Raw genomic sequence first — 54,737 nt, 5'->3', positions numbered from 1 at the left:
CATCAGTTGATTTTACTTCAAAAACACCATCGCCCAACTCCAGTATAGATACGTCATGCGTACCTCCACCACAGTCAAATACGGCAATTTTCATGTCCTTGTGCGCTTTATCTAATCCATAAGCAAGGGCAGCAGCAGTCGGCTCGTTTATAATACGGCGCACCTTTAAGCCTGCTATTTCACCAGCTTCCTTAGTAGCCTGGCGTTGCGCATCATTAAAATAAGCCGGTACAGTAATAACAGCTTCAGTCACCTCCTGACCTAAGAAATCCTCAGCAGTCTTTTTCATTTTCTGAAGCGTCATAGCTGAAATTTCCTGGGGAGTATACTTGCGGTCGTCAATAACAACGCGCGGGGTGTTATTCTCACCTACTACTTTATAAGGTACGCGCTCGGTTTCTTTAGTAACCTCGTTAAACTGGTTACCCATAAAGCGCTTAATAGACGATATGGTTTTTGTAGGATTGGTGATTGCCTGGCGCTTCGCCGGATCACCCACTTTACGTTCACCGTTGTCAACAAAAGCAACTACTGATGGGGTAGTGCGTTTACCCTCACTGTTGGCAATAACTACAGGCTCATTACCTTCCATTACAGCCACACACGAGTTTGTTGTCCCTAAGTCGATTCCAATTATTTTAGACATTGTATATAGATTGTTTTTTCTGATTATTTATTGTTTACAATAGCTGTTTAACAAGGGTTGTGCCAATTAAAAAATGGCAGAAAACATTGCTTAATTGGTAAATCAGCCATAACAATCAGGCAGAGAAATGACGAAAAATGGTGACAGGTTGGCAGAATATAACTACCACTTCTGAAATTATTATTATAATTGCAAGATAAAATATAGCCTCTGTTACTTTCAAAATTGTTAAGGCAAGTCTTGTTGCCGGGAATTGTATAACCATTGATCTTCCCAGGGAAGATCGTTTAACTCCAGATTGAGTAAACTGAAGTTTTAATTGTTATAAAATTCCGATTTAAAATGTATACCATCAAAACCGAACGGTTAAAGATAATTCCGTTAACACATCAATTATTAAAATTATATTTAGCCGACCGTGCAGCAATGGAACGCCGGCTTGGTTTGAATTTATCAGCTATGCAAATATCGGCCACTTACAAAGCCGAGCTTCAGGATGCGCTGCTTAACTTTTGGCTGCCTCAAACACTGGCCGATCCAAATAAATACCAATGGTTTACAACTTGGGAAGTTATATTAAAGTTAACCAATACATCCATTGGGGCAATTGGCTTTGCTGGATATCCTAATGAGCGTGGCGAGAGTGAAATCGGCTATGTTATAGATGAGCAGCAGCAGCGAAAAGGCTATGCAGCCGAGGCGCTGCAAGCTATGACTAAATGGTTTTTCTCGCATGATGACGCAAAAGCTATTATAGCTAATGTACCAACAGACAATACACCGTCTCAAAAAGTGCTGGAAAAATGCAACTTCACGTGTTTCTATAAAAACGATGGATTGTTGAAGTACCGGCGGCGAAGTTGTTAGATGTTCTGCTTGATATCCCGCTTCGGGTTACGTAAAATAGATTCCACAAAAAAAGCCCCACTTTCAGTGGGGCTTTCAATATGTCATCTATACAGATTACTCGCCTTTTTCAGCATTTTCTTCCTTTTCAGGAGAAGCTAATTCAGGGGCGTCAGTTGATTCAGCAACAGGAGCTTCTGCAACTTCTGTTTCAACAGCAGCTTCAGCTTTTGGTGCTTCTTCTTCAACTACTACCGCGTCATCCGCAGGAGTAACATCAGCAGCAGCGGCTGGCGCAGCAGCGGTAACTTCAGCTTTGCCTTTGCCTGAACCACCACGACGACGTGTTGATTTTTTAGCGGCAGGTGCAGCATCAGCGCCGTAAACTGTATTGTAGTCCACCAATTCAATTATAGCAACCTCGGCGTTATCACCTAAACGGTTTTCTAATTTGATGATACGGGTATAACCACCCGGGCGGTTAGCAACTTTTTCAGCAATCTCGCGAAACAGGATACCAACTGCATCTTTATTTTGCAGGTAGCTAAACACTGTACGGCGTGAATGCGTGGTATCGCTTTTTGCTTTTGTTATCAACGGCTCAACATATACACGTAAAGCTTTTGCTTTAGCTAATGTTGTGGTAATACGTTTGTGAAGGATAAGTGAAGCGGCCATGTTGCTCATCATCGCTTTGCGATGGCTGTCTGTACGGCCTAAGTGATTTACTTTTTTTCCGTGTCTCATTGTTTTTTTGTTAGTGGCACGTGCATACCGTTGGGCGGCGTCGCCGTCAAGCCCTCGGAATTACGCTTTTTATTGTTATTTATTAATGGAATCAAGAGTTAAGAATCAAGATTCAAGATATCCTCTGCTTGGTTCTTAAGTCTTGATCCTAAACTCTAAAAGAAAATTATTCCTCGTCTAATTTAAACTTTGACAGGTTCATACCGAAAGACAAGCCTTTTGATTTAACCAGGTCCTGAATTTCAGTTAATGACTTTTTACCAAAGTTCCTGAATTTAAGCATATCAGCTACGTCATAAGATACAAGGTCAGCCAGGCTACGGATGTCAGCCGCTTTTAGGCAGTTGAGTGCACGTACCGACAGATCAAGATCAACTAATTCAGTTTTAAGTATCTTGCGCATATGCAGTATTTCCTCATCAACTTCTTTAGTTTCCTCTTTGGCCTGAGCTTCAAGCATCATGTTTTCGTCGCTGAACAACATAAAGTGCTGGATCAAAATCTTAGCAGCCTCTTTTAATGCATCTTCAGGGTGGATTGAACCGTCAGTAGCAATATCAAGTACCAGTTTTTCGTAGTCGGTTTTTTGTTCAACACGATAGTTCTCGATAGTATACTTTACGTTCTTTATAGGCGTAAAAATTGAATCGATAGCTATTACACCTACGTTGGCATCCGGGTTCTTATTTTCTTCGCTAGGAATGTAACCACGGCCTTTGGCAATAGTAAGTTCAACTTCAAGTGTAACTGATGAATCCATATTGGCTAAAACCAAATCAGGGTTCAAAACAGTAAAGTTGTTGGAGAATTTAGTGATATCGCCGGCAGTAAAAGTATCCTGGCCGTTGATAATCACAAATATTTTTTCGCTGTCGCCAGAATCACCGGTCTTTTTGAAACGAACTTGTTTTAAATTCAATATAATTTCGGTAACATCTTCAACAACACCTTTTATTGTAGAAAACTCATGCGTAACCCCTGATAAACGAACAGAAGTGATAGCATAACCTTCTAACGATGAAAGTAATATACGACGCAGAGCATTACCTATGGTTACACCGAAGCCTGGTTCTAACGGACGAAATTCAAACGTACCGTCAAAATCAGTTGATTTTTGCATGATAACCTTATCCGGTTTTTGAAATGCTAAAATTGCCATTTATATCCTTTATTTATTGTTAATTTATTTAGATCTGAGATATGAGATATGAGATGTGAGACCTCTTTGTCTCCGCTTCTGCATAGGTTATATCTTAAACCCTCTATTTATCTATTGTATAAAATGAGATATGAGATTTTGACTTCTGTCTTAATCTCATATCTAAAATCTCATATCTTATTTAGAGTACAACTCGACGATAAGGTTTTCCTTGATATTCTCAGGTATCTCATCGCGGTTTGGATAGTTAAGGAACTTGCCTGTTAAGTTAGCAGCATCCCACTCTAACCAGCTGTACTTGTTAATCCTGCGGCCAGCTACCGAATTGGTAATGGCTTCCAGTGATTTTGATTTTTCGCGTACGGCAATCACATCGCCTGCTTTTAATGCGTAAGAAGCAATATTTACTACTTCGCCATTAACAGTGATATGTTTGTGACCTACCAATTGGCGTGCGCCTGAACGGGTAGGCGCTATACCTAAACGGTAAACAGCGTTATCTAAACGCGCCTCTAAAAATTTAAGCAGGTTTTCACCGGTTATACCTTCTTTAGCTGAAGCGCGGTGAAACAGGTTTTCAAACTGACGTTCTAACACACCATAAGTGTATTTAACTTTTTGTTTCTCCTGTAACTGAGTTGAATACTCAGATTGCTTTCCTCTTCTTTTTGAGGCACCGTGCATGCCCGGAGGATAATTTTTTCTTTCTAACGCTTTATCCGGACCGAAGATTGGCTCACGGAAACGGCGTGCAATTTTGGATTTTGGTCCTGTGTATCTGGCCATTTTGTTGTTGTTTTAAAGTATCAAGCAGCCCGCAGCTGCTGAATCTTAGCTTTAAAAATCGGGTTAATTAAACTCTTCTCCTTTTTGAAGGACGGCAACCGTTGTGTGGAAGCGGTGTAATATCTTTTATAGTAGTTACCTCAATACCGGTAGTTTGTAAAGTACGGATAGCTGACTCACGGCCTGCACCTGGACCTTTAACAAATACCTCTACCTTGCGTAAGCCTAAATCATAAGCCACTTTACCGCAGTCGGCAGCAGCCTGACCGGCAGCATAAGGTGTATTCTTTTTTGAACCTTTAAAACCCATTTTACCAGCAGAAGACCATGATACAGCCTGTCCGCTTTTATTGGTAAGGGTAATGATAATGTTGTTAAAGGTAGCATTGATGTGTGCTTCGCCTACAGCGTCCACAACAACAACGCGCTTTTTGGTAACTTTTTTAGCTTTAGCCATTTTTTTGATATTTAAGTTAGTGAATTATTGGATTAATAAATAACCCGGACCCATTAACTATTTTTTACTTTATTGATATATTCCTAATGATTGGCGGCCTCAACTTGTCTCTGCTCAGGCAATCATTAATCACTTATTACTTAGTAGCTTTTTTCTTGTTAGCAACAGTTTTACGTTTTCCTTTACGGGTACGTGAGTTGTTTTTGGTGCGCTGACCGCGTAATGGTAAACCTTTACGATGACGTGTACCACGGTAGCAACCAATATCCATTAAGCGCTTGATGTTAAGCTGCACTTCTGAACGCAGGGCGCCCTCAACCTTTATCTGATCATTGATAATGTTACGGATAGCGGTTAGTTGCTCATCGGTCCAATCCTGTACCTTTACATTTACATCAATACCTGCCTGATTTAATATTTCAGTTGCAGTTGAACGGCCGATACCATAAATGTAAGTAAGTCCGATCTCTCCTCTTTTGTTCTTTGGTAAATCAATACCTGAAATCCTTGCCATATTTGTAGTTTAATTTTCTGGTAATAACCGAACGGCGGCTACCGTTGTACAATTACCACCATATTTTGTTATTAACCCTGACGTTGTTTAAATTTTGGGTTCTTTTTGTTTATAACGTAAAGTTTCCCGTTACGGCGGATGATTTTGCAATCAGCGCTGCGCTTTTTAATGGATGCTCTAACTTTCATCGCTCTGTATATTATTTATATCTATAAGTTATTCTTCCTTTGGTTAAATCATACGGGCTCATCTCAAGCTTAACCCTGTCGCCAGGTAAAATTTTGATATAATGCATGCGCATTTTACCCGATATATGCGCTATAATCTCATGACCATTCTCCAGCTCAACCCTAAACATTGCATTTGACAATGCCTCTCTAATTGTACCGTCCTGCTCAATCGAAGATTGTTTCGCCATATTTTATTGATTATTACCTTATTATCCAGCCTTAAAAGCGGGATGCAAAATTAATAAAATTATTTTAATTTTTAGTTTTTTCTTTTAAAACATCATCTATGTACGAAAAAGTTGAAAGCACATCAGCTTTCCCCTTTTTCACAGCCACCGTATGCTCAAAATGCGCAGATGGTTTTCCGTCGATAGTGGACACTGTCCAGCCGTCATCCCAAAATTTGATACCGGCACGGCCAGCATTTATCATTGGTTCAATCGCTATCACCATGCCTTCTTCAAGTTTTACACCTGACCCGCGTTTGCCGTAATTGGGTACCTCAGGCTTTTCATGCAGCTGCAAGCCTACGCCATGTCCAACCAGCTCTTTTACTATACCGAAGTTATGCTTCTCGGCATGCTCCTGTACCGCATACGCGATATCACCTATACGCAAACCGGCTACAGCTTTTTCTATGCCTTTATCTAAACACTCGCGGGTAACCCGCAGAAGGGTTTTGGCTGTTTCGCTTATTTCACCAATAGCAAAGGTAAAAGCCGAATCGCCGTAGTACTTATTCAGTATAACACCACAGTCAACCGAAATAATGTCGCCGTCTACCAATTCAGTAGTGCTTGGAAAACCATGAACTACTTGGTCATTAGGCGATATGCATAATGAAAACGGAAAGCCGTTATAATTTAAAAAAGCAGGTACCCCGCCGTTGTCCCTTATAAAGGTTTCGGCCAGGCGGTTTAGTTCAAGCGTTGTTACGCCCGGTCCTATTACTTTAGCTACTTCTGCAAGCGTTTTGGAAACCAATAAAGAACTCTGCCTTATCAGCTCAATTTCTTCCGCCGACTTGTAGTGTATCTTAGGCATGTGCTTATATTGCCGGAGGTACAGTTCCTGTTGCTGCCGGCACCGCCGAGCGGCCTTTAATACGCCCGGTTTTCATCAATCCATCGTAATGACGCATTAATAAATGGCTTTCTATCTGCTGCAAAGTATCTAATACAACACCTACCAGGATGATTAATGACGTACCACCGAAGAAACGAGAGAAAGGTCCGCTTACGCCTACTGTTGCCGCTAAAGCCGGTATAATGGCTATAATAGCCAGGAATATAGAACCAGGCAAGGTTATCTTGGAAATTACATCATCGATATAATCTGCTGTAGTTTTACCTGGTTTAACACCCGGGATAAAGCCGCCATTCTTTTTCATATCATCAGCCATTTGGTTAGGGTTAACCGTAATAGCTGTATAGAAATAAGTGAATAGTATAATAAGTACTGCAAACAACAGGTTGTGCGCCCAGGAGTTATAATCAACCAGGGCCATCAGCACGCTGTTGGTTGACAGGTTAGGGAAAAACTGCGGTATAGTAGCCGGTATAAACATCAGCGCCTGCGCGAAGATGATAGGCATAACACCTGCAGCATTAACCTTTAACGGTATATACTGGCGCACGCCACCGTACTGTTTGTTGCCAACTATGCGTTTGGCGTATTGCACCGCTATCTTTCGTGTACCCTGTACAATTAATATTGTAAACATCACCACCAGTATCAGCGCTACAATCTCAACTATAAAAGTTATCAGGCCGCCGCTGTTTACACGGTTGTTAAACTCATTACCAAATGCGCTTGGCAAAGTGGCAATAATACCCACCATGATAATAAGCGATATACCATTACCTATACCTTTATCAGTGATCTTCTCGCCCAACCACATTACAAATAAGGTTCCGGCTGTAAGCACAAAAGTGTTAACAATAGTAAACATCGGCTCATCAATAATTTTTGAGCCCGGTTCAGTTATTTGTGAACGCAAATAGCCAATAGCCTGTAAAACAGTAATACCTATGGTAAGGTACCTCGTCCACTGGTTAATTTTGTTACGGCCGCTTTCGCCCTCCTTTTGCAGCTTGGCAAAGTAAGGCACTGCTATACCCAATAACTGTACAACTATCGAAGCCGAAATGTAAGGCATCACCCCTAATGCAAAAATTGATGAGCGTGAGAATGAACCACCCGCAAACATATTTAGCAATCCAAGCAAACCTTCTTTATTGGTTTCGCTGCTTATTTGGGCGGCATTAACACCCGGTAATACTACAAACGAACCTATACGGTATATCAAAAGAAATAAGAGTGTGTTAGTTATACGCACTCTTAGATCTTCAATTTTCCAGATATTGGATAATGTGGTGAATAATTTCTTCATTGAAATTTACAGCTTTACGATGGTACCGCCTGCTGCTTCAATTGCTTTTTGCGCAGTAGCAGTAAATGCATGAGCACTAACTTCTAGTTTGGCTTTCAGTTCGCCACGGCCTAATATTTTCACCAGGTCGTTTTTTGAAACTAAACCATGTTCTTTTAACGTAGCAAGGTCAATTGTAGCAATTGAGTACTGTTCAGTTAATTTCTGCAGAACATCAAGGTTTACACCTACATACTCCACACGGTTAGGGTTTTTAAAGCCCACCTTAGGTACACGACGCTGTAATGGCATCTGGCCACCTTCAAAACCAACTTTTGTGCTTGTACCTGAGCGTGAACCGGCTCCTTTGTGGCCGCGTGTTGATGTGCCACCACGGCCTGAACCTGTACCACGGCCAATTCTTTTCCTGGTTTTGGTAGAACCTGCTGCCGGTTTTAGATTACTTAAATTCATGATATTATATGCTTTCTATTGCTACCAAATGATTAACTTTTCTTACCATACCGATGATAGCCGGAGTAGCTTCAACTTCTACGCTATGGTTGATCTTTTTTAAGCCCAATGCTTCAATGGTCTTTTTCTGGCGCTCAGTCCTATCGATCACGCTTTTAATCTGGGTTATTTTGATTTTTGCCATGATGATTATCCGTTAAATACTTTACCTAAATTTACGCCACGGTGCTGAGCTACTGTATGTGCATCGCGCAGTTGTGCTAACGCCGATACAGTTGCTTTAACCACGTTATGCGGGTTTGATGAACCTTTTGATTTCGCCAATACGTTATGTACCCCGGCGCTCTCCAACACGGCACGCATCGCACCGCCTGCAATTACACCTGTACCATTTGCAGCAGGTTTGATAAACACAAAACCGCCTGAAAACTTACCTATTTGCTCATGTGGAACAGTACCGTTTATAATAGGCACTTTCACCAAATTCTTTTTAGCATCATCAATGCCTTTGGCAATAGCTTCGGTAACCTCTTTAGCTTTACCTAAACCGTAACCTACAACACCATTCTCGTCGCCCACTACCACAATGGCACTAAAGCTGAAAGTACGGCCGCCTTTAGTTACTTTGGCTACACGTTGTATGCTTACCAAGCGATCTTTTAATTCGATCTCGCTTGTTTTTACTCTTTTTATGTTGATTGTTGACATCTCTCGTTTCGATTAAAAGTTTAAACCACCTTCACGTGCACCATCAGCCAGCGATTTAACACGGCCATGGTACAAGTAACCATTCCGGTCAAAAACCACATCTTTAATACCTGCAGCGATAGCTTTTTCAGCTACCAGCTTGCCAACGGCTACTGATTGGTCAGACTTGGTGCCGTTTGTTGCACTAAAATCTTTTGATAAAGATGATGCTGACACAAGAGTTTTACCGGTTACATCGTCAATGATCTGAGCGTAAATACCTTTGTTGCTTCTGTACACTGACAAGCGCGGACGCGCTGAAGAACCTGAAATACGTTTCCTGATTCCTCTTTTTATTCTGTCTCTTCTTGATAATTTACCTGCCATGACGATTATTTTTTAGATGCTGATTTACCTGCTTTTCTTCTCAACACTTCGCCAACAAACTTAATACCTTTACCTTTGTAAGGCTCCGGCGCACGCAGCGAACGTATTTTTGCAGCTACCTGACCAATTAACTGTTTGTCTATCGACTCAAGTATAATGGTAGGGTTTTTACCCTTTTCAGCAGTTGTTGAAACTTTAATTTCTTTCGGTAACTCAAACACATAGTGGTGTGAGTAACCCAGCACAAGATCCAGCGTATTGCCGGCGTTGGTGGCACGGTAACCCACACCTACTAACTCCTGCTCAACTTTGTAACCTTCTGTTACGCCAACAACCATGTTATTAATTAGCGCGCGGTATAAACCGTGCAGCGCTTTATGACGCTTTTGGTCTGAAGGGCGTTTAACCATTAACTGGTCGCCTTCCTGCTCAACAGTGATATCTGTATCAACTGCCTGCTGCAATTCGCCTTTAGGGCCTTTTACAGTTACCACGTTATCTGCCGATACGGTAACTGTTACGCCACTGGCTAATGCTATAGGTGCTTTTCCTACTCTTGACATTGCTTAATTTCCTCCTATTAATAAACGTAGCATAATACTTCGCCACCTACATTTTGCTGACGGGCTTCTTTATCGGTCATTACACCTTTTGAAGTTGACAGGATGGCGATACCTAAACCATTTAATACACGCGGCATGCTAGCCGTACCTGCGTATTTCCTCAAACCTGGTTTACTAATACGTGAAATGCTGCGGATAGCAGGAATTTTAGTTATCGGGTGGTATTTTAAAGCCACTTTAATAGTGCCTTGTACACCAGCTTCTTCAAACTTGTAGTTAGCAATGTAACCTTTGTCGAAAAGCACTTTCGTGATTTCCTTCTTCAGATTTGATGCAGGAATTTCAACAACCCTATGGTTGGCTTTAATAGCATTCCTTACTCTTGTAAGATAATCTGCGATTGGATCTGTATTCATTATTGTTGTTTATGATGGTGGTTTCCTTTGCCATCCCGGCAACGACCTTCCATCGGTTAATTTTTATTATTTAGTACCAAGTAGTGAGTATCAAGTATCAAGTTTTGCTCATAAGGTCTAGATACTTGCTACTAGATACTTGATATTAACTTGTTTACCAGCTTGCTTTCTTAACTCCCGGTATTTGCCCGGCCAGTGCCATTTCGCGGAATGTAACACGAGAAATGCCAAACTGGCGCATGTAACCACGCGGACGGCCTGTTAATTTGCAACGGTTGTGCAATTTAACGGGTGACGATGCTTTAGGTAATTTATCTAAAGCTGCGTAATCACCTGCTTCTTTTAAAGCAGCCCTTTTATCGGCATACTTAACTACTAACTTGGCGCGTTTAACTTCACGTGCCTTTACACCTTCTTTAGCCATTATTATTTTGGTTTTTAAATGGTAATCCAAATTGTTTCAGTAACTCCAATGCTTCAACATCGTTGGTAGCTGAGGTTACAAAGGTAATATCCATACCCTGAATTTTATTAATCTTATCGATATTGATTTCAGGGAAGATGATTTGCTCGGTTATACCCAGGGTATAGTTACCGCGGCCGTCAAAACCTTTATCATTAATGCCTTTGAAATCGCGGATACGCGGTAATGCCACAGCAACCAAACGATCCAGAAACTCATACATATTGTTATCACGTAATGTAACGCGCACACCTATCGGCATTTGCTTACGCAATTTAAAGTTTGAGATATCCTTTTTAGATTTTGAAGCTACTGCTTGCTGACCGGTAATGGTAGTAAGTTCAGTAATTGTGTTTTCGATAAGTTTTTTATCGGTAGTAGCACCACCAACACCCTGGTTGATAGCAATTTTTTCAAGCTTAGGAACCTGCATTACGCTTTTGTACTGAAATTTCTCTTTCAGTGCGGTGCGAATTTCGTCCCTGTATTTTGATTTTAATCTCGGTGTGTAAGACATTATTTAATTTCCTCCCCTGATTTTTTTGCTACCCTTACTAACTTACCTTTATCGTTAAGCTTGCGGCCAACGCGGGTGGTATTGCCTGATTTAGGGTCAACCAGCGCCAAGTTTGAAATATGTATAGCAGCTTCTTTTTTTACAATACCACCATTTGGGTTAGCGGCATTAGGCTTAGTGTGTTTTGATACCATATTAGCACCTTCAACTACAGCCCTGTTAGTTGCTTTTATAACTTCAACTATTTTGCCTTGCGATCCTTTTGAATCACCGGCTATAACTTTTACCAGGTCGCCTTTGCGAAGTTTAATTTTCCCGGCTTCTACTTTTTTACTTAATGCCATGTTACAATACCTCCGGTGCTAATGATACAATTTTCATAAATTGTTTCTCGCGCAGTTCTCTTGCAACCGGGCCAAAGATACGGGTACCTCTTGGTTCGTCCTGATTATTTAACAAAACAGCTGCGTTATCGTCGAAACGGATATATGAACCGTCTTTACGGCGGATCTCTTTTTTAGTTCTAACTACTACGGCTTTTGATACAGTGCCTTTTTTAACGTTACCTGCCGGTATAGCGCTTTTAACGGTAACAACAATTTTATCACCAATTGAGGCATATCTTTTACCGGTACCACCTAATACGCGGATCACTAAAACTTCTTTAGCACCGCTGTTATCGGCTACATTTAATCTTGATTCCTGTTGTACCATGTTATTTAGCCCTTTCTAAAATTTCAACTAATCTCCAGTTTTTACTTTTGCTCAGTGGGCGGGTTTCCATAATCAATACAGTATCGCCAATACCTGCGGTATTTGTTTCGTCATGAGCCATAAACTTGGTAGTTTTTTTAACGAATTTACCGTAGATAGGGTGCTTTACCTTACGCTCTACAGCAACTACAATAGATTTTTGCATCTTATTGCTTACTACCAGGCCGGTACGTGTTTTTCTTAAATTTCTTTCCATTTTAATCGACGCTTAAAAATTAATTAGTTTCCGAAGCTGACGCCGCTTTACGCTTTGTTAATTCAGTATTTAAACGAGCGATATCCTTACGCACTTTAGTGATACGGGTTGGATTTTCAATGGCCGATACCGCGTGTGCAAATTTCAGTTTAGTGAGGTTAGTTCTTTCCTCGCTGATCTTTGCAACCAATTCCTCGGTCGAAAGCTCTAAAATTTCTGAGTTCTTCATTGTTATAAATTGTTGTATTGCTGTAAGCCGTGAGTTGAAAATTGTAGTAGTAACTCACAACCCTTCAACTTACAATGTTTATAATAACACTGCAGGTATTCAACTAAGTTGTTTACCACCTGCAGCTACCACGTTTTGTTTATGCCTCTACGTAATCTCTACGTACTATAAATCTTGTTTGTACAGGCAATTTTTGTGCTGCTAGGCGTAAGGCTTCTTTAGCAATTTCCAGCGGAACGCCTTCTGCTTCAAAAATGATCCTTCCGGGGCGTACAACCGCTACCCAGTATTCAGGCGCACCTTTACCTTTACCCATACGTACCTCTGCAGGCTTTTTAGTTACCGGCTTATCAGGAAATATCCTGATCCATACCTGTCCTTCACGTTTCATAAAACGTGTAACAGCAATACGGGCTGCCTCTATCTGGCGGCTGGTTATCCAGGCCGGCTCCAGTGATTTTATACCGAAAGATCCGAATGAAAGCTCAGCACCACGGGTGGCTAAACCTTTCATCCTGCCTTTTTGCATCTTTCTGAACTTCGTTCTTTTTGGCTGTAGCATTTTTTTAAGCTTTTATATCTAAACGATGTCTGTCTCGACTTTGTTAATTATCTCCTTGGACCGCCGGGACGATTGCCGCCGCCTTGTCCGCCACGATTGCCACCCTGGCCGCCGCGGTTACCGCCCGGGCCACGGTTATTACCGCCACCCCTGCTGTCTCTGCGCTCGCCGCCACGTTCGCCACGGCTATCACGACCGCCAAACTGCGATCTTTCACCTTCAGGGCGTCCGCCTTTACCGCTTGCGCTGCTGGTACCACCAATGTTTGGTGACAAGTCGCGCTTTCCGTAAACTTCGCCTTTGCATATCCATACCTTAACACCTATTTTACCATAGGTAGTTAAAGCTTCAGCTAAAGCGTAGTCGATATCAGCACGGAAAGTGTGCAGTGGTATACGTCCTTCTTTATATTGCTCTGAACGTGCCATCTCAGCACCGCCTAAACGGCCAGATGTCATTACCTTGATACCTTCGGCACCCATCCTCATGGTTGCTGCGATAGTGGTTTTCATGGCACGACGGAAAGAGATACGTGCTTCAAGTTGTTTTGCTATGCCTTCGGCAACCAATTGTGCGTCAAGCTCAGGGCGTTTTATTTCAAAAATGTTGATTTGTACTTCCTTTTTAGTCAGTTTTTTCAACTCTTCTTTTATCTTGTCAACTTCCTGGCCACCTTTACCAATTACAATACCCGGACGGGCAGTGTGGATGGTTACAGTTATACGTTTCAAAGTACGCTCGATAACTACTTTTGATACGCCGCCCTTGTTGATACGCGCTGATAAATATTTGCGGATTTTTTCGTCCTCAACTAATTTGTCGGAGTAGTTGTTTCCACCGAACCAGTTAGAATCCCAGCCTCTGATGATGCCTAACCTATTACCTATTGGATGTGCTTTTTGTCCCATTTCAAATTAGTTGTTATCGTTTTTACTATCCACAATAAGGGTTACGTGGTTTGAGCGTTTACGTATACGGTATCCCCTTCCTTGCGGAGCAGGGCGAAGTCTTTTTAATTGACGGCCTCCGCCTACTGAAACTTCTTTTACAAACAAGCCGCTCTCTTCAACACGTTTACCTTCATTTTTTGCTTCCCAGTTTTTTATAGCTGATAACAAAAGTTTTTCAACGCGTATTGCAGCTTCTTTATTAGTATATTTTAATATATACAACGCTTTCTCAACGTTTTCGCCGCGTATTAAGTCAACCACCAAACGCATCTTGCGTGGTGAAGTAGGACAGTTCTGTAACTTAGCAACAGAAGCGCCTCCTTGTTCAGCCTTAGCAGCCTCTTTTTGTTGCCTGATCAGTACAGACTTTTTGATTTTTGTTGTTGCTTCCATTGCCTGTTATTTTTTCTTCTCTGCGTGACCGCGGAATGTACGGGTTGGGGCAAACTCTCCAAGCTTGTGACCAACCATGTTTTCTGTTACATACACCGGTATAAACTTATTACCGTTGTGTACTGCGAATGTATGACCAACGAAATCAGGAGAGATCATGGAACGACGTGACCATGTTTTAACAACTGATTTTTTGTTTGATTCATTCAAAACCAAAACTTTCCTGTCAAGGTTATGATCTATATAAGGTCCTTTTTTAATTGAACGAGCCATTATTTCTTCCTTCTTTCAATGATGTAACGATCAGATGATTTCTTTTTGTCACGTGTTTTGTAGCCTTTAGCTAGCAAACCTTTACGTGAGCGCGGGTGTCCACCTGAGGCGCGGCCTTCACCACCACCCATAGGGTGATCTACCGGGTTCATGGCTACACCACGTACGCGAGGCCTGCGGCCTAACCAGCGTTTGCGGCCTGCTTTACCCAACACCTCGTTAGCTTTTTCGGCATTTGAAACCGAACCGATAGTAGCCAGGCAAGTTGCCAGGATCATACGGGTTTCGCCAGAAGGCAATTTGATAATAGCATATTTACCATCACGTGCCGAAAGCTGGGCATAAGTACCTGCCGAACGGGCAATAGTACCACCCTGTCCGGGGTTAAGTTCAATGTTGTGTATAATTGAACCCAATGGAATGCTCTTTAACGGTAATGTGTTACCAACTTCAGGAGCAACGCTTTCGCCTGACAATACCACCTGGCCAACTGTTAAGCCGGTAGGTGCTATCATATATCTCTTTTCGCCATCAGCATAGTGCAGCAAAGCAATACGTGCCGAACGATTCGGATCATACTCGATGGTTGCAACTTTTGCAGGGATATCAAATTTATTACGTTTAAAATCGATAAGCCTGTATGACTGTTTGTGACCACCACCTAAGTAGCGCATGGTCATCTTACCACTATGGTTACGGCCACCTGATCTTTTGTGCGATACAACCAGTGACTTTTCAGGCACATTGGTTGTAACGTCCGAATAATCGGCACCTACTCTGAAGCGGGTACCCGGAGTAACCGGTTTAAATCTTTTTACTGCCATCTCTGTATTTATATATTGCTATAAAAATCTATTGTTTCTCCGTCTTTCAACGTGATGATCGCTTTCTTGAACGTTGCAGCGCGGCCTGATACGGCGCCTGCTTTAGTGTTGCGGGTCTTCAGTTTGCCAACGTACTTCATGGTGTTTACCGCCGTAACGTTTACACCATACATTTGCTCAATTGCTGCCTTTATCTGAATTTTGTTAGCCCTGTGATCAACTTTGAAAGCATAACGGTTAAGCTTCTCAGTTAATTGAGCTACTTTTTCAGTAAGTAAGGGTTTCTTTAAAATTTCCATATTACTTAGCTAACGCTTCCTCCAAAGTTTTAACAGCGCCTGTAGTTAACAAAAGCTTTCCGGCATTAAGCACATCATAAGTGTTTAATTGCTCAACTGAGATAACTTTCGATTTTTTCAGGTTCCTGCTTGATAAATACACATTGTTATTTTCGGCGCCTGCAACTACCAATAATGTTTTATCGTTAGTTACATTCAGGTCGGCCTCAAGCTTGATGTAGTTTTTAGTTTTGATTGTATCAAAGCTAAAATCTTCCAATACCAGGATGTTATTATCCTGCGCTTTGTAAGTTAAGGCTGATTTACGTGCCAGCGACTTAAGCTTTTTGTTTAATTTAAAGCTATAATCGCGCGGCTGCGGACCGAACACGCGGCCACCACCATTAAATAATGGCGATTTCACGCTACCCGAACGGGCACCACCTGTACCTTTTTGTTTATATAATTTGCGGGTTGAACCGGCAATTTCGTTACGTTGTTTTGCTTTATGTGTACCCTGACGCTGGTTAGCAAGAAACTGCTTAACATCAAGATAGATAGCATGGTCGTTTGGCTCAATTCCGAATACGGACTCAGGAAGCTGCACCTTGGCACCTGTCTCTTTACCTGAGATGTTTAATACTTTAACTTCCATCTTATTTATCCACTATTACGAATGAACCCTTTGCACCAGGGATTGAACCTTTAACAACTAACAGGTTTTGCTCAGGGAATACTTTCACAACTTCTAAGTTTTGAACTTTAACCCTAACATTACCCATTTGGCCAGCCATACGCATACCTTTAAATACACGTGAAGGCCATGATGAAGCACCCAGAGAACCCGGAGCACGTAAACGATTGTGCTGACCGTGAGTTTGCATACCCACACCACCAAAACCGTGACGCTTTACCACACCCTGAAAACCCTTACCTTTTGAGGTACCAACCACATCCACAAAATCACCGGCAGCGAAAATATCAACGGTAACGGTGTCACCTAATGATTTTTCGTCTTCGAATGTTTTGAATTCAACCAGTTTACTTTTAGGAGTAGTTCCGGCTTTTTGGAAGTGGCCTTTAAGAGGAGCAGTAGTGTTTTTCTCTTTCTTTTCACCATATGCCAGCTGAACAGCTGCATATCCGTCTGTTTCAACAGACCTAACCTGTGTTACAACACAGGGGCCAGCTTCGATCACAGTACAGGGAATATTTTTGCCTGCCTCGTCGAAAATGCTGGTCATTCCTACTTTTTTACCAATAATTCCTGACATTTTCTATTTGTTTTTGCGTCCATCGAAGCAGTAGGGCTTCGTTCAAGACATATTAATCCCCCGAAAGGGACGGCAAAGATAGGAATTATAAATTAACTGTCAAATAGTTAGGAAGTTATTTTTTTAAGAATTATTAAACGGAAAAACTGCGCATCGCAAGGCATTAAATACCGTGTTTTATCAAAACAGGATTTATAGCATGATATATTTGCAGACCCGGTTTTATGCCATAATTCAAAGCCCTATGGCTGTTGTGTTGTGGATTTCCCGGATTGGATAATGAAACACGCTGTTGCGCATAATTTATTTTTACTGATAACTATAGGATGGCAGCCCATGCCGACAACCTTTTAGTATATACCAATAAAACGATATTCATAAACTATGAAGTTGTTTCCATCAATCGCTTTATTAACTCCGCACTCTGTTTATTACCTTCATCCAGCCTCGACTTAAAAAATTCCTGCACCTGGTTAAAGTGGGTTTTATAACCCTCCATATCACCATAGCCAATTATTGACGACCACTCACGCACGGCAGAATGAAACTCCAGGTCGTCCCCGCGGATGCTTTTATCATACAGGGCCGTTTGAATGGATTCTTCCAGCAGCGCCTCGTTCTTAAATAAATATTCGGCAATACCCAGCCGCAGCCTGAAAGGTGGGGTTTGCGCTATCAGGTTATCATACGGGTTAACACCCAGGTGATACCAGGCATCAACCATACTTAGAATGCTGAGGTGCGAATTTGGTCTTTGTTCGGCCGGTTTTTGCGATAGTGAAAACTCTTTCATTACTGCATCATTCAGCATAATGGGTTTGCGGCTTTCGTGAAAAACAAACTCGCGCGCCCTATATAGCCTGTCGCGAAACTGCTTTTCTTCTTCCATAATCATCAGTTTAAACAATTCCGATTCCGACTCGGCATAGCGCTTTACCTGTTGACGGGCATATGGGTTTAATATAGCCAGGCCGGCATACACGTGGGCTTTATAGCTGAATATACGCAGGGTCGTGAGGATTTTAACATTATCAATCCCGCCTACATATGAGCCGTTATCCCACGGGAAAAAGCCTGCCGACTTCCAGGCCGTGCCCATACTTTCAAACCCTACATGTGTAACGGCTTGGGTATCGGCAACTATTTTATCATGCTCGTGGTAATCTTTCAGCTCGACAATATCTGACCCTACGGCAGTAAATAGATCCATCATGCGTTTGTACGCCGCAGCATCTGAGCGGTGGTTTATCAGTATCAGCTTTTGCCCCGCGGGTTGAAAACCCGGGCCATGCATGGCATGAAACGTGATGATATTGGCATCAGCAGGCAAATGTTTTTCAAACGTGGCTATCTCGGGGTGCTTTACCGAGGTTTGCCCCGCCACAATAGCACCCAGTTTAGTAATTGGTCCAAACTCGGCAACAACGGCTTCCAGCTTATCAGCCTCTACCGAGTAAATAATCAGGTCGCATGTATGGGCTACGTCTTTACCGCTATCCAACAATTTTATTCCCAGTGGGTTTAGTTCCTCTTCCAGCCTTTCGCGGTTCTGCGGTATATCGCAGCCGCATACACTGTACCCTGCTTTTGCAAATGCCTTAGCGTACAAACGGCCCATGTCGCCCAAACCAATAATGCCTATTAACATTTCGCTAATATAAGTATGAGTAGCATATTTCAGCATTTAACCTTACTTTCGTTTATATAAAATACTGTTGCGAGTATAATAATACAGCCGCAATCCAGTTTTTTATACTGTAACATCTAACTTTAAACCTATGATGAAGAAGTTATTTACTAACCTGGTAATTCTTTTTGTAGTACTTTTTACCTTTGTAGCTTTACAATCCACGGCCCAGGATGCAGCTAACGGTGTGGCTGTAAAACCGGGGACGGCGCAGCAGCAAACAGGGACTGCCTCCGCCAACACCGACCGCAGCCTTAAAGGTCAGTACCGTTATCTGCTTACAAAAGTTTACAATTACCAGGCTCCCCTGGTAAGCGCCTTTTATAAAAACGCGATGGACACTTTAAAAGCCGAGCGCGCTGCGCTAAAGCAAGCCCGTGCCACTGTAGCCAGCCAAACGGCAACCATTAAAAAACTAAATGTTGACGTTACTGAGAAAGACGCGATAATTTCCTCATCAAACGCTAAAATAGATGAAATAAAACTATTGGGTATTCCCTTTACTAAAAGCACATATAACCTGTTAATGTGGGGACTGGTAATTGGTTTCGGCCTGGCTTTGGCTATTGTGATAGCTACTACCACCCGCGCTAAGCAGGAGGCAAAGTACCGTATAAAACTTTACGACGAACTGTCTGAAGAGTTTCAAGCTTATAAAGCTAAAGCAAACGAAAAAGAAAAGAAACTTGCACGTGAATTGCAAACCGAGCGGAATAAGCTTGATGAGTTAATGGGCCGGTGATATCTTCGTTATATCCAGGAGTACTGTTAAAACGCGTTGATGCTCACTTCTTTGATATATCAGTGAATATTAGCAACCGCACGAGGCATAAGCGGGCGGCGTTACACTATCTGTCTAACGAAAGTATGTAAGCGGCCATGTCCTCGGCATCTTTGACCGACAACCGCGGGTGTGCCAGCATTACCGCATTACCCCAACTGCCCTTACCTCCAGCTATTATTTTTTGTGCAAGCATCTGTTGAAAAAGTTTATTGGCGGGGTACCTGCGTGCTACATCTTTAAACGCCGGACCAAATGACCGCTCTTCTTCTTTATGACAAGTATAACAGTCGGAATAAGCGATGAGTACTTTACCTTTTTGAATAGCTTTTGCAGGGATCGGTTCATCCTGCCCCGGGATCACCCGCAAATAGTCGACGGTAGATTTAGCATTTTCCTTTTTCTCCTTACCCGGTTCGCAGGCAACTACGCATAAAATGACCAGGAAGGATAATAAACATAGTCGCAGCATATGGCTTCAAAAATAGCATAAAGCTAATGATAGGCTATCCGCGAAAAAATTAAATGCTTATTTCTCCCTTTCGGGATTTTTAAGATCAGGGGCTATATTTTCATTCAGACGCTCTTCCGCCTCTTTTACCTCATCTTTTTCACTGATAGGCAGCTCTGTTTGCAGCTCGTCCTTTTGTTTTTCCTTGTCAGGCAATCTTGCTCCTTCTTTCTTATCAGCCATGGCATTAATTTTAAATAGATGTTTGTACTTGTAGACTGCAACGGGTACTAACTGATATAGTATTTCGTTTTATTTATAACCGATAAGTATAGCTAAGGTTTAAATATTTTGCGTTAATGTATGTCCCTATCTGCACAATGCCGGCTTAGGTATTAGTTATATTAAAACAGTAATACTAAACCCGTCCATGTATCTGTAATTTAACACTATAGTTATGGAAACTCAAGTTAATCATTACGAATTTATCAACCTGCAAACAGGAAACGTCATTGCCTATGCATCATACCCGGTTGATATAGATAAAGCTGAATGCCTGGCAAAGCTTGAAAGGAAGAAAAATGAACTTGCGACGATACACCGCGTTAATTTTGAATTGATATACTGGCAGGAACATGAGCACAGTATAAGGTAAATAAAAAAGCCACTCCTTTCGGAATGGCTTTCTATATCTCGATTCTTAAATCTTAGTTCTTGAATCTCAAAAAAACAGATAACTCACACTTTTATCTCAACTTCAACACCGCTTGGCAATTCAAGCTTCATTAAAGCGTCAACAGTTTTTGAGTTTGAGCTGTATATGTCTAACAACCTTTTGTATGAACACAACTGAAACTGCTCACGTGCTTTCTTGTTTACGTGTGGTGAACGCAATACGGTAAACACTTTCTTTTCAGTTGGTAACGGAAGTGGTCCGCTAACTACAGCGCCTGTAGGCTTTACTGTTTTTACGATTTTCTCGGCTGACTTGTCAACCAGGTTGTAATCGTAAGATTTTAATTTGATCCTGATTCTTTGGCTCATTTTGTTTTTGATTATGCCATTCCTAAGAGCTATTTATTAGGTAATGGCGGTTATTTATTTAAGTTGGTTGGCAACTAATCTTCAGTCGCCAACCAACTAATTTTTTAATTATTCGTCAATCTCACCGCGTTTCCTGCCTTTTGATTTGGCAACAACTTCGTCCTGTACGTTACGTGGAGCCGGTTCATAGTGATCAAACTCCATGGTTGAAGTTGCACGTCCAGATGTAATGGTACGTAACTGGGTTACATAACCAAACATTTCAGACAGTGGTACCATAGCTTTGATTACCTGCGAACCCGCACGGGTGTCCATACCTTGCAGCTGGCCACGACGACGGTTCATGTCACCGATAACATCACCCATGTTTTCTTCAGGGGTTAGTATCTCAATTTTCATGATAGGCTCAAGCAATACGGGCTTACATTTCGGCAATGCCTCACGGTAAGCTGAACGACCTGCAATCTCGAAAGAAAGCGCATCTGAATCGACAGCGTGGAACGAACCATCAATTAAACGTACTTTTAAGCTGGTAAGCGGGTAACCTGCTAACACACCATTATCCATTGCAGATTTGAAACCTTTTTCAACAGATGGTATAAACTCGCGGGGTATAGCACCACCAACAATTTCGTTAACAAATTCCAAACCTTCCTTACCTTCTTCTCCCGGAGAAATAACAACCTGGATATCGGCAAATTTACCACGGCCACCAGTTTGTTTCTTGTAAGTTTCGCGGTGCTGGGTAGTACCGGTGATAGCCTCTTTGTAAGCTACCTGTGGCGCACCCTGGTTAACCTCTACCTTAAATTCACGTTTCAAACGGTCCATCAAAATGTCAAGGTGTAACTCGCCCATACCGCTAATAACCGTTTGGCCGGTATCCTGATCTGTTTGTACACGGAAGGTTGGATCCTCTTCGGCTAATTTACCTAAAGCTATACCTAGTTTATCAACATCGGCTTGTGTTTTAGGCTCAATAGCTAAACCGATAACCGGGTCAGGGAACACCATCGACTCCAGGATAAGCTTGTTTTTCTCGTCGCAAAGGGTATCACCAGTTTTGATATCTTTAAAGCCCACTACCGCAGCAATATCACCCGCACCTACATTAGGGATAGGGTTTTGCTTGTTAGCGTGCATTTGGAATATACGGCTGATGCGCTCTTTGTTCTCTGAACGCATATTATAGATATATGAGCCGGCATCAAGGTTACCCGAGTAAACACGGATAAAGCATAAACGGCCCACAAACGGATCGGTAGCAATTTTAAATGCAAGTGCAGCAAATGGCTCTTTCACATCCGGTTTAACCAAAATCTCTGCGCCGGTATCAGGGTTAGTACCTACCACACCTTTTGAATCAAGTGGCGAAGGCATTAACTCCATCACATAATCCAGCATGGTTTGTACACCTTTGTTTTTGAAAGATGAACCGCAGGTCATCGGTACAATTTTACCGGCAAGGGTAGCCTGGCGTAAAGCGTCAAGCACTTCGCGCTCAGTGATGGTTGTCGGATCGTCAAAGAACTTCTCCATCAACGAGTCGTCAAACTCAGCTACTGCTTCCAGTAATTTCTCGCGCCACTCGGTAGCTTCGTCAAGCATATCATCAGGGATAGGCACTTCAGTAAAGGTCATACCTTTATCGTGCTCATTCCAAACAATACCACGGAAGTTGATCAGATCAACCACACCTTTAAACTGGTCTTCAGAACCTATTGGCAACTGAAGAGGGATAGCCGTGCTGCCCAGCATTTCTTTAACCTGTTTTACCACGTTGAGGAAATCGGCGCCGCTACGGTCCATTTTGTTAACGAAACCAATACGCGGTACGTTGTAGTTGTTAGCCAAACGCCAGTTAGTTTCTGACTGTGGCTCAACACCGTCAACCGCGCTGAATAAGAACACCAAACCATCTAATACACGTAGCGAGCGGTTCACCTCAACGGTGAAATCCACGTGGCCCGGGGTATCAATGATGTTCATGTGGTAGTTATCGCCGCGGTATTTCCAGTTAACGGTAGTAGCCGCCGAAGTGATGGTGATACCACGCTCCTGCTCCTGCGCCATCCAGTCCATGGTAGCCGCACCTTCGTGCACCTCACCAATTTTGTGGCTAACACCGGCGTAGTAAAGGATACGCTCCGTAGTGGTGGTTTTACCGGCATCAATGTGGGCGGCAATACCTATATTTCTTGTGTATTTAAGATCTCTTGACATGTTATTTTTTTAATGACTGAATGAGCGATTGAGTGAATTAGCGAATAAGCAACTTACAGATTAGGGTAATGTTACCTTTCCAATAAATCACTCATTCGCTAATTCAATAATTCACTCATTAGAATCTGAAGTGTGAGAACGCCTTGTTAGCCTCAGCCATTTTGTGCGTATCTTCTTTCTTTTTAACCGCTGCACCTTCGCCTTTTGAAGCTGAGATGATCTCACCGGCTAATTTTTCGTGCATGGTTTTTTCACCGCGCTTGCGTGCGTAGCTAATCAGCCATTTCATGCCCAAAGCAATTTTACGCTCCGCCCGAACTTCAGTTGGTACCTGGAAGTTTGCACCACCTACACGGCGTGATTTTACTTCAACAGCAGGCATTACGTTGTTTAAAGCCTTTTTCCAGGTCTCTAAACCGTTCTCGCTGGTTTTCTTTTCAACAATTTCAACAGCGTTATAAAAAATGGCATATGCGGTTGATTTCTTACCGTCATACATCATATTATTTACAAACCTTGTTACCAAAGTATCATTGAACTTTGGATCAGGAAGGATAATTCTCTTTTTTGGTTTTGACTTTCTCATTTCTGTTATCCCTCCTTATTATTTCTTGCCCTTAGTAGGTGCAGCTGCCTGACCTGGTTTAGGACGCTTAGTACCATATTTTGAACGACGCTGGTTACGGCCTGCAACACCTGAAGTATCTAACGCACCACGGATGATGTGGTAACGTACACCAGGTAAATCCTTAACACGACCGCCACGGATCAACACGATTGAGTGCTCTTGCAAGTTATGACCTTCACCAGGGATGTAAGCGTTTACTTCTTTACCATTGGTTAAGCGCACACGGGCAACTTTACGCATTGCTGAGTTTGGTTTTTTAGGGGTAGTGGTGTACACACGTGTGCACACGCCTCTTCGCTGTGGACAGCTGTCCAACGCTGGCGACTTACTCTTGTCAACCAGAGCTACTCTACCTTTTCTAACTAATTGCTGAATAGTAGGCATTCTTTCCTTTTTTGTATTTACAGTTTTATCCTTATTTTAAGGACTGCAAAGGTAGGGCAAATTTTTTTATTATCAAGCGGTTAGGTGAAAAAAGTTTGGGGCGCTTAACTAGGTCGATTGTGGGAAGATTACCGACGTAAAAAAGAACCGGAAACTTATCCCGGCATTGATTGCTAACTAAGAACAAATACCCAGCGCTTTTTCCATTTTAAAATTTGTGAGCACTACGCCTTTTACTTCAACAGCTTGTTCAGCAGTCACTACAAAACCTTGCTTTTCAAAAAAAGGCCGAGCAGTAATACTCACGTCTGATATGATCTTTTTCAAACCTAATTCACCGGCTTTGCTTTCTATGGCCGCCATCAGATACTTTGCAACGCCTAAACGCTGGTGATTGATACTAACAAACATCACGTCGATGTACCCACTTGGCGTGAGGGATGCAAATCCGGCGAGGGCGTTCCCTACATTTACTAAATATAAAAATTGCTGGTTTACCCGATTATGCCAGCGTTCAATATTATCACGTCCTGACGCCCAGGCCTCAATTTGTTCGGCGTTATAGTCCTGTCTGTTTACCGTAGTTACAGTATCGTAAAATAACCGTCGTATTTGGTCAATGTCGTTTATAGCTGCGCGGCGTATGGTGAAATTTATCTGGGATGTATTGTGCTTTAATATCATATACCATAGTATACTTCTCATGAACGCATTGCGTTACAAACTTCTTTTATACTACTACTCACCGGCTTAAACTCTATACCAATAGCCTTCTTAATTTTCGAGTTATCGAAATGCTTAATAGTGTATGATGATTGCGCCGCTATTTTATCAATAAAAGGATTGCCGCCGGTAAAAGGCGAAACAGCTTTTGCCAATCGCCAGGCAAGCTCCATCATCCATGGTTTAGCTTTTACAGTGGGTGGTTTTATAGCAAAGCCCTGTGCTATTTCTTCTACCAGTTGTTTGTAACTATAATTTTCCGCGTTAATAATATAGCGTTCGCCAGTAATATCACTATTCATCAGGGCAATCATGCTTTTTGCCACGTCCTCCACATCAACTACACCAGCGGTACCGGTGGTATAGAATTTTAGGCCTTTTCGTACCGTATCAAATAATTCACCGGTGCCTTCTGTACCGGCATTAGGACCTATAATCAAAGATGGGTTAACAATTACCGCGTTAAGTCCTTCGGCAATGCCGCGCCATACCTCCATCTCACTTTCTAATTTTGATATAGCGTAGCCATCATTCTCGGTAGTTGCCTCCAAATGATGGTTTTCTGTGATACTTTCACCTGGCTTGGCTAACCCTAAAGCCGCTATCGAACTTACATGCACCAATTTGCAACCATACTGCAAACACAGGTTAACAATATTGGCAGTGCCGGCAATGTTAGCCGCTATCATGGGCTTTTTATCCTTTTGCTTAAGGGATACCCAGGCCGCCGCGTGATAAACCTGTGTTACATCAGCAAAGGCGTCTTCAAGAGCATAATCATCCAGCATGTCCGCGTCGGCCCATTCTATAAGGCCCTGGTACGGCTTTAAAATTTCGGGAATAACAGATGTCGCGCGTTTTGTGCAGCGTACATTTTTGCCCGTTTGCGCCAGTTGCCGGGCTACTTCTGCTCCTAAAAATCCTGTTGCGCCTGTTACTAATATCATTTTTTGATGTGCAAATGTGCACATTTTTGTCTGAATGAGAATTTATGGGATTTCATAATTTACTCGACACATATCCATGTTCCATTGCTTCTTATTAATAGCTGCACCTATTCTGTGAATTCCAAAATCCTGTAAATTCTGATCAAGATTTCGCACCTTTGTGTACACGAACTATTGTACACCCAAAAACCATGTCATTAGCAGATTTCTTTACCCCGATAGACCTTACACGTATCATTCCAAAAAAAGGATATTTTACCAGTCAGCTGGGGCAAAAGATTGATCATTACTCGGTAAATTTCCCCGACCTTGACCAAAAGCCCGATATAGCCCTTATAGGCGTGCAGGAAGGCCGTAATGCCGACAACAACGATGGCTGCGCCCACGCGCCGGACCACGTACGCGAAAAACTATATATATTAAATGAAGGTAACTACAATACCAAAATAGCCGACCTGGGCAACATCCGTCCGGGAGCTACAGTTACTGATACCTACGTAGCTTTAAAAACCGTAGTTGAGGAATTGGTAAAGCAGAATATACTGCCCGTTATTATTGGCGGAAGTCAGGACCTTACTTACGCGCAATACCTCGGTTACGAAAAGCTGGAACAAAAAGTGGATTTAGTGATAATAGATTCACATTTCGACTTAGAAGAGGATATACAGGTAGAAACCATTGAAACCACATCGGCATCATACCTGAGCAAAATATTCTTGCACGAGCCAAATTATTTATTCAATTATAGCAACCTGGGCTACCAAACTTACTTTACCAGCCAGGAAAGCCTGCGCGTGATGGAGAAGCTGTACTTTGATGTACACCGGCTTGGAGAATTGAGCGGAATGGCAAGCGTTGCCGAACCCATTATCCGCAATGCCAATATGATCAGTTTTGATGTATCAGCCATTCGCTCATCTGAGGCTATGGGGAACGCCAACGCAACGCCTAACGGCTTATATGGCGAAGAGGCATGCCAACTTTGCCGTTATGCAGGCATTAATGATAAGTTAAGTTCAATAGGTTTTTATGAGTACAATCCGGCGTATGACAGCAATGGCCAAACAGCCATGCTGCTGGCGCAAATGATATGGTATTTTGTTGATGGGTTTTATAACCGTAAGCGCGATTTCCCGCTCAACCCAAAATCGCAATACCTTATATATAAAACCAGTTTGAAGCATGACGACCATGAACTGGTTTTTGTGAAAAGCAAAAAGTCTGACCGGTGGTGGATGCAGGTACCCTATCCTACAGGCGGGTCAATGAACGAGCGGTTTCACTTAGTGCCATGCCGTTATGACGACTACAAAACTGCCGTATCCGGAGAGATGCCCGACCTATGGTGGCGCACTTACCAAAAACTTTCGTAATATAATTTACAAGCGCATTTTACGTTACAATTATCCATGAAAAAAATATTGTTGACCATAGCCGCACTTATACCGGCATTGGCATTTGCGCAAAACGATTCGCCGTTTAATATTAACGGCAAAGTAGGCGCGTTAAACACACCGGCCAAGGCTTACCTGACGTACCGCGCCGGAGAAAGCAGCGTGACCGACTCAGCTACAATTGCTAATGGCAGCTTTAACTTTAAAGGTAAAATTGCAAATCCGGTAAATGCAACCTTATTTGTTGACCGGCAGGGTAAAGGCTTTGATAATTACATTCAGAAAAACTTCCCTAACGGCAGCCCCTCTAAAAATGCTGATGTTTTAGGCCTTTTTATTGAAAAAGGGGACATCAATATAAACAGCGCTGATTCGGTGTCAAAAGCTAAGATTACCGGTTCAAAAATCAATGATGAAAATCAGCGATTAATGACTTTATTAAAACCTGTTCATGCCAGGGCAGCAAAAATAATGGCCGAAGCACAAATTGCTACCGAGGATCAAAAAAAATCAGCTAACTTTCAAAATAGCATGCAGGCCAAGTTTAAAGTTGTGCAGGATGAGCAAAAAGCGATTTTTAAAGACTTCATAAAAAATAATCCTGATAGTTTCATCAGCTTGCTGGTTATCAGCTCGGTAGCCGGCCCCTCGCCTGACGCTGCCGAACTTGAACCATTGTTTAACTTGCTGAGTAAAAATTTACAGGAATCAGAAATGGGGCAATCGCTTAAGGCAGCAATTACAGCGCAAAAAGGCACATCGATTGGTTCTGACGCCCCTGACTTTATACAAGCCGATGTAAACGGTAAACCAGTAAAGCTTTCCTCATTTAAAGGCAAATATGTACTGATAGATTTTTGGGCATCATGGTGCGGGCCATGCCGCCAGGAAAACCCTAACGTGGTACGGGCCTACTATAAATACAAAGACAAAAATTTTACTATCCTCGGCGTTTCGCTTGATAAGGAAACCGGTAAAAACGCATGGCTCAAAGCCATAAAAGACGATGGGCTTGTGTGGACGCAAGCCTCAGACCTTAAAGGATGGAATAACGATGCCGCGGCGCTATACAATGTAAAGGCAATACCACAAAACTTTTTGCTGGACCCCGCCGGTAAAATCATCGCAAAAAATCTTCGCGGTGAAGAGCTGGACGCTAAGCTGGCGGAGTTACTCGGCAAAATATAAAAAAGCTATCCTGGGTTGGTATAAGATGGCAAATGTAGAACAACGCGTTTTGGCTAAGAATACGTTACAGCCCTTTCTTCCTTATTATTCCCGGCCTTCGTGGCCGCTTACTTAAGTTGGCCTCCTCTTCATCGTTGATATCGGCACCGTAACGGCGGGCCATCCGGGCTATACGTTCTTCAAGTGTTTCGGTTGTAAGCTTGTCCCTGCTCAGGCTATCAACCATTATCGGAAAAGCAAAAGGCGTGGGCCGCTCAATATTTTTAAGAATGATACTCTGTGTTTCAATACGTTGAAGTGCGGCCCTTAACCTAAATTCTTCCAATTGAAAAGCTAATGCCTCGTTATAAGCCTGTCGTACCAACAGATTATCCGGTTCGTACTCAGTAAATACCTCAAACAGCAATGAAGTTGATGCCTGTAAGTGTTTATTCTTTACCTGCTGACCAGGATAGCCGGTAAATACCAGGCCGCCAATATGCGCAATATCCCTGAAACGCCGGCGGGCCATTTCGTTAGCGTTAAGGCTGTGCTGTATGTCATCAATCAGGTTGTTTATTGAGAAAAACTCAGCGTCTTCCAATATTTCTTCTATTGGCACATCTTCGTCTGACAGGAGCTCAAAACCATAGTCGTTCATGGCTATTGAAAAGCTTGAAGGCTTAACCTTGGTGATGCGGTAAGCCAGCAATGATGCCATACCCTCATGCACCAGGCGACCCTCAAACGGATAAAACAGTAAATGGTGGCCCTCTCTTGACTTAAACGATTCTATCAAAAACTCGTGCTTTTGCGGCAAATGCGACAACTGCTGCTGAAGGTTAAACAGTGGCTTTAAGGCGATAACTTCCTCGTCCTTTTCTATTCCATTGGCTACCTCGTGCAGCTTATCCCTGAAAACGGCTGATAACTGCGACGACAAAGGCATCCTGCCACCCGCCCAACTAGGTATTAATCCTTTCTTAGCATTTGACTTTTTTACATAAGCGGTCATTTCCTTTACCCGCACAAACTCAAGGCTGCGGCCGGCAAACCAAAACGTATTGCCCGGTTTCAGTTTTGAAACAAAGCCCTCTTCGATAGTACCCAGGCTGCCGCCGCTGAGCCACTTTACTCTTATACTTAATTCGCTGGTTATGGTACCAATGCTCAACCGGTGCCGCATGGCTACCCGGCGGCTGTTCACCTTATATAAACCATTTTCAATTTCTACCTTCAAAAATTCATCATACTGCGCCAAGGTTTTGCCGCCGCGGGTAATAAAATCAAGCAGTTCGTTAAATTCCCTGTGAGTAATATCGGCAAAAGCATAGGTAGCTTTAACCTGTTTAAACAGTTCGTCGGCTGTAAAACCGTCCGAGACAGCCAGTGTCACCATGTACTGTATCAGCACATCCATAGTTAGCAGCATAGGGTCGCGGCTTTCAAATATGCCTTGCCTGATGGCAAGCTTAAGCGCCGCCCCCTCCAGCAACTCTAGCGAGTGGGTAGGCACGTAGTATGCTCTTGATACTGCTCCGGGGTGGTGGCCGCTCCGGCCCGCGCGTTGCATAAATCGCGCAACACCTTTTGGGCTGCCTACTTGTACCACCGTATCTACCGGTCTGAAATCTACGCCAAGGTCCAGGCTTGATGTACATACCACAACTTTCAGCGCTTCAGCATGCAGCGCAGCCTCTACCCAGTTACGCAACTCGTTATCCAGCGAACCATGGTGCATGGCCATAATCCCGGCGTACTCCGGGTAATTGTCAATAATGGCATGGTACCATATTTCGCTTTGCGAACGGGTATTGCAAAATATAAGGGTGGTTTTACTACGGGCAACAATTTCCATTACCTGCGGAAGCAGCCTGACACCTATGTGGCCTGTCCACGAGTAATTTTCTATATTTTCAGGGATGACGGAACGTATATCCAGCTTTTTCTCCAGATTGGCCCGAACCATTTTAATCTGATCAGCCGGAAAATCATTTCCAAGCAGCACCTCTGCGGCTTGTTCAAGGTTACCAATAGTAGCGCTGATACCCCATATGCGGAGTTGTGGGTTGCGGGTTGTGGGTTGTGGGTTATGGGTTGTGGGCTGTGGGTTTTGAGTTGCAAGTGGTGGGTTGTGGGTTTTGAGTTGCGAGTGGTGATTAGGATATTGTAAATTTTTATTTTTTTCTCCTTCAACTTGCAACTTAGAACTTACAACTTCTTTTTCTTCTTCAACCTGCAACTTGGAACTCACGACTTCCTTTTCTCTTTCAACTTGCAGCTTAGAACTTACAACTTCTTTTTCCAGCGACGCATTACCTGCAACCGCTTTTAACCGGCTCAATCCCAACTCTACCTGAACACCTCTTTTAGTGCCCAGCAGCTCGTGCCACTCATCGCACACCACTACTCGTAATCCTTTAAATATTTTAGGGTAGTCTTTTTGAGCAAGCATCAGATGCAGGCTTTCGGGCGTGGTGAGCAGTACTTCGGGCAGCTTTTTCTTAAGCGCCGCCTTTTCGGCGGCGGATGTATCGCCCGTACGGGTATATACTCTCCAGGGAATACCCATTTCGTCAACGGCCTCCTGCATAGCTTTTTTTATATCATTGGTAAGTGCCCGCAAAGGCGTTATCCAAAGCATCAGCAACCCACTATCCTTTTTGGTTTTATAGGTATCGGGGTATTTATTGATATAATCAGCCACGAAAGGCAAAAACAGGGCGAAAGTTTTACCACTGCCTGTAGGTGCGTTCAGCAGACCCGAATAGCCGGATAGATAAGCTGTCTCCATTTCCTTTTGAAACGGGAACTGCTTCCACGACTTTTGCCTGTACCATTGCTGTATTACCTGTTGGCCAATGCTGCTCATCCTGCAAGTAACAAAATTCAGGTGATTTGGTTAGGGGATAATTCTAAAACTGTCATGAGCCGGAAATAGCAACTCGTTGCTTCGTTTGTCGGGAGGATATTTTTGATTATGATTCAAGGGCCTGACGAACAGAAGTGCACCGTTTTCTCCTGCATCGGCTGGCACGGGTAGCACAAGCAGAGCCTTAGCACTAACCTTAACAGGGTCAGGCGCGGCCGGCGGGTTTCTTTTTGGTACCTTTTTCTTTGGCTGTCAAAGAAAAAAGTACATCCACTGGCGATGATAAATTACAAAGCCGCTCCTCACAAGCACTGACTGCCTAAAGAGATTGCTTCGCTGTCGCTCGCAATGACGTGAAGTTAAATTTATTGGGATCTACTGCGCTTTCCTACTCCGCTCAATCACCTCTTTATAGTAATTTTCGTACTCAGGCAGTATATTTTTAAGATCAAATACTTTAGCCCGGGAAAGAGCCTTGTCTTTAAAGCTGTTTAGCCTCTCTTCGTTCTGCAATATATATATTGCAGATTCGGCCATTCCGTCAACATCGCCAACATCTCGTAAAAAGCCTGTTTCCCCATCAATGTTTAATTCAGGCAAACCTCCGGCATTGCTGCTGATTACCGGCACTTTGCAGGCCATAGCCTCCAATGCGGCTAAACCAAAACTTTCCGACTGTGAGGGCATCAGGAAAAGGTCGGCCACGGATAATATTTCTTCGATGGCATCCTGTTTACCCAAAAAACGAATCTGATCTGATACACCAAGATCCCGGGCCAGTTGTTCGCAGCCGGAGCGTTCGCCGCCATCACCAACCATCAATAACTTGGCAGGTATCTGCTTTACAACATGCGCAAATATTTTTATTACATCCTCGGTGCGCTTAACCTTACGGAAGTTAGACGTATGCACCAATATTTTTTCGCCATTGGGTGCGATAGCTTTCCGGAAATGGTCCTTAGCTTTCAGGCTAAAGCGATTCAGGTCGATAAAATTGGGGATGACCTTTATATCGTTTTTAATCTCGAAGAACTTATAGGTATCTGCGCGTAAATGCTCAGATACAGCTGTCACACCGTCTGATTCGTTAATCGAAAAGGTAACTGCAGGTTTATATGTACGCTCCTGCCCTACCAGCGTAATGTCAGTACCATGCAGGGTGGTAACAAAAGGAATGTTAATGCCGTAAGTAGCGAGTATCTGTTTAGCCATATAAGCAGCCGATGCATGTGGTATAGCATAGTGTACATGCAGTACATCTAATTTTTCAAAGCGCACTACATCAACCAAGCGGCTGGCCAAAGCCAGTTCATACGGTGGAAAGTCAAATAGGGGATAGTTGGCAACGGCCACCTCATGGTAAAAGAGGTTCTCCGAAAAAAGGTCTAACCGGGCAGGTTGATTGTACGTAACAAAATGTACCTGGTGCCCATGATCGGCCAGCGCCTTGCCCAACTCTGTGGCTACAACCCCGCTGCCGCCAAAGGTTGGATAACAAACTATTCCTATTTTCATTTCTGGTACAATGTTAACAGCTATTTATGTTAAATGTGTTAACAGTTTGTCAAATGTGTTGCAACTGTATACAGGTACGTATATCGTGCACTAATATGACGAAACGGTGAATGTAAGGGTGTGCTGATTTATCCGTTGTTTGACTTAGGTGGCAACTTTTTAGGATTAAACCTGGGCTTATAGGGCTTTTTGCCGGTTGCGCTCACCGTCGGCGTTTCGGGTTCGCCGGCGGTTTCATTCTTTTCGGCCGATTTATTTTCGGGCTGTGTACGGGCTATATGCTTAGGCACATGATTGGCTTTAAACTTATCTTTAAAGTTTGATGCCAGTATGTTAGCCTGTTGTGCCAGCTTATCCAGCTTTACTTCACCGGGTTTTGGCCGTTTCGGTATAAACTTACCGGTAAAATCTATCTCAGGTACATTGGCTTCCCGTATCGTCTCGGCTTCCTTATCACGCTCGTTTCGCGGTGCTCGCACAGATGGTGGTTGCGGTTTGTTTTCAGTATCCGTGAGCGGTTCAGCTTTAACCGGTGGGACAGCCTGAGTAACGCCTGCCTTAAATCTTGGTGTAAATCCGGGCTTTTTAGGCACTGCTGGTTTGTCCGCTGTACTATCAGCAACCTTATCTTCCTGCGTAGATTCATCTTTGGTATTCCCGTCCGGAGTACTTTCATCGGCGGGTTTGGTGACCCTCGCTTTAAACCTGGGCGTAAAGCCGGGTTTTTTAGTCGATTCTTCCAGCGGCTTAGGGCTTTCAATAGCGGCTGGCTCTTGCACATCTCCCTTACCTTCAACAGGCGTCAATTGCTCCGCAGTTTTAGTTACACCTGCTTTAAACCGCGGAGTAAATCCGGATTTTTTCGATACATCCTGAGGTTTATCACTAAGCTTTTCTGAGGCGGCGGGTGTATCCTGCGCTGTTTTATCGCCTCCAGGTGTTGCCTGTTGCGTGGGCTTGGTTACGCCAGCCTTAAACCTTGGTGTAAAGCCGGGGCTTTTCGGTGTAACATCACCGGCTGTGCCAGCATCGGGTTGAGCCTGTTCGGCAGGTTTGGTTACCCCTGATTTAAACCTTGGTGTAAAGCCAGGTTTAGGAGCTGGCTCTGGATTGCTCTCAGCAATCGCTTCATCTGTAATTTCAGGATTAGCGGGTTTCGGCGCATTGGCTTTAAACCTTGGCGTAAATCCTGGCTTCGGTGCATTCTCAGCAGGAGCGGAAAGACTATCTAGTATGGTTTGTTCTGCCAGCCTGTTTTCGTTACGTAAAGGCTTAGCTTTTACTTCCGGAGCAAGATGATATAATTTGCGTAATTTATTGAACCAGTATTTTTTGGTATGGTCAAAACTCTTTTCGCCCATCCGGTTGTAATGCACAGTAAACTCTGTAAACAACGCCGGCTCATTTTGCCGCAGGGCAGCAATATCTATTTTCTTTTTTTTAAAAAACTCCTCAAAGGTGAGCATAACCATTACAGTAAAAAATCTACATCCAGTTTATTAAAACGGATGCCGGTAGTAGTTAATGTCCAGTCGGCACGCTCCTCTTCTGTCGCATTTTGCAACGCGGGGTACCAGTCGAGCGGATAAGCCGTTGTTTTACCGTCAGCCTCTACATGCAACAAACCGTTATTAAAGGTAACCTTTATATCCTTTTGCTGTTTTCGTGATGTGAAAAGAGCCATAGCAATGTGCTTTTTTTCAAAGGTAGGTATTTTGGCTGAATGGTTGATTAAGTTTAACCGTGAATGGGTAACCGTATCTGCTTTTAAAAGGGGAACTGGTGCGCATCATCGTTTTGGTGAAGGCTATAAATCAAACCATATGATAAGCAGCAAACTATACCAGCCTTGATCTTTATAACAGTCATCAACTCGCGGCTAATTTAGAATATATCCAAATAACAATTGGACATACGCCTGACAGCTTTTAATTATTATATTTTGTAACTTCGCCGCTGAAAGCAGGAACGGTTTTTGCCGCTCCTTTTACTCACCTTCAAATCCAAAAAAGAATGGCTTTTGATATTGACATGATCAAGAAGGTTTACGATCGCTACAGCACACGTGTTGATGCTGCCCGCAAAGCGACCGGTAAATCACTTACCCTTACAGAGAAAATTTTATATGCCCACTTAAGCGAGGGCGACGCTACACAAGCGTATACACGAGGCACTGACTATGTGGACTTTGCACCTGACCGTGTTGCCATGCAGGACGCTACGGCGCAGATGGCGTTGCTACAGTTTATGCAGGCAGGCCGCCCGCAGGTAGCGGTACCGTCAACAGTACATTGCGACCACCTGATACAGGCTAAAATTGGCGCTGTAGCCGACTTAAATGCTGCTAACGATGTAAATAAAGAAGTTTATGATTTCCTGGCATCAGTTTCTGATAAATATGGTATTGGTTTCTGGAAAGCCGGTGCCGGTATTATTCACCAGGTAGTGCTTGAGAACTATGCATTTCCGGGCGGCATGATGATAGGTACAGACTCGCACACGCCTAACGCCGGTGGCCTGGGTATGATTGCTATTGGCGTTGGTGGCGCTGACGCCTGCGATGTTATGGCAGGTTTGCCATGGGAACTAAAATTCCCTAAATTGATAGGTGTTAAATTAACCGGGAAACTTTCGGGCTGGACATCTGCAAAAGACGTAATATTAAAAGTTGCCGGCATACTTACTGTGAAGGGTGGCACAGGTGCTATTGTTGAGTATTTTGGTGAAGGCGCCCGCTCGCTTTCGGCAACAGGTAAAGGCACCATTTGCAACATGGGTGCCGAAATTGGTGCAACCACTTCTATATTCGGTTATGACGAGAAAGCCGCTGCTTACTTGAAAGGCACCAAGCGTGAAGACATTGCTGCTTTAGCTGACGCCATTGCCGAGCACCTTACCGGCGATGAGGAAGTTTACGCAAATCCTGAGCAATATTTTGACCAGGTTATTGAGATAAACCTGAGTGAACTTGAGCCGCATGTAAACGGTCCGTTCACACCGGATCTGGCGTGGCCTATCTCTAAATTCGCTACTGCGGTTAAAGAGAATAACTGGCCAACCGAACTGGAAGTTGGTTTAATTGGCTCATGTACCAACTCATCTTATGAAGATATTACCCGCTCCGCTTCTATTGCGCAGCAGGCTATTGATAAAAAACTGAAAACCAAGGCTGAATTCACCATTACGCCGGGCTCTGAGCAGGTACGTTACACCGTTGATCGCGATGGTTACCTGGATACGTTTGCCGAAATGGGTGGTGTAGTGCTGGCTAATGCCTGCGGTCCGTGTATCGGGCAATGGGCGCGTCATACAGACGACCCTACACGTCGTAACTCCATCATTACATCTTTTAACCGCAACTTTGCCAAAAGGCAGGATGGTAACCCAAATACGCATGCTTTCGTGGCATCGCCTGAAATCGTTACTGCTTTTGCCATTGCCGGCGACCTTACCTTTAACCCGCTTACTGATAGCCTGACTAACCAAAATGGTGAACTGGTTAAGTTTGACGAACCTCAAGGCATTGAATTGCCCGTTAAAGGTTTCGCGGTTGAAGACGCAGGTTACCAGGCCCCGGCTGAAGACGGCAGCCAGGTAGAAGTTATTGTTAGCCCTACCTCATCACGTTTACAATTACTTGATCCGTTTAAACCATGGGAGGGTACTGATTTAAACGGCCTGAAACTGCTTATAAAAGCAAAAGGCAAATGTACTACTGACCATATCTCGATGGCCGGTCCGTGGTTGAAGTTCCGCGGACACCTTGATAACATATCAAACAACATGCTTATTGGCGCTATTAATTATTTTAATAATACCGCCGACAGCGTTAAAAATGCTTTAACAGGCGAATATGGCCCCGTACCGGCTACGCAGCGTGATTATAAAGCACGCGGCATAGGTACTATAGTTGTTGGAGACGAGAACTACGGCGAAGGCTCATCACGCGAGCACGCGGCCATGGAACCGCGCCACCTGGGCGTACGCGTGATACTGGTAAAATCATTTGCCCGTATACACGAAACCAACCTAAAGAAACAAGGCATGCTGGGAATCACTTTTGCTGATCCTGCAGATTATGAAAAAATCCAGGAGGATGATAAAATTGACGTTATCGGTCTCACTGAATTTGCTCCCGGCAAACAGCTTACCGTCGTATTGCATCACACCGATGGCACTAAAGATACCTTCGCGGTAAATCACACTTACAATGCACAGCAAATAGAGTGGTTTAAAGCAGGCGGCGCGCTTAACATTATCCGTAAGCAGCAAAGAGCATAATTTGTCTGAATCAGAATTCACAGAATTTTAGGATTAACACAATAAGAAATGGCTTCCAAAAATTGGAGGCCATTTCTTTTATATACATCATACGAGCGATAGCTAACCAATCTCTTTAAACCTGTCTAACGGACTGTCTAATAAAATTGCTTCATTGCTGCCAGGACGATTGTTCGAAGTGTCAGCTAAGGAGTCAAAGCATGCAAAGGCGTGCGCTCAACGTTTGACACGCGCAAAGGGGACATTCTTTAATATGTTATTTTTTCCCCTCATAATTCAATGGGTTGATATATTCCCAATTACGTTGATTTTTGACAGCGCTCTTGAGCCCCTCTCCTTAGGAGAGGGGTTGGGGTGAGGCATCTTCACCTAAAACGCTTTCGCAAACTCATTTGCAAAGTCTTCCAGCTTAGTACCGTTTTTAACAAATTCTTTTTTCTTGTCAAAATCCTCAAACAGGATACGGCTCCGAACAGCTGCACCCATTTCGGTATACTGCCGGGACATTTCTTCGGGCAGGCCGGCCTGCACCATACCCTTATAATTGTCTTCGTCATTAAACTCAACCCATGGTAAAGCTGGTTTTCCGATAGCTTTACCTAAAGCCGCAGCAATCTCATTGTTCGTCCGTTCATCCGTTGCCACGTAACGGTAGCTTTTACCTGTAAAACCATTTTGCAGTTCTTCGGCTGCAACCCTGGCATTATCACGAGGGTGGGTAAGCACCATCGTATCGTTACCCGGATAGTTTGAACCTAAAATGCCTCCATTTTTTACCATATCCACATTGTCGAGATAATTGGTAAAATAAAATCCCGGACGTAGCGATTTCACATCCACTCCGTCCAGTTCAAAAAGCTTACGCTCAATTACACCAATAGCTTTAATAGGGCCTGTCTTTCCTTCGTGATGTGAGCCGATGCTGCTCAGGAAAACAATCTTTTTGATACCTGAATCTTTTATAGCTTTGATATAACCTTCGCCAATACCTGTGGTAACTTCATACATGTCCTGCGCCTCATATCCCGGAGGTATCATTAAATATGCAGCATCTGCGCCGGTTAGTGTTTCGGTCATAAAGGCCACATCGTCTAACGACCCTATCGCAGGCTTAGCACCTAAAGCTGTGATTTTATCGGCTTTGGCCTGGTCATGACTTATAACCGTTACATCATGGCCGGCTTTCACTAAAATTTCGGTCAGGGGCTTACTTATATTGCCTAATGACCCTGTTACAATGATCTTCATAGTTTTAATCGCTTTAATTATTAACAGTTGATTTTGCATTTGTTGTGAACAAAGTTATATTTGTACTTACTTTTTTACAAGTACTTACCCTAAAGTATGTATTACTTATGACTGCAGTAAAGCATTCTTCAACACTACAGGAAAACAAAAAGGCGGCTATGGCGGAGTGCCCCGTAACCTATGTAATGGATAAAATAGGGGGACACTGGAAACCTATTATACTATTTCACTTGCTATCCGGTGCTAAACGTTATAGTGAGTTGCGAAGAGCTATACCTGCTATTACTGAGAAAATGCTTATACAGCACCTGAAGCAGCTTGAGGCGGATGATATAGTGAGGCGTGTGGCGCAACCGGTTGTACCACCCTATGTAACCTATAGCCTGACACCAGCCGGTGAAGACTTGAAAGAGGTATTATACGCCATGGCTTACTGGGCGTTTAGAGATGTGAAGAGAAAGGACATTACCGTGCCGGAAATTTGGACGAGGGAACCGTAGATCCTTAGAACAACGCATATAGATCACAACATTTAGTTGTAAATATTCCTCATCTTCTTATCTTTATAAACCTAAATTCAAACTAGCCTGTTCATTATGAAAGAGATAGCTTGTGTAAGTGATCTAGTGGATATACTTAAAATAGATTATGCAAATTACGGTAGAGATGTGTGGTATCGGGGGCAAGGAGATTACACCTGGACGCTATCACCCGGCTTATTACGTTTGACCGGCCTGCCTTCTGAAAACAGCTTCCTTACACGATTTAAACAATCCGCCGCTATGTTGATTGATAGACATCCAAAAGATAGTTTTGATTGGATGTTTTTAATGCAACATTACGGGGTTCCGACTCGATTATTAGATTGGAGTGAAAGCCCATTAACTGCACTTTTTTTTGCCGTATCTGATAAATCCCGCTTAGACACTGATGGGGCTCTATGGTCTCTCAAGCCAATAGAGCTAAATAAAATAGCTGGAGTTGATGTCGATGAAGAGAACTTTATTCTCTGTTTTGACGATGAGGAACTGAAAAGCTATTCATTAGAAACATTAAGTCAGAACCCACGAAATAAATTAACGCCACTAGCTACAATAGCGACTAGAAATAACCCTAGAATACAAGCGCAATTAGGCGTATTCACTATACATCATTTAGATCACAAGCCCATTGAAGATTTTTGTTTAAAGGAGGAGGTTATTAAATATAGGATTCCTAAGAACAGTAAAGAGGAAATTAGAAAAGAGCTCAAATTACTCGGCATAAGCAAGTTTACGTTATTTCCCGAACTATCAAGTATAGGCGAAATTTTAACAGGAACATTCATATGAGTTATATAGAAACCAGCCCCATACAACATTCAACTATACTTAGAATTTATTCGGAGAAAGATCAAATCGTTGTAGACCCTGAATATCAAAGAAACGGAGGCGTTTGGACTCCCGAGAAGAAACAACTTCTTATCGACTCCATTTTAAATAATTATGATATACCTAAAATGTATTTTCATCAGTTTGATCGAAAAGAACGACAAGCCACAGGCAAATCTTATTCAATTATTGATGGAAAACAAAGAATTGAAACGATTTGGGCATTTATCGAGAACAAATTCTGCTTATCTGACGACTTTGAATATCAAGATGATATTACTATACGTCTATCAGGATTAAGTTATGATGATATATCAAAGGAATATCCCAAGATTAAAATTAAGTTTGATTCATTTGTATTACCAATTATAGGCGTACAAACTGACGATCTGGATTTAATTGAAGATATGTTTTCAAGGTTAAACGAGGCTGTACCTCTAAATTCCGCCGAAAAAAGGAATGCGTTTGGGGGAGACATGGTTACAGAAATTCGCAAAATTTCTAAACATGCATTTTTCACAACGAAGGTTAAATTCTCTAATAATAGATATCAACACTACGAAGCCGCGGCTAGACTATTGTTAGTAGAAGTGTCTAATATCGAAAGTGACAAAATATTTGATACAAAAAAAGTGTATCTGGATTCGATGGTAAAAAAATACAGGACAGGCCATACTGCCACAATAGAATTGGTAAGTGGAATAGTCACTCATTATTTAGATGCGATGGATCAATGCTTCACCTTTAATGATAGTTTACTTAGGGCTCAAGGGAATATTGTAGTTTATTATTTATTATTCAAATGGGCAGAAGACAATAACACTACTATAACAAGATCACGTCTGTTTGCTTTTACCGAATTAGTCAAAACCAATCGAGAATTAGCCGAGACTAATTATGAAAGTGCTGATTTTGACTTATTAGAATATGATCGACTAACTCAACAAGGAACAAATGACGCATCAAACATACGAGAACGACTACGAGTGCTCACGGACCATATTTAACTCTTATTCTTATATGACGATAAAAGCCTTTTTTTAAGGCCTTAGGTGCGCCTTTTTTACCCACTTTAACACCAGTAAATTTTGCGGGTTAGTGTTTAAGCCGGTTATGTTTGTTTGATGGAAGTTAACCAGTCTATCGTAATACAATACAATTACCGGCGATTGAGCCATTACGATGCTATCCATTTTTTGATATAATTTATAGCGGAGGCTGTCATTAGTTTCCCGGTAAGTTTGTTCAAACAATGCATCGAACTGTCTATTGCTGAAACCGGTGTAATTGGGCCCGAAAGGTATCTTATTCTTTGTATAAAATACCGATAAATAATTTTCACCATCAGGGTAATCCGCTATCCATTGTGCCCTGAAAAAATTTACCCCATTTTTGGCTACCAGTTCGCGCAGGCTGGCTATCTGGTTTATTTCTACCCTTGTATTTATTCCTATAGCTTGCAGCTGGCCTTGTATATATTCAATCAAGTCGCGGTAAGTGGTGGTGGTATTTAACGTAATCCGGGGCAAATTGCGGCCATTGGCAAACCCGGCTTCAGCCAGCAGGCGGCGGGCTTTTTCCGGATTGTAACTATACCCGGCTACCGCCATGCTATCAAAACCGGGCATACCCTCAGGTATAAAGCCCGCATGGCCGGGCGTACCAATACCGTTACGCAAATACTTTATCATTTTACGCCGGTCTATCGCGTAGTTTATAGCCTGTCGTATTTTCAGCAGCCTTAATGGTGAGTTTTTCGTGATAGTAAGGCTGGTATCTACCAAAACACCCAGGTATTCGGTATTGAGATACGGACGGGCAGACATCACAAATTTACCCTGGTACTTTTTGGTGAGTTTACCGGATTTAGTGAGTACGTCGTCGCGGTAGCTGCCGTCTATCCCATTAAAAAAATCGATATCGCCCTTTATAAAGCTCATAAAAGCACTCTGCTTATCGCTTATAAAAGTGGCCTTTATAGCATCCAGGTAAGGCAACCGGTTTCCGTCACTATCAGTTTCCCAATAATTTTCGTTTTTAACCAGTGCTAATACCTCGCGCTCCTTCCAGTACTTAAATTTAAAAGGGCCTGTACCAACCGGATGTATCCGGAAATCCTTTCCGTAACGCTCTACAACTTCGTGCGGTACAACTGAGCAATATTGCGCAGTGAGCAAACTCAGCAGCGGCGAAAAAGGCTGCTTTAGTTGCACAATTAGCGTGGTATCATTTACAGCAATAAAGGATTCCTTTCCCGTTACCTTATCACTAAAAATCCATGAACCGGACGAGGCCACTTTTGGATCTATCAACCTGCCAAAGCTGTACACAAAATCAGCAGCCACGCATTTACGGCCCTTGCCGTTTGCAAATAGTGCATCGTCATGAAAATAAACATTGTTACGCAGATAGAAGATGTATTTTAATCCATCAGGACTGATAACCCAACTTTTAGCTATAGCCGGCAACACCTCGAGGCGGTCATTTATCTGCACCAGGCCGTTGTATAATTGGTTATCAAGCCACAGCGCATTTTGATTACGTGCAAAAGCAGGATCAAGAGAAGTAAGACCGTACTCGAGGTTTAAATTAAAAATCGATTTTTTGTTGTTATGATCGGTGCTGCTGCAGCCTTGCAGCATTATCAGGATTATTATGTAATATAAATAAGCAGCCCGGATTTCCATTGGCTAAATATAGTTAATGGGGTTACATAATTAAACCTTTATAAAAATGTCTTCTCCAACATATAAACCCGCATAAATATCATCGTCAACATTTTGACAATATTTATGTTATTAAAAAAAATAATATTTAAGCCATGAAAAACATCATCCAATCTACTATCGCTATTTTAGCCTTTACTATTATATTATCGGCTTGTTCAAGTGTCAGAAGCACCACATCATCACACGTACCACGTGACAGGTTTGTAGGCACCTGGACGTTAAATACTGTAACCTATGAAGGCGGCTTATTGCCAAGTGCCGTACAAAATGTATTTGACCAGGCGCCACCATCAGCATTTGTAGGCAGTACCTGGAAATTGACCAACAGCGGCAATGGCATGTACACGCTAACTGACGGCACATCGCAAACTATATTCTGGTCGGTTTTTGAAGGGCCAACCGGCACCCAATTTCAGTTTAAAAAAATATATGAAGGGGATAAAGCCAAAAACGTAGCTGAAGGTTACCGTTTAGATATTGGCAGCGCTAACAAAAGTAACCTGGTACTTAAAACTCCGGTACCTATAGGCGCACAAACCGGTTACGTAGTATATTCATTCAGTAAAAATTAATCTCCCTTTTTTTAGTAAAAGGTTAAATGTGGAAGGCTAACGTTTTTATCGGTAGCCTTCCACATTTTTTTTTGACCCGGGCCTTTTTATAAGAGCACCGCCCTAAGAAACATAAACTGCATAATAGCACAGGCTATTTAGGGGTTTGCGCTGCCGCAAACTTTAAACAGGTAGGTTTATTAACCTGCACATACGAGGCAATTTCACGTATCTGACCACTGGCCTTATCACGCCTGAATACAAAAATACTGTTGCTATCCTGATTGGCCACCAGTATAAAGTTGCCGGTAGGGTCAATTACAAAATTACGCGGTGCTTTGCCCATGGTTGGCTTACGCTCTACAAAAGTAAGCAAGCCTGTTTCAGGCGCTATGGCATATACCACTATATTATTCACATCACCCCTGTTTGACGCGTATACATATTTTCCATCCGCAGACACATGAATATCGGCTGCGCCAACTACGCCTTTGAATCCCGGCGCCAGCATGCTTACCGTTTGCACCTCCTTCAGTTTACCATCATCATAATCAAAAACAACTACCTCGCCTGTAAGCTCCTGTACCACATAAACATGTTTTTTATCAGGCGAAAAATCAAGGTGCCTTGGTCCGCTGCCCGGTTTAACGTTGGTTACTGAAACAGGTATTAAAGGTTGCTGCTGCCCATCTTTGTAACGGTAACTATGTATCTTATCGGTACCAAGGTCAGTGTAAAGCAAGTACTTTTCATCGGGCGATAAAAACGCAGTATGCGCATGCGGGGCTTCCTGCCTTTCTTTATTTACGCTTCGGCCTTTACCTTGTATGAGCTGCGACGGCGGCAAAACAGAGCCATCCTCTTTCAATGGCAACACACTGATGCTGCCACTTAAATAATTCGCCACAAAAATATTCTTCCTATCCTCGTCTATTGATATATAACATGCCGCCGCACCCTTTACCGGTTGTTTATTTACAAAAGTAAGCTGCCCTGTTTTAGGCGCCAGTGAGTACGCCATTACCTCGCTGTCGCTATCCTTTTCACTTACGGCATATACAAATCTGCTATCCTTGTCAACGCATAAGTACGAAGGATTTTTGATACTATCTGATTCGCTGAGATAGGCTAGTTTACCTGTCTCGGGATAAAAACGATAAACAGATATACTGCTTCCATATCCGCCAACAAGTAAATCATACATTTTAGGCGTTTTTTTTTGTGCGTAAACCACTAATGGCAACCACAACGTTAGTAACAAAAAACTTTTCATCGCTGTTCTCAAAAAATTATACTGCAAGTTACAAAACCGTCAATAAAAAAACGCCCTGTAAAAGGGCGTTTATATTATATTAAGTGCTTTAATTGTATCACCTCTTTTTCTTCAAGATAACGCCAACGCCCCCGGGGAAGGTCCTTTTTTGTTAGCCCGGCATAAACCACCCTGTCCAGCTTTACCACTTCATAGCCCAGATGTTCAAATATGCGCCGCACTATACGGTTCTTGCCGCTATGTATCTGTATGCCCACTTCGCGCTTTGTACCGCCGGCTACGTATGATATTGAGTCGGGCTTGATAATGCCATCTTCCAGCTCCAGCCCAAAGGCTATTTTGTTCAAATCTCCTTGTGTAAGCCCTTTACTTAATTCTACCTGGTATAATTTAACAATGTTACTGCGGGGGTGAGATAATTTATCTGCAAGGTCGCCATCATTGGTCATCAGCAGCAAACCAGTGGTATTACGGTCTAAACGGCCTATAGGGTATATGCGCTCTTTGCTTGCTTTCTCTACCAAATGCATAACTGTCCGCCGCTCCTGCGGATCATCTGTTGTAGTAATGTAGTCTTTAGGCTTATTAAGTAATACGTACACATTCTTCTCGCGCTTAAGCGTTTCGTTATTGTACTTTACCTCATCCTTCGCCGGATCAACTTTATAGCCCAATTCAGATACAACTTGTCCGTTTACCGAAACTACACCAGCCTCAATCAACTCATCAGCCTTACGGCGCGAGCAAATGCCCGCGTTAGCTATGTAGCGGTTAAGCCTGATTAGGCCTTTATCAGCATGTTTAGTCTCTGTGTTTTTTTTGCGCTCACGCAAATTTCGTGCAGGTGCTTCACCCGGAGTCGCATCTGTATAATCCCTTTTTTGGCGTGTCGCGGCGTACGGCTTTTCGTCATATCCACCTGTTGCGCGCTTTTTGAACCCGCTTTCGGCAGGTCTGCGGTTAAATTTTTTATCTCCGCTTTCGCTATAGCTTCTTTTAGGCCTGTCGCCGAAGTTTTTACCACTTGTAGCAGGTGAACGGTCATCCCCAAACGTCCTCTTTGGACGGTCAGTGTCAGACGCTCGGCCCGAATAAGGGCGTTTATCCCCTGCTGGCTTATCGTCAAAATTCCTTCTTGGACGGTTGGCGTCATTACCAAAGTTCTTTTTCGCGCGCTCGCCGTCTGCCGGCCTGCCGGAATACGGTCGCTTAACGGCCGAAAAAGAAGATCTTTTTTCGCCAGACTTGTCATTATCGAATTTCTTCTTTGGATTGTCGGTACCGTCAGAAGTGAACTTACCGCGCGGCGGAGCCGATGTCCTTTTGGTTGATTCGCCACCCTTTGAACGTCCTTTGGGTGCTCCGGCGGACTTGTCATCACGACTGTTCCGTGGTTTTTTAAATACCATATTTTTTTTATTTACGCTTCGCAGCGGGGGTACAAAGATAGTCTATTTTTAACGCCCGTACAAGCCGGCTTGTTTTAGGGCTAAAACTGGCCGAATCATAAATTAACACCTTTTAAAATTACTAAAAATTCACCGTCTGCCACCCCTTAAACAAGCCTGCAATATCCGGTTTTTTCAATTTTCCTCATCGGTTCAAAAACCCTGTTTATTAACATTTAAAGGCTGATTTCGCAACTTTAAAAAGCAACCCAAAACACTAAGTAAAAGGTAAGTATTTGATAATGTGATTTATATAACGTACATTTGCAGCGAGTTTTACATATTGTACATTAAATGATTAAAAAAGAAATGACTAAAAAACACTTGATTACGTGCTCCGTAATGCTGGTGGTAATATTCATTTCGGTTTTTGGCCTTAGCAACGCAACTGAGGTAAAAAAGGTAAAAATAACCCGTACGTCGCCCCTCATTTTTAAAGACGTTCCGGAAGCTGAGGTGCCTTTTTTTAGTTTTGCTGACGAAGCCATTCCCGTTAACGATGCAAGAGTAGACCGTAAGATGAGTTATTCGCTTTGGATACATTCTTACAAAAAAGTCCATTCAAACATTCTGCATATTAAGGCAGAGAAATTGTTTCCTGTGATCGAACCGATCCTGGAATATTATGGCATCCCGGAAGACTTTAAGTATGTCCCGCTGGTTGAGTCGGGGTTACGGGAAGGCACTTCACCAAAGGGGGCAAGGGGCCTGTGGCAATTTATGCCTGGCACTGCCCGCCATTACGGATTAAAAGTTGGCAGGGGTAAGGATGAACGTTTAAATGTACGTAAATCAACCGTAGCCGCATGTAAATACCTGCGTGCACTTTATGACGAATTTGACAGCTGGACGCTGGCCGCCGCCGCTTACAACAACGGTTCGGTTAAAATAGGAAGGGCGATGAACAAGCAAAATGAAGATAATTATTTTCGCATGCGCCTTAATAGAGAGACCGGTATGTACGTGTATAAACTGGTTGCAATGAAAGAGATTATTGAAAACCCTGGAAAATACGGGTATAATGAATACTTCAGCAGCACTTTAGAGAGGCAGCAGCTGGCCGCATTCAATTAAAACCACTATTTACGGAGCACATTAAAGCCTGCCTTTGCTATCAAAGGCAGGCTTTTTATTGGGCTAAAATTCCAGGTCGAAAAACTCTTTACTGGCGGCAACACCTGCCATGGTACCACTTGCTATGGCTGCCGACACCGAACGCATAAACGTTGAGTTATCGCCGCAGGCAAATATACCGGGTACGGTAGTTCTTTGTAAGTTGTCAACGTGTAAATAGCCTTGCTCCGTAAGGGCGCAGCCCAGATGTTCAGGTATACCGGTATTTTGAGTGAATGGCAAGCGTGCGTACAAGGCGTCAAGTACTACTTCACCGGCTTCTTTTAATACCAGGCTGTGTAAATACCCGTTGTTATGCTTAATAGCTAATATCTCGTTTGATATTACAGCGATATTATGTTTGCTTAACACCGTCAACTGCTCCTCGGTAAAAGCTGCCGAGCCATTAGTAAAAATGGTAAGGTTTTTCGTCCAGTTATTTATCATCCTTGCCATCTCAAAGCCTCCATCGCCATTTGCCAAAATACCTGTAACTTTTGAACGATATTCATACCCATGGCAGTATGGGCAATGTATTACTGATATACCCCAGCATTCAGCAAATCCTTCTATGGCCGGGAAAACATCTTTAATACCGGTAGCCAGGATGACTTTACGGGCATTCACGTGTTGCGTGTTATTAATAGTTATCTTAAAATCATTATCTATTCCGTTTACGGCAGTTACTGTACCCTCCTGATACTGTACCGTTTCATACGACAATACATCTTTTTTAGCGGCGGTATGCATATCGGCGGGGGTCCAGCCGTCATGCATTATAAGGTTATGCGAATGCGGTGTTTGCCTGTTGCATGGCTTACCGTTATCTACAATCAGCACTTTGCGCAATGCGCGCCCCAATGCCATAGCTGCCGAAAGGCCAGCGTTACTGCCGCCAATTATAATTACATCAAAGCTACTTTGTATCTGCATATAAGTTAAAATATTTATGTATTGCCCTGTGTTTTGTGGCGTATGCCTAAGCTATTGCTGAACGAAATCCAGGCGAAGCGCTCCACGTCATTGGGTGCTACATCACCTGCTGAAGTAGCGCTTATTGTAGTATTAATAATACCCGAGAACAGCCTGGATATCCATGCCGGGGAAAGTTCATTTGTAATAACCGCCTGCTCCTGTAAATCTTTGATAAGACGTAACCAGCGTTGCTGTATGTGCGTGAACTGATTTTCTTTAGCTTGTTCGGTACCCTGCTGAATAGCTTGATTCAGTTTTTCGAAGAAAGCATATTTGGTACCGCATTTAATACCGGCGTATAAGGTTAATTCAAGTTGATGCAGTGCGTCGGTGCCTTTTTCAAAAGCCTCGTTCATTGCGGTTTCGCAAGTTCGCGCAAGTGTTTCCTTGCATGCATCCAATAACAATGCTCTTTCACTAAAATAACGATACAAGGTTCGGCTTGTTAAACCTGCCTTCTCGGCCACTGTTTCAACTGTAGCGGAAGGATCAGTATTAAAGACCAAAATTGCAGCTTCAATAATGCGTTTGATAGTGGCATCCATGTCGCAATTTTATGACATTTTTCTTTTAGACAAGACATTTTAATGTCATGAATTATTTAACCCCTCCAATTGTAATGTAGTACGGCATCTACACTTCTATTAAAAGACAGCACTATTAACTATATTTGCAAAAATTTTTAGCAAAGCACACGTGGAAAACAAGCCGTGTTTGGTTGGTTAAAATATTTGTTGGTATACACATTATGACTGAGAAAACCATTGATCTGGGTGAACAAAGCGAAGTAGAAGTTTACGGCGCCCGGGTGCATAACCTAAAAGATATTGATATTTCTTTTCCGCGTAATCAATTGGTTGTAATTACCGGGTTGAGTGGCAGCGGCAAATCTTCGCTGGCCTTTGATACCATTTATGCCGAAGGACAACGCCGCTATATGGAAACCTTTTCGGCCTACTCGCGGCAGTTTATGGGCGGCATGGAGCGCCCCGATGTGGACAAGGTATCAGGCTTGAGCCCTGTTATAGCCATTGAACAAAAAACCACCAGCAAAAACCCGCGATCAACCGTGGGTACTATTACCGAGATATACGATTTTATGCGTTTGCTTTTTGCAAGGGCGGGTGATGCTTACTCCTATGCCACGGGCGAAAAGATGGAGCGCATGAGCGAAGACCAGATATTGCGTACCATATATGAGAAATTTGACGGGCAGCCGGTTAACATCATGGCGCCGGTTGTAAAAGGACGTAAGGGACACTACCGTGAATTATTTGAACAGATACGTAAACAGGGATATCTTAAAGTTTGGATAGATGGCGCTATTACTGACGTTGAGCCCAAAATGCAGGTTGACCGCTACAAAATACACGATATAGATATTGTAGTAGACCGACTTTTAGTAGGCGAGAAAGACAGCAAACGTTTATATACATCTGTACAGGCTGCCTTAAAATTGGCAAAAGGCATTATCCGGATAGCTGATAAGGACAATAACGTATCATATTTCAGTAAATACCTCATGGATCCGGTATCAGGTATTTCGTACGATGAACCGCAGCCCAACACTTTTTCATTTAACTCCCCTTATGGCGCCTGCGACAAGTGCAACGGGCTCGGCTATATATTTGAGATTGATGAAGCCGCGGTAATTCCAAACCGTAAGCTCAGCATACAAAACGGCGGGCTTGCCCCATTGGGCGAGTATCGCGAAACGTGGATATTCCAGGTATTAAAGGCATTAGCTAAGAAATTCGAATTTTCTTTAACCGTACCTATTGAGAAGATAGACCGCGAAAAGCTGGACATCATTTTAAATGGCACTGAAGAAAAAATAAGCGTAGCGGTTGAATACAATAAGTGGAATGTACAAAATTACTCTATCAACTTTGAAGGCATTATAAAAATGCTTGAAGAGCAGCAGGAACGCCGCAGCGACGAAGGGATGGACGATATGGAGAACTACCGCGTGTTGCGTACCTGCCCTGTTTGTAATGGCGCGCGGTTAAAAAAAGAATCGCTTCATTTTAAAGTTGATAATAAAAACATCTTTGAGTTAGCCAGCATGGATATTAATACGCTGGACGCGTGGTATACCGGGCTTGAGGAAAGATTGTCTGAAAGGCAGAATGTTATTGCCAAAGAAATTTTGAAAGAAATACGCGCACGCATTGGTTTTTTGCTGGACGTAGGACTGAGCTATTTAACGCTCGACCGGACGGCTAAAACTTTATCAGGCGGCGAAGCGCAACGCATCCGCCTGGCCACGCAGATAGGCTCCCAGCTGATGAATGTAATGTATATTTTGGATGAGCCCAGCATTGGCTTGCACCAGCGCGATAATGAACGGTTAATAAACGCGCTGAAAAATCTGCGCGATCTTGGCAATACCGTTTTGGTAGTTGAACACGATAAAGATATGATATTGGAAGCAGACCATGTGATTGACATGGGGCCTGCTGCCGGCGTACACGGAGGCGAAGTAGTTGCACAAGGCACCCCTGCCCAATTAATGGCCGAGCATACGCTTACTACATCTTACATTAACGGGGAGCGTTCCATAGCCATTCCTAAAAAGCGACGTGAAGGAAACGGCAAGGTTCTTTCACTTAAAAAGGCCACCGGCCATAATTTAAAAAAGGTAAGCGTCGATATTCCTTTGGGTAAACTAATAGGCGTTACAGGCGTATCAGGCAGTGGCAAATCCAGCCTGATAACCGAGACCTTATACCCGGTACTAAATCATCATTTTTTCCGGGCAAAAAAACATCCTCTACCTTATGAAAAAATTGAGGGACTGGAACATATTGATAAAGTTATAGAGATTGATCAAACGCCGATTGGCCGTACTCCCCGTTCAAATCCGGCTACGTATACCGGGGTATTTTCAGATATACGCAACCTTTTTGTACAATTACCCGAAGCCCGCATACGGGGCTACAAGCCGGGCCGCTTCTCGTTTAACGTTAAAGGTGGCCGTTGCGAAACCTGCCAGGGAGCGGGCATGAAGGTGATTGAGATGAACTTTTTGCCAGACGTACAGGTGCCCTGCGAAGAATGTGGCGGAAAACGTTACAACCGGGAAACACTGGAAGTACGCTATAAAGGCAAATCTATAAGCGACGTGCTGGACATGAGCATTGAAGACGCCGTACCATTTTTTGAGAATCTGCCGGCCATATATCGCAAAGTAAAAACACTTTTTGATGTAGGCTTAGGCTATATTACTTTAGGACAAGCTTCAACCACTTTATCAGGCGGAGAGGCTCAGCGCGTAAAACTGGCTACGGAATTATCAAAGAAAGACACCGGTAACACCTTTTACATCCTGGATGAGCCGACAACCGGTTTGCATTTTGAGGATATAAATGTACTGCTGGGTGTACTATATCAACTGGTGGATAAAGGCAATACTGTGCTGGTTATTGAACATAACCTGGATGTGATTAAAGTTGTAGATCACGTTATTGATCTTGGTCCTGAAGGAGGAGCAGGGGGTGGTAAAATATTATTCTCTGGCACACCAGAAGGGTTATGTAAGGTAAAGGAAAGTTTCACCGGGAGATTTTTAAAGAAAGAGATGGATTTGTAAGTATAAGAAGTGATTCATTTGATAAGCTTTTTAAACATCTCATCATCACCCTATCGGAGCATTTGTTTTGAGGGCGAAAATAAACATGAAAAAATTTCATTTAATTTTCATGTTATAAAATATTTATAAAAAGCCTGCGTTATAGTTTAAATTAAATTCAAAAAAAGCATTTACGCGTATGGATGAAACCTCTACAAAAAATTTATTTGCAGTCACTAATAATACCGTAGTGAAGGAGAAAAACGCAACCGAAATATTGGATGCGGATGATTTGATATTTTATCATTCCCTCCGTGCCGACCTCGCTCAATTGGAGGTGACACCCAAGCTGCAAACCATTCACCAGATACTGGATTATTCCAGGAGTGTCAGGTAAAAAGGTATCCTGGTTGATGGATCATAGTTCACGGGAATTGGCAGATTCTGTTTTATAAAGCTTGTAATTTGCTAATGTAAACACCGGTGAACTATGACCCATCGGCCTTTCCTATTGGTTAATAGCCGTAATTTGATGGTTATAGTCAGATAAAACTTAATCTTTGATTGCCTACAAACCATGTTCAGGCTATGAACTATCAACGATTAACTATAAACTTTCGCCCCGACGCCTATATTTGCACGCATGCTAAAAAAGGAGCGCTACCGGCACTTTGTTGAATATTTTTCAAACAATCAGCCGAACCCTGTTACCGAACTGCATTACAACTCACCATATCAATTATTAGTGGCCGTTATACTTTCGGCTCAATGTACCGATAAACGTATTAACCAGGTTACCCCCGCGCTCTTTGAACGGTACCCGGATGCCCGTAGTTTGGCTGATGCGAGTGCTGATGACGTATTTCCTTACATCCGCAGTGTTAGCTACCCTAACAATAAAGCAAAGCACCTGGCCGGTATGGGCAAAATGCTGATAGAGCAGTTTAATGGCCAGGTACCTTCCGGGGTGAATGAATTACAGAAATTGCCGGGTGTAGGTCGTAAAACAGCTAATGTAATAGCTTCTGTTATTTATAATGAACCAGCCATGGCGGTGGATACACACGTGTTTCGGGTAGCTAATAGGATTGGGCTTACTACCGGCCGTACGCCGCTTGCTGTTGAAAAGGAGTTGACAAAATACTTGCCGACTGATGTTGTTGCGGTGGCGCACCATTGGTTGATACTACATGGCCGGTATATATGCGTAGCGCGCTCACCCAAATGTGAAGTATGCCCGTTAACATGGTTTTGCCGGTACTACGCTACGATTAATACCGAAACATACTTGCAAAAAGCTGAGGTAGCAAAAATAAAAAAACAGAAGGAAGTTCAAAGGCGAAAAAAGCTCAACATTATTTCAAAAGAATTGTCAAAACGTGTTGATAAAGAATTTTGATTGATATAGGTTAGTTGATTAAGTTTACTAAGTCAGTATATATTTATCGGATAACCGGAAATGGGTAAATACATTACTGCGATAGCGTACACAATATTTTACTAAAAAAATTAGTATTTTTAAATTTAATTTATATCTTTGTTTTAAGATACATTAAAGATGAGCAATTCAAGCGCAGAAAAATTAAAAGCACTCCAGCTTACCTTAGATAAACTGGAAAAGTCATATGGTAAAGGTACCATTATGAAATTAGGAGATTCGGTTATCGAGCCTACCGAAGTTATATCCACCGGTTCTCTTGGTTTGGATATCGCTTTAGGGGTTAGCGGGCTGCCTAAAGGACGTATCATAGAAATTTACGGCCCGGAATCGTCAGGTAAGACTACCCTGGCATTACATGCAATCTCTGAAGCTCAGAAAAAAGGAGGCATCGCAGCTTTTATAGACGCTGAACACGCCTTTGATAAATTTTACGCTAAAAAATTGGGCGTAGATGTAGAAAATCTCCTGATATCGCAGCCGGATAATGGCGAGCAGGCCCTTGAGATTGCTGACAACTTAATACGCTCGGGAGCAATTGATATATTAGTTATTGACTCTGTAGCTGCCTTGGTACCAAAAGCTGAAATTGAAGGCGAAATGGGCGATTCAAAAATGGGTCTGCACGCGCGTTTGATGTCGCAGGCTTTGCGTAAGCTTACCGGCACTATTAGTAAAACAGGTTGTTGCTGTATATTTATTAACCAGTTACGTGATAAGATTGGCGTAATGTTTGGTAACCCCGAAACTACTACCGGCGGTAACGCGCTTAAATTCTACGCGTCTGTACGTTTAGACGTGCGCCGTATATCACAAATTAAAGATACCGATGAAGTATCCGGTAACCGCGTTAAGGTAAAAATTGTTAAGAATAAAGTAGCGCCGCCATTCCGCATAGCGGAGTTTGATATCATGTTTGGCGAGGGTATTTCTAAATCAGGTGAAATAATCGACCTTGGTGTTGAATTTAACATTATTAAAAAGGCAGGTTCGTGGTTTAGCTATGGTGATACCCGTCTTGGTCAGGGCCGTGATGCCGTTAAACAGCTGATAATGGATAACCCGGAACTCGCTGAAGAACTGGAGCAAAAGATTAAAGAGACTGTGACAGGTGAACACCTTGAAGAAGCTTAATTTTAGTTACACGACTATAATAAAAGGGCTCTGAAATATCAGAGCTCTTTTTTTGTCCCTATGTGTAGATATTTCCGTTACACCTGTCAACATTTTTAGCGATGAAATGTTATTTATAATTATGACATCTTGATTATGGACAAGTTACCTGTTAAATCATTTTTAGGAATATTCGACGAATTATATACTGGCCAGCACGGTGATGAGTCGTGGGTAATAGATCGTGGTGGGTATGGCTTTTTAGACGCAATTAACAGTCTGACGGCAGAAGAAGCCTCGACAGCCATGCATAAAGGCGGATCAACCATTGCAGGCCATTCAGAACATTTACGTTGGAGCCTAGCTTATGCGCGTACCTACATAAGCGGCGGTCAGCCGGATACCGATGGTCAAAAAGCTGGGCTATAAAAACCGTTGATCGTGCAGAATAGGTAAATTTAAAAGATGCATTGGCGAAAGAATATAAAGCAGTTCGAATTGCGATAGCAGATATAACAGATTGGTCAAATCCTCTGTTATTAAAAGGTGTTTTAGCAATGATGCCGCATACAGCCTATCATTTAGGTGCTATAAAACAAAAAATGCTTTATATCCAGAACCGTTAAATTCGCCGACCAATCATAACCTATAAAAACGCAAAAAAGCCTTGTTCGAACTGAACAAGGCTTTTAGTAAAGGTTGGCACCGACCTACTCTCCCACGTTTTACCGCAGTACCATCGGCTCTGGCGGGCTTGACTTCTCTGTTCGGAATGGGAAGAGGTAGACACCGCCG

The 54,737-nt window shown here is 42.8% G+C and carries 67 protein-coding genes and 1 rRNA gene (1 of these 68 running past the window's edge); 18 read left to right on the top strand and 50 right to left on the bottom strand.

The window, feature by feature from the left end; all coding sequences use genetic code 11:
• Positions 1–646: the 5' portion of a molecular chaperone DnaK gene (gene dnaK, locus DJ568_RS11635; protein WP_114005454.1), read on the bottom strand. The gene continues 1,265 nt to the left of window position 1, outside the view; only the first 646 of its 1,911 coding nucleotides appear in the window; its start codon is at positions 644–646; its stop codon lies beyond the left edge, outside the window.
• A 342-nt stretch (positions 647–988) separates the two neighbouring features.
• Between dnaK and DJ568_RS11630 the strand changes: the two genes are divergently transcribed.
• Complete coding sequence (locus tag DJ568_RS11630; protein WP_114005453.1) at positions 989–1,513, top strand: GNAT family N-acetyltransferase; 525 nt, start codon at positions 989–991, stop codon at positions 1,511–1,513.
• 96 nt (positions 1,514–1,609) lie between these two features.
• Here the strand turns inward: DJ568_RS11630 and rplQ are convergent, their stop codons facing one another.
• The 30 genes from rplQ to DJ568_RS11480 all read right to left on the bottom strand — a co-directional run bounded on the left by rplQ (position 1,610) and on the right by DJ568_RS11480 (position 18,664).
• Complete coding sequence (gene rplQ, locus DJ568_RS11625; protein WP_114005452.1) at positions 1,610–2,239, bottom strand: 50S ribosomal protein L17; 630 nt, start codon at positions 2,237–2,239, stop codon at positions 1,610–1,612.
• Between the two features lie 166 nt (positions 2,240–2,405).
• Entirely contained in the window at positions 2,406–3,398 is a 993-nt protein-coding gene (locus tag DJ568_RS11620; protein WP_114005451.1) for a DNA-directed RNA polymerase subunit alpha, read from the bottom strand.
• Between the two features lie 177 nt (positions 3,399–3,575).
• Positions 3,576–4,184, bottom strand: coding sequence for a 30S ribosomal protein S4 (gene rpsD / locus DJ568_RS11615; protein WP_114005450.1), 609 nt, complete (start codon positions 4,182–4,184; stop codon positions 3,576–3,578).
• Positions 4,185–4,251: 67 nt separating this feature from the next.
• Positions 4,252–4,641: a 30S ribosomal protein S11 gene (gene rpsK, locus DJ568_RS11610; protein WP_114005449.1), complete on the bottom strand. Its 390-nt coding sequence runs from the start codon at positions 4,639–4,641 to the stop codon at positions 4,252–4,254.
• Between the two features lie 136 nt (positions 4,642–4,777).
• Positions 4,778–5,155, bottom strand: a complete 378-nt coding sequence (rpsM, locus tag DJ568_RS11605; RefSeq protein ID WP_114005448.1) for a 30S ribosomal protein S13 — start codon at positions 5,153–5,155, stop codon at positions 4,778–4,780.
• 71 nt (positions 5,156–5,226) lie between these two features.
• Positions 5,227–5,343, bottom strand: coding sequence for a type B 50S ribosomal protein L36 (gene ykgO, locus DJ568_RS11600; protein WP_022833269.1), 117 nt, complete (start codon positions 5,341–5,343; stop codon positions 5,227–5,229).
• An 11-nt stretch (positions 5,344–5,354) separates the two neighbouring features.
• Positions 5,355–5,573: a translation initiation factor IF-1 gene (gene infA / locus DJ568_RS11595; RefSeq protein WP_022833270.1), complete on the bottom strand. Its 219-nt coding sequence runs from the start codon at positions 5,571–5,573 to the stop codon at positions 5,355–5,357.
• 64 nt (positions 5,574–5,637) lie between these two features.
• A complete protein-coding gene (gene map / locus DJ568_RS11590) occupies positions 5,638–6,429 on the bottom strand; it encodes a type I methionyl aminopeptidase (protein ID WP_114005447.1) in 792 nt (263 codons plus the stop codon).
• A 4-nt stretch (positions 6,430–6,433) separates the two neighbouring features.
• On the bottom strand, positions 6,434–7,777 hold the full coding sequence (secY, locus tag DJ568_RS11585) for a preprotein translocase subunit SecY (protein WP_114005446.1): 1,344 nt from the start codon (positions 7,775–7,777) through the stop codon (positions 6,434–6,436).
• A gap of 6 nt (positions 7,778–7,783) precedes the next feature.
• A complete protein-coding gene (gene rplO, locus DJ568_RS11580; protein ID WP_114005445.1) occupies positions 7,784–8,230 on the bottom strand; it encodes a 50S ribosomal protein L15 in 447 nt (148 codons plus the stop codon).
• Between the two features lie 4 nt (positions 8,231–8,234).
• The gene (gene rpmD / locus DJ568_RS11575) at positions 8,235–8,414 is read right to left on the bottom strand and encodes a 50S ribosomal protein L30 (RefSeq protein WP_114005444.1); all 180 of its coding nucleotides are present in this window, start codon (positions 8,412–8,414) and stop codon (positions 8,235–8,237) included.
• A gap of 5 nt (positions 8,415–8,419) precedes the next feature.
• The gene (gene rpsE, locus DJ568_RS11570; RefSeq protein WP_114005443.1) at positions 8,420–8,938 is read right to left on the bottom strand and encodes a 30S ribosomal protein S5; all 519 of its coding nucleotides are present in this window, start codon (positions 8,936–8,938) and stop codon (positions 8,420–8,422) included.
• A gap of 12 nt (positions 8,939–8,950) precedes the next feature.
• On the bottom strand, positions 8,951–9,304 hold the full coding sequence (rplR, locus tag DJ568_RS11565; RefSeq protein WP_114005442.1) for a 50S ribosomal protein L18: 354 nt from the start codon (positions 9,302–9,304) through the stop codon (positions 8,951–8,953).
• Positions 9,305–9,309: 5 nt separating this feature from the next.
• On the bottom strand, positions 9,310–9,867 hold the full coding sequence (rplF, locus tag DJ568_RS11560; RefSeq protein WP_114005441.1) for a 50S ribosomal protein L6: 558 nt from the start codon (positions 9,865–9,867) through the stop codon (positions 9,310–9,312).
• A gap of 17 nt (positions 9,868–9,884) precedes the next feature.
• Positions 9,885–10,283: a 30S ribosomal protein S8 gene (gene rpsH / locus DJ568_RS11555; RefSeq protein WP_114005440.1), complete on the bottom strand. Its 399-nt coding sequence runs from the start codon at positions 10,281–10,283 to the stop codon at positions 9,885–9,887.
• 154 nt (positions 10,284–10,437) lie between these two features.
• Positions 10,438–10,707 (bottom strand): 30S ribosomal protein S14, encoded by a 270-nt coding sequence (gene rpsN, locus DJ568_RS11550; protein ID WP_114005439.1) that lies wholly within the window; start codon positions 10,705–10,707, stop codon positions 10,438–10,440.
• Positions 10,700–11,263 (bottom strand): 50S ribosomal protein L5, encoded by a 564-nt coding sequence (rplE, locus tag DJ568_RS11545; protein ID WP_114005438.1) that lies wholly within the window; start codon positions 11,261–11,263, stop codon positions 10,700–10,702. Before rplE ends, rpsN begins: the two co-directional genes overlap by 8 nt.
• Complete coding sequence (gene rplX / locus DJ568_RS11540) at positions 11,263–11,607, bottom strand: 50S ribosomal protein L24 (protein ID WP_114005437.1); 345 nt, start codon at positions 11,605–11,607, stop codon at positions 11,263–11,265. The genes rplE and rplX overlap by 1 nt, the downstream gene beginning before the upstream one ends.
• A gap of 1 nt (position 11,608) precedes the next feature.
• Entirely contained in the window at positions 11,609–11,977 is a 369-nt protein-coding gene (rplN, locus tag DJ568_RS11535) for a 50S ribosomal protein L14 (RefSeq protein WP_114005436.1), read from the bottom strand.
• A 1-nt stretch (position 11,978) separates the two neighbouring features.
• Positions 11,979–12,233, bottom strand: coding sequence for a 30S ribosomal protein S17 (gene rpsQ, locus DJ568_RS11530; RefSeq protein ID WP_114005435.1), 255 nt, complete (start codon positions 12,231–12,233; stop codon positions 11,979–11,981).
• A 19-nt stretch (positions 12,234–12,252) separates the two neighbouring features.
• Positions 12,253–12,462, bottom strand: coding sequence for a 50S ribosomal protein L29 (gene rpmC / locus DJ568_RS11525; protein WP_114005434.1), 210 nt, complete (start codon positions 12,460–12,462; stop codon positions 12,253–12,255).
• A 139-nt stretch (positions 12,463–12,601) separates the two neighbouring features.
• Positions 12,602–13,024 carry a 50S ribosomal protein L16 gene (gene rplP, locus DJ568_RS11520; RefSeq protein WP_114005433.1) on the bottom strand — a complete coding sequence of 141 codons (423 nt, stop codon included), beginning with the start codon at positions 13,022–13,024 and terminating at the stop codon, positions 12,602–12,604.
• Positions 13,025–13,071: 47 nt separating this feature from the next.
• Positions 13,072–13,932, bottom strand: a complete 861-nt coding sequence (gene rpsC / locus DJ568_RS11515) for a 30S ribosomal protein S3 (RefSeq protein ID WP_114005432.1) — start codon at positions 13,930–13,932, stop codon at positions 13,072–13,074.
• Between the two features lie 6 nt (positions 13,933–13,938).
• Positions 13,939–14,367, bottom strand: coding sequence for a 50S ribosomal protein L22 (gene rplV, locus DJ568_RS11510; RefSeq protein ID WP_114005431.1), 429 nt, complete (start codon positions 14,365–14,367; stop codon positions 13,939–13,941).
• Positions 14,368–14,373: 6 nt separating this feature from the next.
• On the bottom strand, positions 14,374–14,640 hold the full coding sequence (rpsS, locus tag DJ568_RS11505; protein WP_114005430.1) for a 30S ribosomal protein S19: 267 nt from the start codon (positions 14,638–14,640) through the stop codon (positions 14,374–14,376).
• Positions 14,640–15,464 (bottom strand): 50S ribosomal protein L2, encoded by an 825-nt coding sequence (rplB, locus tag DJ568_RS11500; RefSeq protein ID WP_114005429.1) that lies wholly within the window; start codon positions 15,462–15,464, stop codon positions 14,640–14,642. The genes rpsS and rplB overlap by 1 nt, the downstream gene beginning before the upstream one ends.
• Before the next feature lie 8 nt (positions 15,465–15,472).
• Complete coding sequence (rplW, locus tag DJ568_RS11495) at positions 15,473–15,763, bottom strand: 50S ribosomal protein L23 (RefSeq protein WP_114005428.1); 291 nt, start codon at positions 15,761–15,763, stop codon at positions 15,473–15,475.
• Position 15,764: 1 nt separating this feature from the next.
• Entirely contained in the window at positions 15,765–16,397 is a 633-nt protein-coding gene (gene rplD / locus DJ568_RS11490) for a 50S ribosomal protein L4 (RefSeq protein ID WP_114005427.1), read from the bottom strand.
• Between the two features lies 1 nt (position 16,398).
• Positions 16,399–17,016: a 50S ribosomal protein L3 gene (gene rplC / locus DJ568_RS11485; RefSeq protein ID WP_114005426.1), complete on the bottom strand. Its 618-nt coding sequence runs from the start codon at positions 17,014–17,016 to the stop codon at positions 16,399–16,401.
• Positions 17,017–17,398: 382 nt separating this feature from the next.
• Positions 17,399–18,664: a prephenate dehydrogenase gene (locus tag DJ568_RS11480; protein ID WP_114005672.1), complete on the bottom strand. Its 1,266-nt coding sequence runs from the start codon at positions 18,662–18,664 to the stop codon at positions 17,399–17,401.
• A gap of 130 nt (positions 18,665–18,794) precedes the next feature.
• On the opposite strand from DJ568_RS11480, the gene DJ568_RS11475 reads away from it, so the two are divergent.
• On the top strand, positions 18,795–19,445 hold the full coding sequence (locus DJ568_RS11475; RefSeq protein ID WP_147238748.1) for a hypothetical protein: 651 nt from the start codon (positions 18,795–18,797) through the stop codon (positions 19,443–19,445).
• A gap of 106 nt (positions 19,446–19,551) precedes the next feature.
• Here DJ568_RS11475 and DJ568_RS11470 read toward each other — a convergent pair whose 3' ends face one another.
• Both DJ568_RS11470 and DJ568_RS17225 read right to left on the bottom strand, forming a co-directional pair.
• Complete coding sequence (locus DJ568_RS11470) at positions 19,552–19,956, bottom strand: c-type cytochrome (protein ID WP_114005424.1); 405 nt, start codon at positions 19,954–19,956, stop codon at positions 19,552–19,554.
• Between the two features lie 57 nt (positions 19,957–20,013).
• Complete coding sequence (locus DJ568_RS17225; protein WP_158534927.1) at positions 20,014–20,178, bottom strand: hypothetical protein; 165 nt, start codon at positions 20,176–20,178, stop codon at positions 20,014–20,016.
• 214 nt (positions 20,179–20,392) lie between these two features.
• On the opposite strand from DJ568_RS17225, the gene DJ568_RS11465 reads away from it, so the two are divergent.
• Positions 20,393–20,590 carry a hypothetical protein gene (locus DJ568_RS11465; protein WP_114005423.1) on the top strand — a complete coding sequence of 66 codons (198 nt, stop codon included), beginning with the start codon at positions 20,393–20,395 and terminating at the stop codon, positions 20,588–20,590.
• A gap of 83 nt (positions 20,591–20,673) precedes the next feature.
• On the opposite strand, the gene rpsJ is transcribed toward DJ568_RS11465, so the two are convergent.
• From rpsJ to DJ568_RS11435, 6 genes are all read right to left on the bottom strand, one after another.
• On the bottom strand, positions 20,674–20,979 hold the full coding sequence (gene rpsJ / locus DJ568_RS11460) for a 30S ribosomal protein S10 (RefSeq protein ID WP_078347761.1): 306 nt from the start codon (positions 20,977–20,979) through the stop codon (positions 20,674–20,676).
• A gap of 108 nt (positions 20,980–21,087) precedes the next feature.
• Positions 21,088–23,202 carry an elongation factor G gene (gene fusA / locus DJ568_RS11455; RefSeq protein WP_114005422.1) on the bottom strand — a complete coding sequence of 705 codons (2,115 nt, stop codon included), beginning with the start codon at positions 23,200–23,202 and terminating at the stop codon, positions 21,088–21,090.
• A gap of 118 nt (positions 23,203–23,320) precedes the next feature.
• Positions 23,321–23,788 carry a 30S ribosomal protein S7 gene (gene rpsG / locus DJ568_RS11450; RefSeq protein WP_114005421.1) on the bottom strand — a complete coding sequence of 156 codons (468 nt, stop codon included), beginning with the start codon at positions 23,786–23,788 and terminating at the stop codon, positions 23,321–23,323.
• An 18-nt stretch (positions 23,789–23,806) separates the two neighbouring features.
• Positions 23,807–24,214, bottom strand: coding sequence for a 30S ribosomal protein S12 (rpsL, locus tag DJ568_RS11445; RefSeq protein ID WP_103907777.1), 408 nt, complete (start codon positions 24,212–24,214; stop codon positions 23,807–23,809).
• A 177-nt stretch (positions 24,215–24,391) separates the two neighbouring features.
• The gene (locus tag DJ568_RS11440) at positions 24,392–24,919 is read right to left on the bottom strand and encodes a GNAT family N-acetyltransferase (RefSeq protein ID WP_114005420.1); all 528 of its coding nucleotides are present in this window, start codon (positions 24,917–24,919) and stop codon (positions 24,392–24,394) included.
• Positions 24,916–25,884 (bottom strand): NAD-dependent epimerase/dehydratase family protein, encoded by a 969-nt coding sequence (locus DJ568_RS11435; RefSeq protein ID WP_114005419.1) that lies wholly within the window; start codon positions 25,882–25,884, stop codon positions 24,916–24,918. Before DJ568_RS11435 ends, DJ568_RS11440 begins: the two co-directional genes overlap by 4 nt.
• A gap of 191 nt (positions 25,885–26,075) precedes the next feature.
• Here DJ568_RS11435 and DJ568_RS11430 point away from each other — a divergent pair, with 191 nt between their 5' ends.
• Together DJ568_RS11430 and DJ568_RS11425 are read left to right on the top strand one after the other, a co-directional pair.
• On the top strand, positions 26,076–27,257 hold the full coding sequence (locus tag DJ568_RS11430; protein ID WP_114005418.1) for a formimidoylglutamase: 1,182 nt from the start codon (positions 26,076–26,078) through the stop codon (positions 27,255–27,257).
• Positions 27,258–27,293: 36 nt separating this feature from the next.
• The gene (locus DJ568_RS11425; RefSeq protein WP_114005417.1) at positions 27,294–28,466 is read left to right on the top strand and encodes a TlpA disulfide reductase family protein; all 1,173 of its coding nucleotides are present in this window, start codon (positions 27,294–27,296) and stop codon (positions 28,464–28,466) included.
• A gap of 64 nt (positions 28,467–28,530) precedes the next feature.
• Here DJ568_RS11425 and DJ568_RS11420 read toward each other — a convergent pair whose 3' ends face one another.
• The 4 genes from DJ568_RS11420 to DJ568_RS11405 form a co-directional block, all read right to left on the bottom strand.
• Positions 28,531–31,317 carry a ligase-associated DNA damage response DEXH box helicase gene (locus tag DJ568_RS11420; protein ID WP_114005416.1) on the bottom strand — a complete coding sequence of 929 codons (2,787 nt, stop codon included), beginning with the start codon at positions 31,315–31,317 and terminating at the stop codon, positions 28,531–28,533.
• A 375-nt stretch (positions 31,318–31,692) separates the two neighbouring features.
• Positions 31,693–32,832 carry an N-acetyl-alpha-D-glucosaminyl L-malate synthase BshA gene (gene bshA, locus DJ568_RS11415; protein WP_114005415.1) on the bottom strand — a complete coding sequence of 380 codons (1,140 nt, stop codon included), beginning with the start codon at positions 32,830–32,832 and terminating at the stop codon, positions 31,693–31,695.
• A gap of 128 nt (positions 32,833–32,960) precedes the next feature.
• Positions 32,961–34,298, bottom strand: coding sequence for a hypothetical protein (locus tag DJ568_RS11410; protein ID WP_147238747.1), 1,338 nt, complete (start codon positions 34,296–34,298; stop codon positions 32,961–32,963).
• 5 nt (positions 34,299–34,303) lie between these two features.
• Complete coding sequence (locus tag DJ568_RS11405) at positions 34,304–34,516, bottom strand: DUF2442 domain-containing protein (RefSeq protein ID WP_114005413.1); 213 nt, start codon at positions 34,514–34,516, stop codon at positions 34,304–34,306.
• Positions 34,517–34,520: 4 nt separating this feature from the next.
• Here DJ568_RS11405 and DJ568_RS17220 point away from each other — a divergent pair, with 4 nt between their 5' ends.
• On the top strand, positions 34,521–34,685 hold the full coding sequence (locus DJ568_RS17220; protein ID WP_158534926.1) for a hypothetical protein: 165 nt from the start codon (positions 34,521–34,523) through the stop codon (positions 34,683–34,685).
• 160 nt (positions 34,686–34,845) lie between these two features.
• Positions 34,846–37,113, top strand: coding sequence for an aconitate hydratase (locus DJ568_RS11400; RefSeq protein WP_114005412.1), 2,268 nt, complete (start codon positions 34,846–34,848; stop codon positions 37,111–37,113).
• Between the two features lie 369 nt (positions 37,114–37,482).
• Here the strand turns inward: DJ568_RS11400 and DJ568_RS11395 are convergent, their stop codons facing one another.
• A complete protein-coding gene (locus DJ568_RS11395) occupies positions 37,483–38,361 on the bottom strand; it encodes an NmrA family NAD(P)-binding protein (protein WP_114005671.1) in 879 nt (292 codons plus the stop codon).
• A 107-nt stretch (positions 38,362–38,468) separates the two neighbouring features.
• On the opposite strand from DJ568_RS11395, the gene DJ568_RS11390 reads away from it, so the two are divergent.
• The 3 genes from DJ568_RS11390 (at position 38,469) to DJ568_RS11380 (ending at position 40,738) form a co-directional block, all read left to right on the top strand.
• A complete protein-coding gene (locus DJ568_RS11390) occupies positions 38,469–38,861 on the top strand; it encodes a winged helix-turn-helix transcriptional regulator (protein WP_114005670.1) in 393 nt (130 codons plus the stop codon).
• 96 nt (positions 38,862–38,957) lie between these two features.
• Positions 38,958–39,692, top strand: coding sequence for an FRG domain-containing protein (locus DJ568_RS11385; RefSeq protein WP_114005411.1), 735 nt, complete (start codon positions 38,958–38,960; stop codon positions 39,690–39,692).
• A complete protein-coding gene (locus tag DJ568_RS11380; RefSeq protein ID WP_114005410.1) occupies positions 39,689–40,738 on the top strand; it encodes a DUF262 domain-containing protein in 1,050 nt (349 codons plus the stop codon). Before DJ568_RS11385 ends, DJ568_RS11380 begins: the two co-directional genes overlap by 4 nt.
• Before the next feature lie 33 nt (positions 40,739–40,771).
• Here DJ568_RS11380 and DJ568_RS11375 read toward each other — a convergent pair whose 3' ends face one another.
• A complete protein-coding gene (locus tag DJ568_RS11375; protein ID WP_233496679.1) occupies positions 40,772–42,373 on the bottom strand; it encodes an ABC transporter substrate-binding protein in 1,602 nt (533 codons plus the stop codon).
• Positions 42,374–42,552: 179 nt separating this feature from the next.
• Here DJ568_RS11375 and DJ568_RS11370 point away from each other — a divergent pair, with 179 nt between their 5' ends.
• Complete coding sequence (locus tag DJ568_RS11370; protein ID WP_114005408.1) at positions 42,553–43,032, top strand: hypothetical protein; 480 nt, start codon at positions 42,553–42,555, stop codon at positions 43,030–43,032.
• A gap of 133 nt (positions 43,033–43,165) precedes the next feature.
• Here DJ568_RS11370 and DJ568_RS11365 read toward each other — a convergent pair whose 3' ends face one another.
• Together DJ568_RS11365 and DJ568_RS11360 are read right to left on the bottom strand one after the other, a co-directional pair.
• Positions 43,166–44,284 (bottom strand): lactonase family protein, encoded by a 1,119-nt coding sequence (locus tag DJ568_RS11365; protein WP_114005407.1) that lies wholly within the window; start codon positions 44,282–44,284, stop codon positions 43,166–43,168.
• A gap of 74 nt (positions 44,285–44,358) precedes the next feature.
• Complete coding sequence (locus DJ568_RS11360) at positions 44,359–45,693, bottom strand: pseudouridine synthase (RefSeq protein WP_114005406.1); 1,335 nt, start codon at positions 45,691–45,693, stop codon at positions 44,359–44,361.
• A gap of 333 nt (positions 45,694–46,026) precedes the next feature.
• Between DJ568_RS11360 and DJ568_RS11355 the strand changes: the two genes are divergently transcribed.
• On the top strand, positions 46,027–46,806 hold the full coding sequence (locus DJ568_RS11355) for a lytic transglycosylase domain-containing protein (protein ID WP_233496678.1): 780 nt from the start codon (positions 46,027–46,029) through the stop codon (positions 46,804–46,806).
• A 63-nt stretch (positions 46,807–46,869) separates the two neighbouring features.
• Here DJ568_RS11355 and DJ568_RS11350 read toward each other — a convergent pair whose 3' ends face one another.
• Together DJ568_RS11350 and DJ568_RS11345 are read right to left on the bottom strand one after the other, a co-directional pair.
• Positions 46,870–47,778, bottom strand: coding sequence for an NAD(P)/FAD-dependent oxidoreductase (locus DJ568_RS11350; protein WP_114005405.1), 909 nt, complete (start codon positions 47,776–47,778; stop codon positions 46,870–46,872).
• 14 nt (positions 47,779–47,792) lie between these two features.
• Positions 47,793–48,365 (bottom strand): TetR/AcrR family transcriptional regulator, encoded by a 573-nt coding sequence (locus DJ568_RS11345; RefSeq protein ID WP_114005404.1) that lies wholly within the window; start codon positions 48,363–48,365, stop codon positions 47,793–47,795.
• A gap of 203 nt (positions 48,366–48,568) precedes the next feature.
• Between DJ568_RS11345 and uvrA the strand changes: the two genes are divergently transcribed.
• From uvrA to DJ568_RS17215, 6 genes are all read left to right on the top strand, one after another.
• On the top strand, positions 48,569–51,412 hold the full coding sequence (gene uvrA, locus DJ568_RS11340) for an excinuclease ABC subunit UvrA (RefSeq protein WP_114005403.1): 2,844 nt from the start codon (positions 48,569–48,571) through the stop codon (positions 51,410–51,412).
• Positions 51,413–51,590: 178 nt separating this feature from the next.
• A complete protein-coding gene (locus DJ568_RS11335; RefSeq protein WP_114005402.1) occupies positions 51,591–51,788 on the top strand; it encodes a hypothetical protein in 198 nt (65 codons plus the stop codon).
• A 246-nt stretch (positions 51,789–52,034) separates the two neighbouring features.
• Positions 52,035–52,790 carry an endonuclease III gene (gene nth, locus DJ568_RS11330; RefSeq protein ID WP_114005401.1) on the top strand — a complete coding sequence of 252 codons (756 nt, stop codon included), beginning with the start codon at positions 52,035–52,037 and terminating at the stop codon, positions 52,788–52,790.
• A gap of 159 nt (positions 52,791–52,949) precedes the next feature.
• Complete coding sequence (gene recA / locus DJ568_RS11325) at positions 52,950–53,963, top strand: recombinase RecA (RefSeq protein WP_114005400.1); 1,014 nt, start codon at positions 52,950–52,952, stop codon at positions 53,961–53,963.
• Between the two features lie 135 nt (positions 53,964–54,098).
• Positions 54,099–54,371: a hypothetical protein gene (locus DJ568_RS11320; RefSeq protein WP_114005399.1), complete on the top strand. Its 273-nt coding sequence runs from the start codon at positions 54,099–54,101 to the stop codon at positions 54,369–54,371.
• 41 nt (positions 54,372–54,412) lie between these two features.
• Positions 54,413–54,568, top strand: coding sequence for a hypothetical protein (locus DJ568_RS17215; RefSeq protein ID WP_158534925.1), 156 nt, complete (start codon positions 54,413–54,415; stop codon positions 54,566–54,568).
• A 71-nt stretch (positions 54,569–54,639) separates the two neighbouring features.
• On the opposite strand, the gene rrf is transcribed toward DJ568_RS17215, so the two are convergent.
• Positions 54,640–54,737 (bottom strand): 5S ribosomal RNA (gene rrf / locus DJ568_RS11315); the annotation flags it as partial.

Source organism: Mucilaginibacter hurinus (assembly GCF_003324525.1).
Taxonomy (GTDB): domain Bacteria; phylum Bacteroidota; class Bacteroidia; order Sphingobacteriales; family Sphingobacteriaceae; genus Mucilaginibacter; species Mucilaginibacter hurinus.
Note: the sequence above shows the minus strand (reverse complement) of the source record. Positions and strands in the feature narration are given on the sequence as shown.

What these genes read in the sequence shown, in the direction of transcription:
- DJ568_RS11630 (WP_114005453.1), top strand. Translation starts at nt 989, where the DNA reads ATGTATACCATCAAAACCGAACGGTTAAAGATAATTCCGTTAACACAT.
- rplQ (WP_114005452.1), bottom strand. Translation starts at nt 2,239, where the DNA reads ATGAGACACGGAAAAAAAGTAAATCACTTAGGCCGTACAGACAGCCAT.
- DJ568_RS11620 (WP_114005451.1), bottom strand. Translation starts at nt 3,398, where the DNA reads ATGGCAATTTTAGCATTTCAAAAACCGGATAAGGTTATCATGCAAAAA.
- rpsD (WP_114005450.1), bottom strand. Translation starts at nt 4,184, where the DNA reads ATGGCCAGATACACAGGACCAAAATCCAAAATTGCACGCCGTTTCCGT.
- rpsK (WP_114005449.1), bottom strand. Translation starts at nt 4,641, where the DNA reads ATGGCTAAAGCTAAAAAAGTTACCAAAAAGCGCGTTGTTGTTGTGGAC.
- rpsM (WP_114005448.1), bottom strand. Translation starts at nt 5,155, where the DNA reads ATGGCAAGGATTTCAGGTATTGATTTACCAAAGAACAAAAGAGGAGAG.
- ykgO (WP_022833269.1), bottom strand. Translation starts at nt 5,343, where the DNA reads ATGAAAGTTAGAGCATCCATTAAAAAGCGCAGCGCTGATTGCAAAATC.
- infA (WP_022833270.1), bottom strand. Translation starts at nt 5,573, where the DNA reads ATGGCGAAACAATCTTCGATTGAGCAGGACGGTACAATTAGAGAGGCA.
- map (WP_114005447.1), bottom strand. Translation starts at nt 6,429, where the DNA reads ATGCCTAAGATACACTACAAGTCGGCGGAAGAAATTGAGCTGATAAGG.
- secY (WP_114005446.1), bottom strand. Translation starts at nt 7,777, where the DNA reads ATGAAGAAATTATTCACCACATTATCCAATATCTGGAAAATTGAAGAT.
- rplO (WP_114005445.1), bottom strand. Translation starts at nt 8,230, where the DNA reads ATGAATTTAAGTAATCTAAAACCGGCAGCAGGTTCTACCAAAACCAGG.
- rpmD (WP_114005444.1), bottom strand. Translation starts at nt 8,414, where the DNA reads ATGGCAAAAATCAAAATAACCCAGATTAAAAGCGTGATCGATAGGACT.
- rpsE (WP_114005443.1), bottom strand. Translation starts at nt 8,938, where the DNA reads ATGTCAACAATCAACATAAAAAGAGTAAAAACAAGCGAGATCGAATTA.
- rplR (WP_114005442.1), bottom strand. Translation starts at nt 9,304, where the DNA reads ATGGCAGGTAAATTATCAAGAAGAGACAGAATAAAAAGAGGAATCAGG.
- rplF (WP_114005441.1), bottom strand. Translation starts at nt 9,867, where the DNA reads ATGTCAAGAGTAGGAAAAGCACCTATAGCATTAGCCAGTGGCGTAACA.
- rpsH (WP_114005440.1), bottom strand. Translation starts at nt 10,283, where the DNA reads ATGAATACAGATCCAATCGCAGATTATCTTACAAGAGTAAGGAATGCT.
- rpsN (WP_114005439.1), bottom strand. Translation starts at nt 10,707, where the DNA reads ATGGCTAAAGAAGGTGTAAAGGCACGTGAAGTTAAACGCGCCAAGTTA.
- rplE (WP_114005438.1), bottom strand. Translation starts at nt 11,263, where the DNA reads ATGTCTTACACACCGAGATTAAAATCAAAATACAGGGACGAAATTCGC.
- rplX (WP_114005437.1), bottom strand. Translation starts at nt 11,607, where the DNA reads ATGGCATTAAGTAAAAAAGTAGAAGCCGGGAAAATTAAACTTCGCAAA.
- rplN (WP_114005436.1), bottom strand. Translation starts at nt 11,977, where the DNA reads ATGGTACAACAGGAATCAAGATTAAATGTAGCCGATAACAGCGGTGCT.
- rpsQ (WP_114005435.1), bottom strand. Translation starts at nt 12,233, where the DNA reads ATGGAAAGAAATTTAAGAAAAACACGTACCGGCCTGGTAGTAAGCAAT.
- rpmC (WP_114005434.1), bottom strand. Translation starts at nt 12,462, where the DNA reads ATGAAGAACTCAGAAATTTTAGAGCTTTCGACCGAGGAATTGGTTGCA.
- rplP (WP_114005433.1), bottom strand. Translation starts at nt 13,024, where the DNA reads ATGCTACAGCCAAAAAGAACGAAGTTCAGAAAGATGCAAAAAGGCAGG.
- rpsC (WP_114005432.1), bottom strand. Translation starts at nt 13,932, where the DNA reads ATGGGACAAAAAGCACATCCAATAGGTAATAGGTTAGGCATCATCAGA.
- rplV (WP_114005431.1), bottom strand. Translation starts at nt 14,367, where the DNA reads ATGGAAGCAACAACAAAAATCAAAAAGTCTGTACTGATCAGGCAACAA.
- rpsS (WP_114005430.1), bottom strand. Translation starts at nt 14,640, where the DNA reads ATGGCTCGTTCAATTAAAAAAGGACCTTATATAGATCATAACCTTGAC.
- rplB (WP_114005429.1), bottom strand. Translation starts at nt 15,464, where the DNA reads ATGGCAGTAAAAAGATTTAAACCGGTTACTCCGGGTACCCGCTTCAGA.
- rplW (WP_114005428.1), bottom strand. Translation starts at nt 15,763, where the DNA reads ATGGAAATTTTAAAGAAACCCTTACTTACTGAAAAAGTAGCTCAATTA.
- rplD (WP_114005427.1), bottom strand. Translation starts at nt 16,397, where the DNA reads ATGGAAGTTAAAGTATTAAACATCTCAGGTAAAGAGACAGGTGCCAAG.
- rplC (WP_114005426.1), bottom strand. Translation starts at nt 17,016, where the DNA reads ATGTCAGGAATTATTGGTAAAAAAGTAGGAATGACCAGCATTTTCGAC.
- DJ568_RS11480 (WP_114005672.1), bottom strand. Translation starts at nt 18,664, where the DNA reads ATGTTAATAGGCATTATTGGTTTGGGCGACATGGGCCGTTTGTACGCT.
- DJ568_RS11475 (WP_147238748.1), top strand. Translation starts at nt 18,795, where the DNA reads ATGATGAAGAAGTTATTTACTAACCTGGTAATTCTTTTTGTAGTACTT.
- DJ568_RS11470 (WP_114005424.1), bottom strand. Translation starts at nt 19,956, where the DNA reads ATGCTGCGACTATGTTTATTATCCTTCCTGGTCATTTTATGCGTAGTT.
- DJ568_RS17225 (WP_158534927.1), bottom strand. Translation starts at nt 20,178, where the DNA reads ATGGCTGATAAGAAAGAAGGAGCAAGATTGCCTGACAAGGAAAAACAA.
- DJ568_RS11465 (WP_114005423.1), top strand. Translation starts at nt 20,393, where the DNA reads ATGGAAACTCAAGTTAATCATTACGAATTTATCAACCTGCAAACAGGA.
- rpsJ (WP_078347761.1), bottom strand. Translation starts at nt 20,979, where the DNA reads ATGAGCCAAAGAATCAGGATCAAATTAAAATCTTACGATTACAACCTG.
- fusA (WP_114005422.1), bottom strand. Translation starts at nt 23,202, where the DNA reads ATGTCAAGAGATCTTAAATACACAAGAAATATAGGTATTGCCGCCCAC.
- rpsG (WP_114005421.1), bottom strand. Translation starts at nt 23,788, where the DNA reads ATGAGAAAGTCAAAACCAAAAAAGAGAATTATCCTTCCTGATCCAAAG.
- rpsL (WP_103907777.1), bottom strand. Translation starts at nt 24,214, where the DNA reads ATGCCTACTATTCAGCAATTAGTTAGAAAAGGTAGAGTAGCTCTGGTT.
- DJ568_RS11440 (WP_114005420.1), bottom strand. Translation starts at nt 24,919, where the DNA reads ATGAGAAGTATACTATGGTATATGATATTAAAGCACAATACATCCCAG.
- DJ568_RS11435 (WP_114005419.1), bottom strand. Translation starts at nt 25,884, where the DNA reads ATGATATTAGTAACAGGCGCAACAGGATTTTTAGGAGCAGAAGTAGCC.
- DJ568_RS11430 (WP_114005418.1), top strand. Translation starts at nt 26,076, where the DNA reads ATGTCATTAGCAGATTTCTTTACCCCGATAGACCTTACACGTATCATT.
- DJ568_RS11425 (WP_114005417.1), top strand. Translation starts at nt 27,294, where the DNA reads ATGAAAAAAATATTGTTGACCATAGCCGCACTTATACCGGCATTGGCA.
- DJ568_RS11420 (WP_114005416.1), bottom strand. Translation starts at nt 31,317, where the DNA reads ATGAGCAGCATTGGCCAACAGGTAATACAGCAATGGTACAGGCAAAAG.
- bshA (WP_114005415.1), bottom strand. Translation starts at nt 32,832, where the DNA reads ATGAAAATAGGAATAGTTTGTTATCCAACCTTTGGCGGCAGCGGGGTT.
- DJ568_RS11410 (WP_147238747.1), bottom strand. Translation starts at nt 34,298, where the DNA reads ATGCTCACCTTTGAGGAGTTTTTTAAAAAAAAGAAAATAGATATTGCT.
- DJ568_RS11405 (WP_114005413.1), bottom strand. Translation starts at nt 34,516, where the DNA reads ATGGCTCTTTTCACATCACGAAAACAGCAAAAGGATATAAAGGTTACC.
- DJ568_RS17220 (WP_158534926.1), top strand. Translation starts at nt 34,521, where the DNA reads ATGTGCTTTTTTTCAAAGGTAGGTATTTTGGCTGAATGGTTGATTAAG.
- DJ568_RS11400 (WP_114005412.1), top strand. Translation starts at nt 34,846, where the DNA reads ATGGCTTTTGATATTGACATGATCAAGAAGGTTTACGATCGCTACAGC.
- DJ568_RS11395 (WP_114005671.1), bottom strand. Translation starts at nt 38,361, where the DNA reads ATGAAGATCATTGTAACAGGGTCATTAGGCAATATAAGTAAGCCCCTG.
- DJ568_RS11390 (WP_114005670.1), top strand. Translation starts at nt 38,469, where the DNA reads ATGACTGCAGTAAAGCATTCTTCAACACTACAGGAAAACAAAAAGGCG.
- DJ568_RS11385 (WP_114005411.1), top strand. Translation starts at nt 38,958, where the DNA reads ATGAAAGAGATAGCTTGTGTAAGTGATCTAGTGGATATACTTAAAATA.
- DJ568_RS11380 (WP_114005410.1), top strand. Translation starts at nt 39,689, where the DNA reads ATGAGTTATATAGAAACCAGCCCCATACAACATTCAACTATACTTAGA.
- DJ568_RS11375 (WP_233496679.1), bottom strand. Translation starts at nt 42,373, where the DNA reads ATGCTGCAAGGCTGCAGCAGCACCGATCATAACAACAAAAAATCGATT.
- DJ568_RS11370 (WP_114005408.1), top strand. Translation starts at nt 42,553, where the DNA reads ATGAAAAACATCATCCAATCTACTATCGCTATTTTAGCCTTTACTATT.
- DJ568_RS11365 (WP_114005407.1), bottom strand. Translation starts at nt 44,284, where the DNA reads ATGAAAAGTTTTTTGTTACTAACGTTGTGGTTGCCATTAGTGGTTTAC.
- DJ568_RS11360 (WP_114005406.1), bottom strand. Translation starts at nt 45,693, where the DNA reads ATGGTATTTAAAAAACCACGGAACAGTCGTGATGACAAGTCCGCCGGA.
- DJ568_RS11355 (WP_233496678.1), top strand. Translation starts at nt 46,027, where the DNA reads ATGATTAAAAAAGAAATGACTAAAAAACACTTGATTACGTGCTCCGTA.
- DJ568_RS11350 (WP_114005405.1), bottom strand. Translation starts at nt 47,778, where the DNA reads ATGCAGATACAAAGTAGCTTTGATGTAATTATAATTGGCGGCAGTAAC.
- DJ568_RS11345 (WP_114005404.1), bottom strand. Translation starts at nt 48,365, where the DNA reads ATGGATGCCACTATCAAACGCATTATTGAAGCTGCAATTTTGGTCTTT.
- uvrA (WP_114005403.1), top strand. Translation starts at nt 48,569, where the DNA reads ATGACTGAGAAAACCATTGATCTGGGTGAACAAAGCGAAGTAGAAGTT.
- DJ568_RS11335 (WP_114005402.1), top strand. Translation starts at nt 51,591, where the DNA reads ATGGATGAAACCTCTACAAAAAATTTATTTGCAGTCACTAATAATACC.
- nth (WP_114005401.1), top strand. Translation starts at nt 52,035, where the DNA reads ATGCTAAAAAAGGAGCGCTACCGGCACTTTGTTGAATATTTTTCAAAC.
- recA (WP_114005400.1), top strand. Translation starts at nt 52,950, where the DNA reads ATGAGCAATTCAAGCGCAGAAAAATTAAAAGCACTCCAGCTTACCTTA.
- DJ568_RS11320 (WP_114005399.1), top strand. Translation starts at nt 54,099, where the DNA reads ATGGACAAGTTACCTGTTAAATCATTTTTAGGAATATTCGACGAATTA.